The 54,344-nt window shown below is 65.7% G+C and carries 65 protein-coding genes and 1 pseudogene (2 of these 66 running past the window's edge); 42 read left to right on the forward strand and 24 right to left on the reverse strand.

The genetic code is table 11. The annotated features are described in order from the left end of the window. The 3 genes in view from ACIA48_RS17620 to ACIA48_RS17630 are tightly spaced (at most 6 nt apart) and all read left to right on the forward strand, a layout consistent with a single transcriptional unit that may run on beyond the window. Nucleotides 1-584, forward strand: partial view of an arylsulfatase gene (locus ACIA48_RS17620; protein ID WP_396734028.1) — the end only. Its footprint begins 1,768 nt before the window's first position; 584 of the gene's 2,352 nt are visible here — the last part of the coding sequence; its start codon lies beyond the left edge, outside the window; it ends in the stop codon at nt 582-584. Between the two features lie 6 nt (nt 585-590). Next, the gene (locus ACIA48_RS17625) at nt 591-1,292 is read left to right on the forward strand and encodes a hypothetical protein (protein ID WP_396734031.1); all 702 of its coding nucleotides are present in this window, start codon (nt 591-593) and stop codon (nt 1,290-1,292) included. After that, nucleotides 1,292-2,170 carry a formylglycine-generating enzyme family protein gene (locus ACIA48_RS17630; RefSeq protein ID WP_396734033.1) on the forward strand — a complete coding sequence of 293 codons (879 nt, stop codon included), beginning with the start codon at nt 1,292-1,294 and terminating at the stop codon, nt 2,168-2,170. Before ACIA48_RS17625 ends, ACIA48_RS17630 begins: the two co-directional genes overlap by 1 nt. Nucleotides 2,171-2,189: 19 nt before the next feature. Here the strand turns inward: ACIA48_RS17630 and ACIA48_RS17635 are convergent. Continuing rightward, nucleotides 2,190-3,026, reverse strand: a pseudogene (locus tag ACIA48_RS17635) (DMT family transporter); the annotation flags it as partial. A gap of 286 nt (nt 3,027-3,312) precedes the next feature. Here ACIA48_RS17635 and rplN point away from each other — a divergent pair. The 14 genes from rplN to ACIA48_RS17705 all read left to right on the forward strand — a co-directional run bounded on the left by rplN (nt 3,313) and on the right by ACIA48_RS17705 (nt 12,010). Next, nucleotides 3,313-3,681: a 50S ribosomal protein L14 gene (rplN, locus tag ACIA48_RS17640; protein ID WP_014209128.1), complete on the forward strand. Its 369-nt coding sequence runs from the start codon at nt 3,313-3,315 to the stop codon at nt 3,679-3,681. Continuing rightward, nucleotides 3,682-3,999 carry a 50S ribosomal protein L24 gene (rplX, locus tag ACIA48_RS17645; protein WP_396734036.1) on the forward strand — a complete coding sequence of 106 codons (318 nt, stop codon included), beginning with the start codon at nt 3,682-3,684 and terminating at the stop codon, nt 3,997-3,999. Nucleotide 4,000: 1 nt separating this feature from the next. Beyond that, nucleotides 4,001-4,576, forward strand: a complete 576-nt coding sequence (gene rplE / locus ACIA48_RS17650) for a 50S ribosomal protein L5 (protein ID WP_396734039.1) — start codon at nt 4,001-4,003, stop codon at nt 4,574-4,576. A 4-nt stretch (nt 4,577-4,580) separates the two neighbouring features. Next, nucleotides 4,581-4,766: a type Z 30S ribosomal protein S14 gene (locus tag ACIA48_RS17655; RefSeq protein ID WP_067804051.1), complete on the forward strand. Its 186-nt coding sequence runs from the start codon at nt 4,581-4,583 to the stop codon at nt 4,764-4,766. 84 nt (nt 4,767-4,850) lie between these two features. Further along, nucleotides 4,851-5,249: a 30S ribosomal protein S8 gene (rpsH, locus tag ACIA48_RS17660; protein WP_396734044.1), complete on the forward strand. Its 399-nt coding sequence runs from the start codon at nt 4,851-4,853 to the stop codon at nt 5,247-5,249. A gap of 15 nt (nt 5,250-5,264) precedes the next feature. Next, nucleotides 5,265-5,804, forward strand: coding sequence for a 50S ribosomal protein L6 (gene rplF / locus ACIA48_RS17665; protein WP_396734047.1), 540 nt, complete (start codon nt 5,265-5,267; stop codon nt 5,802-5,804). A 2-nt stretch (nt 5,805-5,806) separates the two neighbouring features. Beyond that, entirely contained in the window at nt 5,807-6,214 is a 408-nt protein-coding gene (gene rplR, locus ACIA48_RS17670; protein ID WP_396734050.1) for a 50S ribosomal protein L18, read from the forward strand. 34 nt (nt 6,215-6,248) lie between these two features. Then, on the forward strand, nt 6,249-6,920 hold the full coding sequence (gene rpsE, locus ACIA48_RS17675) for a 30S ribosomal protein S5 (RefSeq protein WP_396734053.1): 672 nt from the start codon (nt 6,249-6,251) through the stop codon (nt 6,918-6,920). A 3-nt stretch (nt 6,921-6,923) separates the two neighbouring features. After that, nucleotides 6,924-7,103, forward strand: a complete 180-nt coding sequence (rpmD, locus tag ACIA48_RS17680) for a 50S ribosomal protein L30 (protein WP_396734056.1) — start codon at nt 6,924-6,926, stop codon at nt 7,101-7,103. A 2-nt stretch (nt 7,104-7,105) separates the two neighbouring features. Then, nucleotides 7,106-7,546, forward strand: a complete 441-nt coding sequence (gene rplO / locus ACIA48_RS17685; protein WP_396734058.1) for a 50S ribosomal protein L15 — start codon at nt 7,106-7,108, stop codon at nt 7,544-7,546. Nucleotides 7,547-7,666: 120 nt separating this feature from the next. Next, nucleotides 7,667-8,014, forward strand: coding sequence for a DUF732 domain-containing protein (locus tag ACIA48_RS17690; RefSeq protein WP_396734061.1), 348 nt, complete (start codon nt 7,667-7,669; stop codon nt 8,012-8,014). 62 nt (nt 8,015-8,076) lie between these two features. Beyond that, nucleotides 8,077-9,867 (forward strand): signal peptide peptidase SppA, encoded by a 1,791-nt coding sequence (gene sppA, locus ACIA48_RS17695; RefSeq protein WP_396734063.1) that lies wholly within the window; start codon nt 8,077-8,079, stop codon nt 9,865-9,867. Nucleotides 9,868-9,944: 77 nt separating this feature from the next. Next, a complete protein-coding gene (locus tag ACIA48_RS17700) occupies nt 9,945-10,727 on the forward strand; it encodes an SDR family NAD(P)-dependent oxidoreductase (RefSeq protein WP_396734066.1) in 783 nt (260 codons plus the stop codon). Next, the gene (locus ACIA48_RS17705; RefSeq protein WP_396734068.1) at nt 10,724-12,010 is read left to right on the forward strand and encodes a zinc-binding dehydrogenase; all 1,287 of its coding nucleotides are present in this window, start codon (nt 10,724-10,726) and stop codon (nt 12,008-12,010) included. Before ACIA48_RS17700 ends, ACIA48_RS17705 begins: the two co-directional genes overlap by 4 nt. Here the strand turns inward: ACIA48_RS17705 and ACIA48_RS17710 are convergent. Then, nucleotides 11,958-12,614: an L-fuculose-phosphate aldolase gene (locus ACIA48_RS17710; RefSeq protein ID WP_396734071.1), complete on the reverse strand. Its 657-nt coding sequence runs from the start codon at nt 12,612-12,614 to the stop codon at nt 11,958-11,960. The two genes, ACIA48_RS17705 and ACIA48_RS17710, sit on opposite strands and share 53 nt — an antisense overlap. Beyond that, the gene (locus ACIA48_RS17715) at nt 12,611-13,588 is read right to left on the reverse strand and encodes an NAD(P)-dependent oxidoreductase (protein ID WP_396734074.1); all 978 of its coding nucleotides are present in this window, start codon (nt 13,586-13,588) and stop codon (nt 12,611-12,613) included. Before ACIA48_RS17715 ends, ACIA48_RS17710 begins: the two co-directional genes overlap by 4 nt. A gap of 30 nt (nt 13,589-13,618) precedes the next feature. Between ACIA48_RS17715 and ACIA48_RS17720 the strand changes: the two genes are divergently transcribed. Further along, nucleotides 13,619-14,944 (forward strand): FGGY-family carbohydrate kinase, encoded by a 1,326-nt coding sequence (locus tag ACIA48_RS17720; RefSeq protein ID WP_396734076.1) that lies wholly within the window; start codon nt 13,619-13,621, stop codon nt 14,942-14,944. On the opposite strand, the gene ACIA48_RS17725 is transcribed toward ACIA48_RS17720, so the two are convergent. From ACIA48_RS17725 to ACIA48_RS17735, 3 genes are read right to left on the reverse strand one after another with little or no spacing between them, the layout of a single operon-like run. Further along, the gene (locus ACIA48_RS17725) at nt 14,941-15,840 is read right to left on the reverse strand and encodes an SAM-dependent methyltransferase (RefSeq protein ID WP_396734079.1); all 900 of its coding nucleotides are present in this window, start codon (nt 15,838-15,840) and stop codon (nt 14,941-14,943) included. The two genes, ACIA48_RS17720 and ACIA48_RS17725, sit on opposite strands and share 4 nt — an antisense overlap. A 5-nt stretch (nt 15,841-15,845) precedes the next feature. Beyond that, a complete protein-coding gene (locus tag ACIA48_RS17730; protein WP_396734081.1) occupies nt 15,846-16,763 on the reverse strand; it encodes an SAM-dependent methyltransferase in 918 nt (305 codons plus the stop codon). After that, complete coding sequence (locus ACIA48_RS17735; RefSeq protein WP_396734084.1) at nt 16,760-17,695, reverse strand: class I SAM-dependent methyltransferase; 936 nt, start codon at nt 17,693-17,695, stop codon at nt 16,760-16,762. The genes ACIA48_RS17730 and ACIA48_RS17735 overlap by 4 nt, the downstream gene beginning before the upstream one ends. Nucleotides 17,696-17,969: 274 nt before the next feature. Here ACIA48_RS17735 and secY point away from each other — a divergent pair, with 274 nt between their 5' ends. From secY to ACIA48_RS17780, 9 genes are all read left to right on the forward strand, one after another. Next, nucleotides 17,970-19,307 carry a preprotein translocase subunit SecY gene (gene secY, locus ACIA48_RS17740; protein WP_396734087.1) on the forward strand — a complete coding sequence of 446 codons (1,338 nt, stop codon included), beginning with the start codon at nt 17,970-17,972 and terminating at the stop codon, nt 19,305-19,307. Beyond that, nucleotides 19,304-19,852 carry an adenylate kinase gene (locus tag ACIA48_RS17745; protein WP_396734090.1) on the forward strand — a complete coding sequence of 183 codons (549 nt, stop codon included), beginning with the start codon at nt 19,304-19,306 and terminating at the stop codon, nt 19,850-19,852. The genes secY and ACIA48_RS17745 overlap by 4 nt, the downstream gene beginning before the upstream one ends. A gap of 6 nt (nt 19,853-19,858) precedes the next feature. Continuing rightward, entirely contained in the window at nt 19,859-20,656 is a 798-nt protein-coding gene (gene map, locus ACIA48_RS17750) for a type I methionyl aminopeptidase (protein ID WP_396734093.1), read from the forward strand. Nucleotides 20,657-20,786: 130 nt separating this feature from the next. Further along, nucleotides 20,787-21,311 carry a sigma-70 family RNA polymerase sigma factor gene (locus tag ACIA48_RS17755; protein WP_396734096.1) on the forward strand — a complete coding sequence of 175 codons (525 nt, stop codon included), beginning with the start codon at nt 20,787-20,789 and terminating at the stop codon, nt 21,309-21,311. Next, nucleotides 21,308-22,042: an anti-sigma factor family protein gene (locus ACIA48_RS17760; protein WP_396734099.1), complete on the forward strand. Its 735-nt coding sequence runs from the start codon at nt 21,308-21,310 to the stop codon at nt 22,040-22,042. Before ACIA48_RS17755 ends, ACIA48_RS17760 begins: the two co-directional genes overlap by 4 nt. Before the next feature lie 83 nt (nt 22,043-22,125). Next, nucleotides 22,126-23,850 carry a thiamine pyrophosphate-binding protein gene (locus ACIA48_RS17765; protein WP_396734102.1) on the forward strand — a complete coding sequence of 575 codons (1,725 nt, stop codon included), beginning with the start codon at nt 22,126-22,128 and terminating at the stop codon, nt 23,848-23,850. Then, nucleotides 23,831-24,502, forward strand: coding sequence for an SRPBCC family protein (locus ACIA48_RS17770; protein WP_396734105.1), 672 nt, complete (start codon nt 23,831-23,833; stop codon nt 24,500-24,502). The genes ACIA48_RS17765 and ACIA48_RS17770 overlap by 20 nt, the downstream gene beginning before the upstream one ends. Next, entirely contained in the window at nt 24,502-25,512 is a 1,011-nt protein-coding gene (locus ACIA48_RS17775; protein ID WP_396734108.1) for a 3-oxoacyl-ACP synthase III family protein, read from the forward strand. Before ACIA48_RS17770 ends, ACIA48_RS17775 begins: the two co-directional genes overlap by 1 nt. Next, nucleotides 25,512-26,549 carry a pyridoxal phosphate-dependent aminotransferase gene (locus tag ACIA48_RS17780; protein ID WP_396734111.1) on the forward strand — a complete coding sequence of 346 codons (1,038 nt, stop codon included), beginning with the start codon at nt 25,512-25,514 and terminating at the stop codon, nt 26,547-26,549. Before ACIA48_RS17775 ends, ACIA48_RS17780 begins: the two co-directional genes overlap by 1 nt. Nucleotides 26,550-26,559: 10 nt before the next feature. Here ACIA48_RS17780 and ACIA48_RS17785 read toward each other — a convergent pair whose 3' ends face one another. After that, on the reverse strand, nt 26,560-26,913 hold the full coding sequence (locus tag ACIA48_RS17785; protein ID WP_396734113.1) for a VOC family protein: 354 nt from the start codon (nt 26,911-26,913) through the stop codon (nt 26,560-26,562). Between the two features lie 91 nt (nt 26,914-27,004). On the opposite strand from ACIA48_RS17785, the gene ACIA48_RS17790 reads away from it, so the two are divergent. Further along, nucleotides 27,005-27,517 (forward strand): MarR family winged helix-turn-helix transcriptional regulator, encoded by a 513-nt coding sequence (locus tag ACIA48_RS17790; protein WP_396734116.1) that lies wholly within the window; start codon nt 27,005-27,007, stop codon nt 27,515-27,517. 23 nt (nt 27,518-27,540) lie between these two features. Here the strand turns inward: ACIA48_RS17790 and ACIA48_RS17795 are convergent, their stop codons facing one another. Continuing rightward, the gene (locus ACIA48_RS17795) at nt 27,541-28,776 is read right to left on the reverse strand and encodes a histidine kinase (RefSeq protein ID WP_396734119.1); all 1,236 of its coding nucleotides are present in this window, start codon (nt 28,774-28,776) and stop codon (nt 27,541-27,543) included. After that, nucleotides 28,773-29,438, reverse strand: a complete 666-nt coding sequence (locus ACIA48_RS17800) for a response regulator (RefSeq protein ID WP_396734122.1) — start codon at nt 29,436-29,438, stop codon at nt 28,773-28,775. The genes ACIA48_RS17795 and ACIA48_RS17800 overlap by 4 nt, the downstream gene beginning before the upstream one ends. Nucleotides 29,439-29,544: 106 nt before the next feature. Here ACIA48_RS17800 and ACIA48_RS17805 point away from each other — a divergent pair, with 106 nt between their 5' ends. The 3 genes from ACIA48_RS17805 (at nt 29,545) to ACIA48_RS17815 (ending at nt 32,896) form a co-directional block, all read left to right on the forward strand. Beyond that, nucleotides 29,545-30,348 (forward strand): HAD family hydrolase, encoded by an 804-nt coding sequence (locus tag ACIA48_RS17805; protein WP_396734126.1) that lies wholly within the window; start codon nt 29,545-29,547, stop codon nt 30,346-30,348. A gap of 97 nt (nt 30,349-30,445) precedes the next feature. Beyond that, nucleotides 30,446-31,684: a serine hydrolase domain-containing protein gene (locus ACIA48_RS17810; protein WP_396734129.1), complete on the forward strand. Its 1,239-nt coding sequence runs from the start codon at nt 30,446-30,448 to the stop codon at nt 31,682-31,684. A gap of 15 nt (nt 31,685-31,699) precedes the next feature. Further along, the gene (locus tag ACIA48_RS17815) at nt 31,700-32,896 is read left to right on the forward strand and encodes a serine hydrolase domain-containing protein (protein ID WP_396734132.1); all 1,197 of its coding nucleotides are present in this window, start codon (nt 31,700-31,702) and stop codon (nt 32,894-32,896) included. On the opposite strand, the gene mmsB is transcribed toward ACIA48_RS17815, so the two are convergent. From mmsB to rfbB, 6 genes are all read right to left on the reverse strand, one after another. After that, nucleotides 32,893-33,768, reverse strand: coding sequence for a 3-hydroxyisobutyrate dehydrogenase (gene mmsB, locus ACIA48_RS17820; protein ID WP_396734135.1), 876 nt, complete (start codon nt 33,766-33,768; stop codon nt 32,893-32,895). The two genes, ACIA48_RS17815 and mmsB, sit on opposite strands and share 4 nt — an antisense overlap. Nucleotides 33,769-33,780: 12 nt before the next feature. Further along, a complete protein-coding gene (locus ACIA48_RS17825) occupies nt 33,781-34,956 on the reverse strand; it encodes an acyl-CoA dehydrogenase family protein (RefSeq protein WP_396734138.1) in 1,176 nt (391 codons plus the stop codon). Nucleotides 34,957-34,983: 27 nt separating this feature from the next. Further along, the gene (locus ACIA48_RS17830; protein WP_396734141.1) at nt 34,984-36,501 is read right to left on the reverse strand and encodes a CoA-acylating methylmalonate-semialdehyde dehydrogenase; all 1,518 of its coding nucleotides are present in this window, start codon (nt 36,499-36,501) and stop codon (nt 34,984-34,986) included. Nucleotides 36,502-36,566: 65 nt separating this feature from the next. Beyond that, a complete protein-coding gene (locus ACIA48_RS17835) occupies nt 36,567-37,289 on the reverse strand; it encodes an enoyl-CoA hydratase/isomerase family protein (RefSeq protein ID WP_396734144.1) in 723 nt (240 codons plus the stop codon). Between the two features lie 97 nt (nt 37,290-37,386). Then, nucleotides 37,387-37,992, reverse strand: coding sequence for a dTDP-4-dehydrorhamnose 3,5-epimerase (gene rfbC, locus ACIA48_RS17840; RefSeq protein WP_396734147.1), 606 nt, complete (start codon nt 37,990-37,992; stop codon nt 37,387-37,389). Then, nucleotides 37,989-38,975, reverse strand: a complete 987-nt coding sequence (gene rfbB / locus ACIA48_RS17845) for a dTDP-glucose 4,6-dehydratase (protein WP_396734149.1) — start codon at nt 38,973-38,975, stop codon at nt 37,989-37,991. The genes rfbC and rfbB overlap by 4 nt, the downstream gene beginning before the upstream one ends. A 171-nt stretch (nt 38,976-39,146) precedes the next feature. Here rfbB and ACIA48_RS17850 point away from each other — a divergent pair, with 171 nt between their 5' ends. Then, entirely contained in the window at nt 39,147-40,025 is an 879-nt protein-coding gene (locus ACIA48_RS17850; RefSeq protein ID WP_396734152.1) for an alpha/beta hydrolase, read from the forward strand. Here the strand turns inward: ACIA48_RS17850 and ACIA48_RS17855 are convergent. Genes ACIA48_RS17855 through ACIA48_RS17875 form a run of 5 tightly spaced genes read right to left on the reverse strand, consistent with a single transcriptional unit; the run spans nt 40,008 to nt 45,626 of the window. Then, nucleotides 40,008-40,634 carry a TIGR03086 family metal-binding protein gene (locus tag ACIA48_RS17855; RefSeq protein WP_396734154.1) on the reverse strand — a complete coding sequence of 209 codons (627 nt, stop codon included), beginning with the start codon at nt 40,632-40,634 and terminating at the stop codon, nt 40,008-40,010. The two genes, ACIA48_RS17850 and ACIA48_RS17855, sit on opposite strands and share 18 nt — an antisense overlap. Nucleotides 40,635-40,678: 44 nt before the next feature. Further along, the gene (locus ACIA48_RS17860; protein ID WP_396734157.1) at nt 40,679-41,521 is read right to left on the reverse strand and encodes an LLM class F420-dependent oxidoreductase; all 843 of its coding nucleotides are present in this window, start codon (nt 41,519-41,521) and stop codon (nt 40,679-40,681) included. Between the two features lie 10 nt (nt 41,522-41,531). Beyond that, complete coding sequence (locus tag ACIA48_RS17865) at nt 41,532-42,377, reverse strand: LLM class F420-dependent oxidoreductase (protein ID WP_396734160.1); 846 nt, start codon at nt 42,375-42,377, stop codon at nt 41,532-41,534. 29 nt (nt 42,378-42,406) lie between these two features. Then, nucleotides 42,407-43,912, reverse strand: a complete 1,506-nt coding sequence (locus tag ACIA48_RS17870; RefSeq protein ID WP_396734163.1) for an ATP-binding protein — start codon at nt 43,910-43,912, stop codon at nt 42,407-42,409. Nucleotides 43,913-43,922: 10 nt separating this feature from the next. Further along, on the reverse strand, nt 43,923-45,626 hold the full coding sequence (locus ACIA48_RS17875; RefSeq protein WP_396734166.1) for an FAD-dependent oxidoreductase: 1,704 nt from the start codon (nt 45,624-45,626) through the stop codon (nt 43,923-43,925). A gap of 134 nt (nt 45,627-45,760) precedes the next feature. On the opposite strand from ACIA48_RS17875, the gene fdxA reads away from it, so the two are divergent. Continuing rightward, entirely contained in the window at nt 45,761-46,114 is a 354-nt protein-coding gene (gene fdxA / locus ACIA48_RS17880; RefSeq protein WP_396734169.1) for a ferredoxin, read from the forward strand. 6 nt (nt 46,115-46,120) lie between these two features. After that, nucleotides 46,121-47,095, forward strand: a complete 975-nt coding sequence (locus ACIA48_RS17885) for an Acg family FMN-binding oxidoreductase (protein WP_396734172.1) — start codon at nt 46,121-46,123, stop codon at nt 47,093-47,095. A gap of 17 nt (nt 47,096-47,112) precedes the next feature. Here the strand turns inward: ACIA48_RS17885 and ACIA48_RS17890 are convergent, their stop codons facing one another. Continuing rightward, a complete protein-coding gene (locus ACIA48_RS17890; RefSeq protein ID WP_396734175.1) occupies nt 47,113-47,406 on the reverse strand; it encodes a hypothetical protein in 294 nt (97 codons plus the stop codon). Nucleotides 47,407-47,656: 250 nt separating this feature from the next. On the opposite strand from ACIA48_RS17890, the gene infA reads away from it, so the two are divergent. From infA to truA, 8 genes are all read left to right on the forward strand, one after another. Beyond that, on the forward strand, nt 47,657-47,878 hold the full coding sequence (infA, locus tag ACIA48_RS17895) for a translation initiation factor IF-1 (RefSeq protein ID WP_003418601.1): 222 nt from the start codon (nt 47,657-47,659) through the stop codon (nt 47,876-47,878). A gap of 29 nt (nt 47,879-47,907) precedes the next feature. After that, nucleotides 47,908-48,021 (forward strand): 50S ribosomal protein L36, encoded by a 114-nt coding sequence (gene rpmJ, locus ACIA48_RS17900; RefSeq protein WP_003879483.1) that lies wholly within the window; start codon nt 47,908-47,910, stop codon nt 48,019-48,021. A gap of 150 nt (nt 48,022-48,171) precedes the next feature. Continuing rightward, the gene (rpsM, locus tag ACIA48_RS17905; RefSeq protein WP_083124744.1) at nt 48,172-48,546 is read left to right on the forward strand and encodes a 30S ribosomal protein S13; all 375 of its coding nucleotides are present in this window, start codon (nt 48,172-48,174) and stop codon (nt 48,544-48,546) included. Further along, nucleotides 48,546-48,965: a 30S ribosomal protein S11 gene (gene rpsK / locus ACIA48_RS17910; protein ID WP_396734179.1), complete on the forward strand. Its 420-nt coding sequence runs from the start codon at nt 48,546-48,548 to the stop codon at nt 48,963-48,965. The genes rpsM and rpsK overlap by 1 nt, the downstream gene beginning before the upstream one ends. A gap of 14 nt (nt 48,966-48,979) precedes the next feature. Further along, the gene (gene rpsD, locus ACIA48_RS17915; RefSeq protein ID WP_396734182.1) at nt 48,980-49,585 is read left to right on the forward strand and encodes a 30S ribosomal protein S4; all 606 of its coding nucleotides are present in this window, start codon (nt 48,980-48,982) and stop codon (nt 49,583-49,585) included. 78 nt (nt 49,586-49,663) lie between these two features. Next, nucleotides 49,664-50,716, forward strand: a complete 1,053-nt coding sequence (locus ACIA48_RS17920) for a DNA-directed RNA polymerase subunit alpha (protein WP_006245173.1) — start codon at nt 49,664-49,666, stop codon at nt 50,714-50,716. A gap of 59 nt (nt 50,717-50,775) precedes the next feature. Then, nucleotides 50,776-51,366, forward strand: a complete 591-nt coding sequence (gene rplQ / locus ACIA48_RS17925) for a 50S ribosomal protein L17 (RefSeq protein WP_396734186.1) — start codon at nt 50,776-50,778, stop codon at nt 51,364-51,366. Nucleotides 51,367-51,373: 7 nt separating this feature from the next. After that, complete coding sequence (truA, locus tag ACIA48_RS17930) at nt 51,374-52,243, forward strand: tRNA pseudouridine(38-40) synthase TruA (protein ID WP_396734189.1); 870 nt, start codon at nt 51,374-51,376, stop codon at nt 52,241-52,243. Here the strand turns inward: truA and ACIA48_RS17935 are convergent. The 3 genes in view from ACIA48_RS17935 to ACIA48_RS17945 are tightly spaced (at most 58 nt apart) and all read right to left on the reverse strand, a layout consistent with a single transcriptional unit that may run on beyond the window. Then, nucleotides 52,240-52,908, reverse strand: coding sequence for a cutinase family protein (locus ACIA48_RS17935; protein WP_396734192.1), 669 nt, complete (start codon nt 52,906-52,908; stop codon nt 52,240-52,242). The two genes, truA and ACIA48_RS17935, sit on opposite strands and share 4 nt — an antisense overlap. 58 nt (nt 52,909-52,966) lie before the next feature. After that, complete coding sequence (locus ACIA48_RS17940) at nt 52,967-53,614, reverse strand: cutinase family protein (RefSeq protein WP_396734194.1); 648 nt, start codon at nt 53,612-53,614, stop codon at nt 52,967-52,969. 28 nt (nt 53,615-53,642) lie between these two features. Beyond that, nucleotides 53,643-54,344, reverse strand: partial view of a cutinase family protein gene (locus ACIA48_RS17945; protein WP_396734197.1) — the 3' portion only. Its footprint extends 57 nt past the window's final position; the window shows 702 of its 759 coding nt (coding positions 58-759); its start codon lies beyond the right edge, outside the window; the stop codon is at nt 53,643-53,645.

Raw genomic sequence — 54,344 nt, forward strand, 5'->3', positions numbered from 1 at the left:
ACCTGACCGGCACCCGCGAGTCGTACTTCTACTATCCCGGCACCGCCGACGTCGGGGTGGGAGCGGCGGCGGAGATCCAGGGCCGGTCGTTCGCGGTGATCGCCGAGGTGATCATCGACAGCACCGTCGCGGAAGGGGTGTTGTTCAAGCACGGCGGCGGGCACGGCGGGCATGTTCTGTTCATGCAGGACGGGCGGCTGCACTACATCTACAACTTCCTCGGCGAGGAGGAACAGGCGCTGTCGTCGCCGGGAACCGTTCCGCTGGGGGAGCACACGCTGGGCGTCGCCTACACGCGGACCGGAACGGTCGAGGGCAGCCATACGCCGCTGGGCGAGGTCGTGCTCTACATCGACGGCGCCGACGTGGCGCACAGATCGGACGTCAGGATCCATCCCGGCACCTTCGGGCTTGCCGGAGCCACCCTGAGCGTCGGCCGCAACACCGGGTCGCCCGTATCACGGTCATACAAGGCACCGTTCGCGTTCACGGGTGGCACCATCGCTCAGGTGAACGTCGATGTGTCCGGTCAGCCCTACGTGGATCTCGAGCGCGAGTTCGCACGCGCCTTCTCGAAGGACTGACTGCCAATGAGAACAAGATCTGCCGTGCTCGCCGCCCTGTGCATGGCGACCCTGGTGGTGTCGGCCTGCGCCAAGACCAGTGAGGGCGAGCCCGTTGCCGACGAGGTGGACGCGGTCACCACGTCGACCTCGCCATCCGCCGAGACATCGACGCAGACAACGAGGGCCATCCCGACGCCGGAGGCCGATCTCACCGAACCCGGTGTCGTGCCCACCACCCGGACCGAGGTGGCACCTGGCACCGTCACCTGTGCGGGTCCCGAGGGGGCTACGGCCGCGGTCGCGGATGCCGGAGCGCCAAAGATCACGGTCGTCCTGCCGCAGGGTTGGTCGACGGAACCGGGCGAGGGCGACGTCGGCGCGAAACTGACTGGCCCCGACGGTGTTTGGGCGACAGTCACGATTGCCAAGACGACGTTGGACCCGGCGGCGGCGTTCAAAAAGTATGCCGACGATGCGATGGCGGCCTCCGCTGTGAGCAGCGTCAGCGTGCTGCCGGCCGACCTCTGCGGGTACAGCGGCCAGAAGCTGCTCGGCTCCTGGGCGGATACGCCCGAGCAGGCGGTGGAATTCGGCGACCGCGTCGCGCACGTCTGGACGAACTCCGGCGACTACTTGGTGGCCGTGCACGTACAGGGACCCGCCGGCGCCGGGTTCGATCCGTTCACCTCGCCGATGATGGACGATTTCGCCATCGAAATACCCTGATGCTCACCGGGCTCGTCGAGCTTGCGGGTGGGTCGTTTCGAATGGGCTCGACGCAGTTCTATCCGGAAGAGGCGCCAGCACACACCGCGACGGTGGCCGCGCTCGCGGTCGAGCGCCATCCGGTGACGAACGCGCAATTCGACGAATTCGTCACTGCCACTGGATATCTCACTGTTGCCGAGCAGGCCATTGACTCTGCGTTGTATCCCGATGTGTCACCCGACGATCTCGCGCCGGGCGCGTTGGTGTTCCGACCGACGAGCGGCCCGGTCGATTTGAGGGACTGGCGTCAGTGGTGGACCTGGGTGCCCGGGGCGAATTGGCGGCACCCGTTCGGTCCCGACAGCTCGATTGGGGATCGGCTCGATCACCCGGTGGTGCAGATCGCCTATCCCGATGCCGCGGCGTATGCATCATGGGCCGGCCGACGGCTGCCGACGGAGGCCGAATGGGAGTACGCCGCCCGCGCGGGCGCCACCACCACCTACTCGTGGGGTTCTGACGTCTCACCGGACGGACGCCTGATGGCCAACACGTGGCAGGGCCGATTCCCCTACCTCAACGAGGGCGCGAGCGGCTGGGTCGGCACGTCGCCGGTCGGAACGTTCCCGGCGAACGCCTTCGGCCTCGTCGACATGATCGGCAACGTGTGGGAGTGGACGACCACCGAGTTCTCGGCCCATCACCGGCTGGACGGAAAGAAGAGCTGCTGCACCCCAGCCAAAATTGCTGACCCCACGGTGAATCAGACCCTCAAGGGCGGATCGCATCTGTGTGCGCCCGAGTACTGCCACCGGTACCGTCCCGCGGCGCGCTCGCCTCAGTCACAGGACAGCGCGACGACTCATATCGGGTTCCGTTGCGTGGCTGATCTATAGCATTCGCCAGGCCGACGATCCCGGCGCCGACCAGCAGTCCCGACACCGCGATCGCCACGATGACCGCCGGGTTGCGCGGGGCGGCGGCGTCGAACGCGATGATGCCGAGCACGAAGCTGACGATCGGATTGGTGACACTCATGGCGGCAACTGCGGGCGGTAGTGGCCCGCTGGCAAAAGCGAGCTGTACCAACACCATTCCGCATATCGCGGTCGCCGCGAGCGCGTAGATCGGCCAGTTGAGCAGCATCGCGCCGACGCCTCCGTGGTACAGATCCTCGACGGTCAACTTGAGGAACACCGCGTTGAGGGCGTGACACAGGCCGGCCGCGATACCGACGAGCACACCGGCCAGCGGCGGGACGGTGCGTCGGCTGAGCTGCCGCAGGATCACGACGAGGCTGACCACGCACAGCGTCGCGAGCAGGATGCGGTGCCGATGCGGTTGGCCGTTCAGCGGCGACGCCTCGACCGTGAAGAGCAGCACCAGGCCACCGCACACCGCAAGGACCGACAGCCAGTCGCGCGTCGACGGCCAGCGGCGCTGTTCACCGGACGCGAGCGACAGGACGAACAACAGTTGTGCGGCCATCAAAGGCTGAACGCTGGCCACTGATCCGACCTTGAGCGCCGCCGCCTGCGTGCCCACCCCGGACAGGTTCGTCAGCCATCCGATGAGCCAGGTTCGGCTGTGCAGCAGGCGGCCGAACAAGTGCTGGACTCCCGAGGCGCCGCGCAGCGATGCGGTGTTGGACCCGACGACGGCGCGGGCGGCGCGTTGTTGCAGGAACGCCGACAGCGCGAACAGGAAGGAAGCCGTCAGGGCCAGCGCGGTGACGGCGGCCATGGTCCTCATGGTGACCGAGGTAGATACGCCCAGGTGAACGCCTGCATAATGCCAGGTTGTGGCGGTGTGACCATGGCGTCGGCCCTCCGCATTGGCGTGACCAGCAGCGATTTGGTTCTGCGCAGGTCCTCACCTAGAATCAACGGGTTGCCTTGGGCAGACCTCGGATCTCTGACAAGAAATCCCTGCGTGCTCTTCGGTGACAGCAAGACCGCGCACGTCGGGTCACTGGTGGGCTGTGCCCACCAGATGTTCAGGCCTGCCGTACGTTCAAATACCAGGTCGAGGAGTTCGAGTGATTCAGCAGGAATCGCGGGTGAAGGTCGCCGACAACACGGGTGCCAAGGAGATTTTGTGCATCCGCGTGCTCGGTGGCTCGGGACGGCGCTACGCCGGCATCGGCGACATCATCGTGGCGACCGTCAAGGACGCCATCCCCGGAGGCAACGTCAAGCGTGGTGAGGTCGTCAAGGCCGTCATCGTGCGCACCGTCAAGGAACGGCGCCGCGCCGACGGCAGCTACATCAAGTTCGACGAGAACGCCGCCGTCATCATCAAGGCCGACAACGACCCGCGCGGGACGCGCATCTTCGGACCCGTCGGCCGCGAACTGCGCGAGAAGCGCTTCATGAAGATCGTCTCGCTTGCCCCGGAGGTGTTGTAAGTGAAGGTCCACAAGGGCGACACCGTTCTGGTTGTCTCCGGTAAAGACAAGGGCGCCAAAGGCAAGGTCCTGCAGGCGTATCCGTCGCGGGACAAGATCCTCGTCGAGGGCGTCAACCGGATCAAGAAGCACACGGCGATCTCGCGCAACGAGCGCGGCGCCCAGTCCGGCGGCATCGTCACGCAGGAAGCGCCGATCCACGTGAGCAACGTGATGGTCGTCGATTCCGACGGCAAGCCGACCCGCGTCGGGTACCGCACGGACGAAGAGAGCGGCAAGAAGGTCCGCATCGCCAAGACCAACGGCAAGGACATCTAGAGTGACTTCTGGAACTAGCACTGAAGAAAAGACCGTTCCCCGGCTCAAGCAGCGCTACCGCGAAGAGATCAAGGACGCGCTGCTGAAGGAATTCGGCTACGCCAACGTCATGCAGATCCCCGGCGTGGTGAAGGTTGTCGTCAACATGGGCGTCGGTGACGCCGCCCGCGACGCCAAGCTGATCAACGGTGCGGTCAACGACCTGGCGCTCATCACCGGCCAGAAGCCGGAGATCCGCAAGGCCCGCAAGTCCATCGCACAGTTCAAGCTGCGTGAGGGCATGCCGATCGGTGCGCGCGTGACGCTGCGCGGCGACCGGATGTGGGAGTTCCTCGACCGCCTGACGTCGATCGCGCTGCCGCGTATCCGCGACTTCCGCGGGCTGAGCCCCAAGCAGTTCGACGGCACCGGCAACTACACCTTCGGGCTCAACGAGCAGTCGATGTTCCACGAGATCAACATCGACGACATCGATCGCCCCCGAGGTATGGACATCACCGTCGTCACGTCGGCGACGAACGACGACGAAGGCCGCGCGCTGCTGCGTGCACTTGGCTTCCCGTTCAAGGAGAACTGAGCAAATGGCAAAGAAGGCTCTGGTCAACAAGGCCAACAAGAAGCCCAAGTTCAAAGTCCGCGCCTACACCCGGTGCAGCAAGTGCGGTCGCCCGCACGCGGTTTACCGCAAGTTCGGGCTCTGCCGTATCTGCCTGCGCGAGATGGCGCATGCCGGCGAACTGCCCGGCGTCCAGAAGTCCAGCTGGTAACAGCCAACAACTACAGACCACATCAAACAGGTTGCGGTAGGCCCTAACTAGGGGAACCGCCGCGAGGAAGGTGAACCGGCTGTCATGACCATGACGGATCCGATCGCAGACTTCTTGACACGTCTGCGCAACGCCAATTCGGCGTACCACGACGAGGTGTCGCTGCCGCACTCGAAGATCAAGGCGAACATCGCCGAGATCCTCAAGAGCGAGGGCTACATCACCGACTACCACACCGAGGATGCCCGGGTGGGCAAGTCGCTTGTGGTGCAACTGAAATACGGCCCGAGCCGTGAACGCAGCATTGCGGGACTGCGCCGGGTGAGCAAGCCCGGTCTGCGCGTCTACGCGAAGTCCACCAATCTGCCGCGCGTGCTCGGCGGTCTGGGCGTGGCGATCATCTCCACGTCGTCAGGTCTGCGAACCGACCGCCAGGCCGCCCGAGAGGGCGTCGGCGGCGAAGTCCTCGCGTACGTGTGGTGAGGGGGAACTAGAGCCATGTCACGAATTGGAAAGCAACCCGTCCTGGTTCCGTCCGGGGTCGACGTCACGATCAACGGCCAGAACGTGTCGGTCAAGGGTCCCAAGGGAACTCTTGAGCTGGCAGTGGCCGAACCGATCCGGGTGTCGCGCGACGACAGCGGCGCCATTGTGGTGGCCAGGCCGGACGACGAGCGGCGCAACCGCTCGCTGCACGGACTGTCGCGCACCCTGGTGGCCAACCTCGTCACCGGTGTCACCGAGGGCTACACCATCAAGATGGAGATCTTCGGCGTCGGCTACCGCGTGGTGGCCAAGGGCAGCAACCTCGAGTTCGCTCTGGGTTACAGCCATCCGGTGCTGATCAACGCCCCCGAAGGCGTGACGTTCGCAGTGGAGACACCGACGAAGTTCTCGATCACCGGCATCGACAAGCAGAAGGTCGGCCAGATCGCGGCGAATATCCGCCGCCTGCGCAAGAGCGATCCCTACAAGGGCAAGGGCATTCGCTACGAGGGTGAGCAGATCCGCCGCAAGGTCGGAAAGACAGGTAAGTAGAAATGGCTTCTTCTAAGACTGAGGCGTCGTCACGTAAGCCCGCGGGGCAGAACGTGTCGGAGGCCCGGCGCGTCTCGCGGCTGCGTCGGCACGCCCGACTGCGCAAGAAGATCGAGGGCACGGCCGAGGTGCCGCGCCTGATGGTCAACCGTTCGTCGCGGCACATCCACGTGCAGCTGATCAACGATCTCGAGGGCACGACCGTGGCCGCCGCATCGTCGATCGAGGCCGACGTGCGTGCGGTCGAGGGTGACAAGAAGGCCCACAGCGTGCGGGTTGGTCAGCTGATCGCCGAGCGCGCCAAGGCTGCGGGGATCGAAGCGGTGGTGTTCGACCGCGGTGGCTACACCTACGGCGGACGCATCGCGGCACTGGCTGACGCGGCGCGCGAAGGCGGGCTGAAGTTCTGATGACTGACGTCAAAAGCATGGGAAGGACTGCATGATGGCCGAGCAGGCTGGCGCCGCTCCGGCGCAGGACAACCGCGGTGGCGGTCGCGGAGACCGTGACGGGCGTGGTCGTCGCGACGACCGCGGCGGCGGGCGTGGCGGCCGCGACAGCGGCGAGAAGAGCAACTACATCGAGCGCGTCGTCACGATCAACCGCGTCTCCAAGGTCGTCAAGGGTGGCCGGCGGTTCAGCTTCACCGCGCTGGTCATCGTCGGCGACGGCAAGGGCATGGTCGGTGTCGGCTACGGCAAGGCCAAAGAGGTCCCGGCCGCCATCGCCAAGGGTGTCGAGGAAGCGCGTAAGGGCTTCTTCCGGGTACCGCTGATCGGCGGCACCATCACTCACCCGGTACAGGGCGAGGCCGCGGCGGGCGTCGTGATGCTGCGTCCGGCCAGCCCCGGTACCGGTGTGATCGCCGGCGGTGCGGCTCGCGCGGTGCTGGAATGCGCTGGCGTGCACGACATCCTGGCCAAGTCGCTGGGCAGCGACAACGCGATCAACGTGGTGCATGCCACCGTTGCCGCGCTCAAGCTGCTGCAGCGTCCAGAAGAGGTCGCGGCCCGTCGAGGCCTGACCGTCGAGGAAGTGGCGCCGGCAGGCATGCTGCGGGCGCGTCGTGAAGCTGAGGCGCTCGCCGCGTCGGCCGCGCGTGAGGGAACGGCTTAAACCATGGCAGAGCTTAAGATCACCCAGGTGCGCAGCACCATCGGTGCGCGCTGGAGGCAGCGCGAAAGCCTGCGTACCCTCGGACTGCGCAAGATCCGGCAGTCCGTGGTGCGTGAGGACAACGAGCAGACCCGTGGACTCATCAAGTCGGTCCACCACCTCGTCGAAGTTGAAGAGGTATAGCGATGACCATCAAATTGCACGACCTGCGCCCAGCGCCGGGGTCGAAGACCGCCAAGACCCGCGTGGGTCGTGGTGAGGGCTCCAAGGGCAAGACCGCTGGCCGCGGTACCAAGGGCACGAAGGCACGTAAGAACGTGCCGGCGATGTTCGAGGGTGGCCAGATGCCAATCCACATGCGGCTGCCGAAGCTCAAGGGCTTCCGCAACCGTTTCCGGACCGAGTACGAGGTCGTCAACGTCGGCGACATCAACAAGCTGTTCCCCAAGGGCGGCGATGTGGGTGTCGACGAGCTGGTGGCTTCGGGTGCGGTGCGCAAGAACACGCTGGTCAAGGTGCTCGGCGACGGCAAGCTGACTGTGAAGGTCAACGTCACCGCTCACAAGTTCAGCGGCAGCGCACGCGAGAAGATCACCTCGGCCGGCGGATCCGCGACCGAGCTGTAGGTCCAGTTGTAGACAAGAGCCCCTGCCGATACGGTGGGGGCTCTTGTGTTCACCGAAGCGGTAACGCATCGGGTGAAGGGTGCGATCTACATTGCGCGTGCCGATAGTTCAGGAGCAGAAATGACCACTGTCCGTCGTGCCATCGCGGTTGCGGTGGTCAGCGCGGGCCTCGCGGTCTTCGGTGGTGCCGCGTCCGCGCACGCCCAGGACGCCGACGAGCAGTTCGAAGAGGCAGTGAGCGCGCTGGGCATCACGACAGGCCCGGAGACGGACGTTCCGGGCTTGGGGCGTCAAGTGTGCGACACGATGACCCATGAAATGGCACGCAACCCGAACCCGCCACCGGTCGTACGCGGCATCGTCAACTCATTGATGAACAGCAACCTGACCAAAAAGCAGGCCGTGGGCTTCCTGCAGGCCTCGGTGACCACCTACTGCCCGCAGTTCAGCCGATACCTCGGGCGCTGACCTGCGCTTCGGTGTTTCGGTCAGCAGGCCGGCGCCTACTTTCGCGTCGGTAGGCTCACAGGATGTTCGCATTTCTGCCCGGCATCCCTGGAATCGACGACCTGCGTGCGCTCGGCAGACGGGTGGACACCGCCCGGCATCACGGCGTCCCCGACGGGTGTGTTCTTGAGCTCGATCTGATGTCAGCGCCACCGGAAACCGGTGGATTCGACCCACTGTCGATGATCACTGGCGGCGATCGACCGATGGTGCTGCGCGATGCTGTCGCCGCCATCCACCGCGCCGCCGACGATCCGCGGGTGGCGGGGCTGATCGCGCGTGTCGAGCTGAGCGCGGCCGCGCCGGGTCCGGTACAGGAACTGCGATCCGCGATCTCGGCTTTCAGCGATGTCAAGCCGTCCTTGGCGTGGGCCGAGACCTATCCGGGCACGCTGTCGTACTACCTCGCTTCGGCGTTCCGCGAGGTGTGGATGCAGCCCTCGGGAACAGTCGGCCTAGTCGGATTCGCCACGAATGCGATGTTCCTGCGCGATGCACTCGACAAGGCAGGCATCGAGGCGCAAGTCGTCGCGCGCGGTGAATTCAAGTCGGTGGCGAACCGTTTCACCGAGAGCGGTTACACCGACTCACATCGTGAAGCCGACACCAGGCTGATCGAAAGTCTGCAAAGCCAGGTGTGGCAGGCCGTCGCCGAATCGCGCCATCTCGAGCCATCCGAAATCGACGCAATCGCCGACAGGGCGCCGCTGTTGCGCGACGACGCCGTGTCCGGCCGATTGGTCGATCGTATCGGATTCCGTGACGAGGCTTACGCACGCATCGGCGAACTCGTTGGCGCACCCGGCATTTCACCCGATGCGGATTCCGGCGACGCGCCGCCCCGGCTGTATCTGTCGCGTTACTCTAGGGCCTCCGCTCCGCGGCCGTCGCCACCCATGCCGCCGGTGCTGGGTCGCAAGGGTAGGCCGACGATCGCTGTCGTCACTGTGGACGGAATGATCGTCAGTGGTAGGGGCGGGCCGCAGGTGCTGCCGATCGGTAATTCGAGTGCAGGTGCCGACACCATTGCCGCCGCGCTGCGGGAGGCCGCGGCCGAAGACGCCGTCTCCGCGGTGGTGCTGCGTGTGGAGAGCCGCGGCGGATCGGCCAGCGCTTCGGAAACCATTTGGCGCGAAGTGACAAGGGTCCGGGACGCCGGCAAACCCGTCGTGGCTTCGATGGGGGCGGTCGCGGCGTCGGGCGGCTACATGGTGTCGATGTCCGCCGACGCGATTGTCGCCAATTCGGGAACGATCACCGGGTCGATCGGCGTCGTAACCGGCAAGTTGGTCGCGCGCGGTCTCAAGGAGCGTCTAGGCGTGGGCTCGGAGTCGGTGCGCACCAACGCCAACGCCGATGCCTGGTCGATCGACCACCCGTTCACCGATGCTCAGCACGCGCATATCGAAGCAACGACCAATCTGTTCTACAACGACTTCATCGAGCAAGTCGCCGAAGGGCGCGGGATGACCGTCGAGGCCGTTGACGCTGTTGCCCGCGGTCGGGTATGGACCGGTGCCGACGCTTTGGAGCACGGGCTCGTCGACGAACTCGGCGGGCTCCGCACCGCGATCAACCGCGCCAAGGTGCTGGCCGGCCTCGATCCCGACGACGAGGTCCGCCTCGTCAACTACCCGGGCTCGTCGCTGATGGACATGCTGAGGCCGAAGTCGTCGTCGCAGCCGGCGGCCGCGTCGGTGCCCGAGGCTCTGGCTGTCCTCGTCGGTCGCTCGGTGGTTGGCGTCCTCAGCCAGGCCGACCGGTCGTTGACCGGCGCCAGTGCGCTCTGGTTGGGCGATTACCGGTTCTCTTGAGCGCCGGTTGGCCACTTATCCCACGGATATCCGGCGAAACGCGTGTCATAACTGGCCATTCGCGCCAATCTTGAGTCGTGGCGTTGTCGACGGCGGGCAAGCGGGTGCTCATTACTGGCGCCTCATCCGGCGTGGGGGCGGCACTGGCCCGCGAGCTTGCCAGACAGGGGGCGGTCGTCGGGCTGATCGCACGCAGGCGCGATCGATTGGCCGAGATACTCATGGACTGTCAGAAGGACGCACCTGACTCGGCGATGTGGGTGGTCGACCTCGCCGACAGCGACGTCATCGGCGCGCTCGCACTGCAGGCGTGGGACACGCTCGGCGGGATTGACGTGTTGGTGAACAACGCCGCGATCCCAAAACGCCGTGTAGTCACCGAATTGGAACCTGACGACGTGGAAGCCGTCATGCGAGTCAACTTCTTCGCACCGATGCGCATGACACTCGCGCTCCTGCCCCACATGCTCGAGCGCGGTACCGGAACGATCGTCAACGTGTCCAGTGTCGGTGGCCGGCTCGGAATTTTCCACGAATGTGCATACTCGGCAAGTAAATTCGCATTATGCGGATGGAGTGAGGCCATGGCCATCGATCTCCACGGGACCGGCGTCTCGGTCAAGTTGATCGAGCCAGGCCCGGTCGACACCGAGATCTGGGATCAACCCGGCAACGAGGACCCGATATACGACGGCCCGAAGAGCAGCGCCGAGGAGGTAGCCGACGGCATAGTCGCGGCGTTGGGTGCCAACGGGTTCGAGCACTACGTACCCGATCTGAAGGCGGTCGTCGATCTCAAGAACTCCGACATCGACACCTACATTGCCGGTGCGGCGTCGGTGGCGCAGGGCCGATCGTGAAGGCGCTGGTGTACGGCGTTGCGCCCGAACCCTTCGAGATCCCCGACGATGCCAACGTTCTGACGAAGAACCTCGCGAATTCGCCAGTCGGATTGCGCGATGTGCCTGATCCCTCTCCCCTGCACGACGATTGGGTGATCACCAAACCGCGCTTGACTGGGATATGCGGATCGGATTCCAAGCAGGTGCTGTTGGACTTCGGCGAGGGCGATACCGACAACGCGATGGCCGCGTTCTGCTCGTTCCCTCAGGTGATGGGTCATGAGGTAGTGGCAGACGTCGTCGCCTTGGGCCCGAAGGCGCGCGGGGTCGAGGTAGGACAGCGGGTCGTGCTGAACCCATGGCTGTCGTGTGCACCGCGCGGCATCGAACCGCTGTGTCCCGCATGCGAAACCGGCGATTACAGCCTGTGCTGGAGCTTCGCCGACGGCGATATCAAGCCGGGCATCCACACCGGTGTCTCGGCCGACGTCACCGGCGGCTATGCCGAGCTGATGGCCGCACACGACAGCATGCTGTTCGCAGTTCCCGACGAGGTGTCCGATGAGGCCGCCGTGTTCGCCGACCCGTTTTCGGTGTCGTTGCACGCGATCACCCGGCATCCGCCGCCGCCGTCAGGCCGCGTGCTCGTGTATGGGGCCGGCTCGCTCGGGCTGAGTGCCGTTACGGTGTTGCGGGCCCTCTATCCCGACGTTTCGGTGGCCGTCGTCGCCAGATTCGACGCGCAGGCCGCGCTGGCCCGCAGGTTCGGCGCGGACTTGGTGCTCGACCACGAACCACGCCTGACGATCCTCGAGGAGCTCGTGGCGTGGGGCGGAGGGCGGCTGCGGCAGCCACTGCAAGGACTGCCGATGGCGTATCCAGGCTCGGTGGACGTCGTCTACGACACCGTCGGCAAGCCGGAGACGTTCGAGGTGGGCGTGCGGGCACTCGCGGCACGAGGCACGTTGGTGAAAATGGGGGTGCACGCGCCGGACCGCTGGGAGTGGAGCCCGCTGTACTTCAAGGAGATCAACTGGGTCGGTTCGAATGCCTTCGGTTTCGAGGAGGTCGACGGTGTGCCCAAGCATGCGATCGCCCACTACCTCGACCTCGTCCGTGACGGGCGAGTGAATCTGCGGCCCATGCTCACTCACACATACCGGCTTGACCAGTGGCGCGACGCGTTCATGGCGATCGCGAACCAGGGTGAAACCGGAGCCGTGAAGGTCGCGATCGACTTGCGCCGGCCTACAAAGGGTTCTGGCGCAGGTAGCCGTACACCGCGGCGAAATTCTGGTTGACCTCGTCGGGGATCGGCACCGGCCCGCCGAGAGCTCTTGCACCCCAGACGATCTGCGCGGTGCGCTCCACGAGTGCGGTGACGTGCAGGACCTTGTCGGGCCGCGGGCCCACCGCGACCAGACCGTGGTTGGCGATGAGCGCCGCCGCCCTGCCCTCCAGTGCCTTCACCGCGTTATTGCCGACGTCGGGTGTCCCCGAGGCCGCGTAATCCGCACACCGGATCTCGCCGCCGCAGTAGACGGCGAACTCGTCGACCGCCGCGGGTATCGACTGGTGCGCGACCGCGAACATCGTCGCCCAGACCGGATGACTGTGGATCACGCTGCCGATGTCGTCGAATGCGCGATAGCACGCCAGATGCAGAGCCATCTCCGTCGACGGGCCGCGGCCGTCCTTGGCCGCCAGCACGCCACCTTCGGGGTCGACGAGCACGAGGTCATCGAGCGTCATGTCGGCGTAGTCCACCGACGACGGTGTGATGACGATGTTGCCGTCCTCGCGCCTGGCTGAGATGTTGCCCGCGGTGCCCTCGACGAGGCCGCGGCGCAGCATGTCCTTGGCGGCGGCGAGCACCGCGTTCTCTGGATCGGCGACGAATCTCACGAGGTCAGCACCTCCGGGTTGACGATGTGCGCGGGCGCGCGTCCGGACAGCAGCGCGTCGAGGCCGTCGGCGACGATCTGCGCCTGCCGTGCCTCAGTGTTCCACGTCGCGCCGCCGATATGAGGTGTGAGCACGACGTTCGTCATGCCCGTGAGCGGATGGTCGACCGGCAGCAATTCGCCGACGAAATGATCCAGCCCGGCCGCGCCGATCTTGCCGCTGCGCAACGCCTCGACGAGCGCATCGGTGTTGTGCAATTGCGCCCGAGCGGTATTGAGGAACACCGCGCCGTCGCGCATCTTCGCGAACTGCTCGGCCCCGATCATCTCCACGGTGTCGTCGGTGACGGGCGCGTGCAGCGAGATGATGTCGGCCGCGGCGAGCAGTTCGTCGAAACCGTGGGTGGCCTCGTCGTTGTACGGGTCGTAGGCGATCACCGTCAGGCCGAGCCCCTGCAGTCGCCACCGCAGCGCCCGCGCGACGGCACCGAGGCCGACCAAGCCGGCCGTCAGCCCAGCGACTTCGGCGGCCCGGAACCGTTGGTAGGGGATGGTGCCGTCGCGAAACACCTCCCCGGAGCGGACGTCCGCATCAGCGGTCAACACCTGGCGGGTTGCCGCGAAGAGCAGCGCGATCGCCATTTCCGCGACCGCGTCGGCATTGCGGCCGGGCGTATTCAGCACCGGTACCCCGGCCGCCGTCGCTCCTGCGACGTCCACGTTGTTGGGATCCCCACGGGTCGATGCCACGGCGCGCAGCGGAACGTCGAATACCGGGCCGCTCACCGAATCGGCTTCCACGACAAGGATGTCGGCGTGCTGTTCAACAGCCCGCTCCGCGAGCTGTTCGGCGGAGTAGATCCGCAACGGGCGCAGCTCGATCCACGGGTCGTAGACGACGTCGACCAATTGGTTCAGCTTGTCGAGTCCCGGCCCGCGCAGCGGTGCGGTCACGAGCGCGCGAAGTCTGCTCACGTTTGGACATGCTGGCGTACGGTGGCGCCCGTGTCAGCCAAAGCCGTGACAATCGGCATCGACATCGGCACGACGGCGGTGAAAGCGGTCGCCGCCGATGAGGACGGTCAGGTGGCGGCACGGGTCCGGATACCGCACCAATTGCGGGTCCCCGCGCCGGATCAGTTCGAACACGACGCCGACGAGGCGTGGCGCCAGGGGCCGTTGGCGGCGCTGGCCGAATTGGACCGGCCCGACGCCGCGGCGGTGGCGGTCACCGCGATGGTGCCGTCCCTGACCGCCGTCGACGAGGACGGGCGTCCGGTGACGCCCGGCCTGCTCTACGGCGATTCCCGCGGCAAGCGGGCCGCCGGTCCGGACACCACATTCCTCTCCGGTGAGGCGGAGGAGTTCCTGCGCTGGACGGTGGGGCAGGCGCCAGGCGCCCATGGTTACTGGCCCGCGACGGCTGTGGCCAATTACGCGCTCGCAGGCGAGGCGGTGATCGACAACTCCACCGCCAGCACCGCTTATCCGTTGTTCGACGGCAACGGATGGAGTGAAGCAGTCTGCGCCGAGTGCGCTACAGCGCCGGCGGCCATGCCGCGTGTAGCGACGACGGGCGTCGCGGCGGGGGAGGTGCGGAACTCCGGCACGGTGCTGGCCGCCGGGGCAGTGGACGCGGTGTGCGAACAGATCGTCGCGGGCGCCGATCAGGACGGCGACGTGCTGGTGTTGTGCGGCACGACCCTGATCGTGTGGGTGACGACGCCGGAGTTCCGTGAGGTTCCGGGGCTATGGACGCTGCCCCACACCGCGCCGGGAAAGCTTCAGATAGGCGGGCCGAGTAACGCGGGCGGTCTGTTCCTCGGCTGGGTGGACCGCCTCGTCGGGCCGGGCGTCGAGACCGATCCGCCACGTGTTCCGGTGTGGTCGCCGTACCTACGCGGTGAGCGCGTCCCGCTGCACGATCCCGATCGCCGCGCTGTGCTCGACGGTCTGGACCTCACCCACGACGGTGCGTCGGTAAGGCGGGCCGCCTACGAGGCATCGGGATTCGTTGTGCGACAGATCATCGAGATGAGCGGCGTGCGGGCGTCACGCATCGTCGCCACCGGCGGCGGAACGCGCGTCGAGCCGTGGATGCAGGCCATCGCCGATGCCACCGGGCTGCCGCTGAGTGTGTCGGGCGTCGCCGAAGGGGCCGCGCTAGGGGCGGCGTTCATCGCGCGGATGGCGGCGGGACTCGAAACCTCGGTCGGCGATGCCGCGCGGTGGGCGTCGGTGGACCGGATCGTCGAGCCCGACCCGGCGTGGGCGACGGCCGTGGGGGACCGCTATGCGAGGTTCCTCGAGCTGGCTGGACTCGGTAGCTAGCGCTTGACCGCGGTCAGGTAGCTCATGTCGCTGAAGAAGCGCGTCACCCCGTCCTCGGGAAACTCGAACCCGTTGGCGGCGTACGCGTCCTGCATCGACTGGGCCGTGACGTCCCAACCCTGCGCCGCCAGGTAGTCGATGACGTCATTGCGCTCGTCTTGGTAGATCAGGTCGGACATCTCGATATCGTGTCCGTACTTCTTGAGCCGGTCGGTGATCTCCTGCGACCTCTCGTCGGAGAACGCGCTGACGTCCGGAATATGCTCGGTGGCGACGCGGCTGCCGGGCGCGCTGAGCTCGTCGATGCGGTCGAACAGCAGGTCCTGAGCGTCGGGCGGCAAGTAGATCAGCAGCCCCTCGGCGATCCACGCTGTGGGCTGTGTCGGGTCGAAGCCGTTGTCCAGCAGTGCTTTCGGCCAGTCTTCGCGAAGGTCGACCGCGATCGGTCGTCGGTCAGCTGCGGGCTCGGCGCCCAGTTGCGCCAGCGTTTCGCCCTTGAATGCGATGACCTCGGGCTGGTCCAGCTCGTAGACATTGGCCCCCGCGGGCCAGGCCAACCGATACGCCCGCGCGTCCAGTCCAGCAGCCAGGATCACGGCCTGCCGGACACCAACGGTGGAGGCATCAGTGAACAATGCGTCGAAATGGCGTGTGCGAACAGCCATTCCCTCCGCCGCGCGGCGCACCTCGAACTGAGGGTCAATGTCGTCGAGCTCGATCTCACCGTCGAGCGCGCGGATGAAGAAGTCCATGCCGACCGCGCGCACCAACGGCTCGGCGTACGGGTCGTAGATGAGTCCCTCGCGGTTGCTCAACACCCGCTGCGCGGCGACCATCGTCGCCGTCGATCCGACGCTGGACGCCAGGTCCCACGAGTCGTTGTCGGTGCGTGCCATGGCTCCTACTTTCGGGTGGCGATGATCGCGAGCGAATCGCGAAGCGGTACAAGGGTTTCGGCGTCGGGAAACTCGCGGCCATACCCGGCGAATACGTCTGGGCGGCGACGGGCGGACACCTGCCAGCCGTGCTCGCCGAGGTACTCGACGACACCATTGCGCTCGCCGTCGTAGAACAACTTCGTGATGTCCATGTCGACGGGCGTGTCGCCCCAGCGCTCCTTCATGTCGTTCAACCGCGCACCGATGCTCGCGGCGGCGTCGGGGTGATACTCGGTGGCCAGCCGACTCCCCGGCGCGCTCAGCGCCGCGATGTCGTCGAACAGCCGGTCCTGCGCGTCCGGGGGTAGATAGACCAGTAGACCTTCGGCACTCCACGCCGTCGGCTGGGTTTCGTCGAAACCGCTGGCGCGCAATGCCTTCGGCCAGTCCTCGCGCAGGTCGATACCGACCGTGCGCTGTTCGGTGGCCGGGGTCGCGCCGATCGATGCCATCGTCACGGACTTGAACTCGATCACCTGCGGCTGGTCGATCTCGTAGATGACGGTCCCATCGGACCAGGACAGCCGGTAGGCGCGCGAATCAAGACCCGACGCCAGGATCACCGCCTGGCGGATTCCCGCGGCGCCCGCGTCGGAGAAGAAGTCATCGAAGAACCGCGTCCGCACGGCGATTGAAGTGGCCAGGAACGCCGGACCACCCGGCTCGCCGTCGTCGGGCAGCTCGACCTCCCCGTCCGCGAGTTTGGTGAAGAAGTCCAGTCCGACCGCACGCACCAGCGGTGCGGCATACGGATCGTCGAACAGCGGCTCGGCCTCCCGACTGGCCACCGCGCGTGCCGCGGCGACCATCGTGGCCGTGGTGCCGACGCTGGACGCCAGATCCCAGCTGTCCCCGTCGGTTCGGCTGTCCGTGCGGCTCATGACTTGAGTGTGCCGGTGACGTACTGCAGTTCACCGAATCGGGCGACGTCCTCGTCCTCCTCGATGACGGGCGGCAGACCGTTCTTACTCAACAGCTGCTTGACGCTCTGCCAGTTGATCTGCCAACCGCGATCGGCCAGGTATGCCGACGCCTCGTTGCGGTCGCCCATGTAGATGAGGTCGGCGAAGTCGAGGTCGAAGCCATGGTCGCGCCACTGCTGCGCCGCATCCTGCATCCGCTCGATCGCCTTCTCGTGGTCGGCAGGGTCGATGCTCGGGGTGCTCTCGACCGCGACGCGACTGCCGACGGCGCTCAGCTCGGTGATGGTGTCGAGCAACTTGTCCTGGGCCTCGGGCGGCAGATAACCCAGCAGGCCTTCCGCGCTCCACGCGGTGGGCTTGCTCGGATCGAACCCGGCGGCGAGCAATGCCGACGGCCAGTCGAAGCGAAGATCCACCGCGACGGTCCGGCGATCGGCGGTCGGTTCGGCGCCGAAATCCGCCAGCGTCTTGGTCTTGAACTCGATGACCTCGGGCTGGTCGATCTCGAAGACCGTCGTACCAGCGGGCCATGCCAGCCGGTACGCCCGGGAGTCGAGGCCCGAGGCCAGGATGACCGCCTGCTGGATACCCGCGGCGCCCGCGTCTGCGAAGAACTCGTCGAAGAACTTGGTCCGGACCGCCATGTTGTCGGTCATCCGGGCCATACCGACAGAAACGTTGTCGGCATCGATGTCCTCGGCGCGCAGTTCGCCGGTGGCCAGCTTGGTGAAGAAGTCGACGCCGACCGCGCGCACCAGCGGTTCGGCGAACGGATCGTTGATCAATGCGTCTTCGGCCGTCGTCGCGATCGCACGCGCGGCGGCGACCATCGTTGCCGTGGCACCCACGCTCGACGCGAGATCCCAGGTGTCGTTGTCAGTCCTAGCCATCATCAGCCCCTAATAAAGAAGTCATTTACTTAGTGGATATAACGAGATGCCGACCACGGTATGTTCCCGACCTGAGAAGGAACTGTGAGTGCCCATCGGGGCAGCAGGATGCAGGGCAAAGGAGCTGCAACTGTTAGTCTCGTAGACTGTTTGACGCGTGACTTCGCAGGCTGCGCGCCTGACGGGGTTGAACATCCGACTTAACCAGAAACCGCTGGTCAGACCAGCCACATTTGCATGCCGCTAGTCACAGGTCGGCTGCGCAGGAGGAAGAGTGCTTTCGGCTTTCATCTCGTCACTGCGGACAGTCGACCTGCGGCGGAAAATCCTCTTCACCATCGGCATCGTCATCCTCTACCGCGTGGGTGCCTCGATTCCGTCGCCCGGCGTCAACTACCCGAACGTCCAGCAGTGCATCGCGCAGGTGAGCGGCGGCGACTCTGGGCAGGTGTACTCCCTGATCAACCTGTTCTCCGGCGGCGCGCTACTGCAGCTCTCGGTGTTCGCGGTCGGCATCATGCCGTACATCACCGCCAGCATCATCGTCCAGCTGCTGACGGTCGTCATTCCACGTTTCGAGCAGCTACGTAAAGAGGGCCAGGCCGGCCAGACGAAGATGACGCAGTACACGCGTTATCTGTCGATCGCGCTGGCCCTCCTGCAATCCACCAGCATCATCGCGCTGGCCGCCAACGGTGGCCTGCTGCAGGGCTGCACGCTGGACATCATCCAGGGCCAGAGCGAAGGCCTGAACATCTTCACGCTCGTCGTGATGGTGCTGGTGATGACCGCGGGCGCCGCACTGGTGATGTGGATGGGTGAGCTGGTGACCGAGCGCGGCATCGGCAACGGCATGTCGCTGATGATCTTCGCCAGCATCGCGTCGGCGATCCCCGGCGAGGGCAAGTCCATCCTGGACAGCCGCGGCGGCCTGGTGTTCACCGCGGTCTGCGTCGCCACCCTCGGCATCGTCGTCGGCGTGGTGTTCGTCGAGCAGGGTCAACGACGCATCCCGGTCCAGTACGCCAAGCGGATGGTCGGCAGGCGGATGTACGGCGGTACGTCGACATACCTCCCGTTGAAGGTCAACCAGGCAGGCGTCATCCCGGTCATCTTCGCGTCGTCCCTCATCTACATCCCGCACCTGATCACGCAGCTGATCACCAGCGGCGACCCGAACGCGTCGAACAGCGGCTGGTCTAGGTTCATCGCCGAGTACCTCACGAATCCCGCTGACCCGGTCTATATCGCGGTCTATTTCGGACTGATCATTTTCTTCACGTACTTCTATGTGTCGATCACGTTCAACCCCGAGGAACGTGCCGACGAGATGAAGAAGTTCGGCGGGTTCATCCCTGGCATCCGTCCGGGCGCACCCACCGCCGACTATCTGCGGTACGTGCTCAACCGGATCACCCTGCCCGGCTCCATCTACCTGGGTGTGATCGCCGTGCTGCCGAACCTGTTCTTGCAGATCGGCAACACCGGCTCCGTGCAGAACCTGCCCTTCGGCGGTACTGCGGTTCTGATCATGGTTGGCGTCGGCTTGGATACGGTCAAGCAGATCGAGAGCCAGCTGATGCAACGTAACTACGAAGGGTTCCTGAAGTGAGAGTCGTTCTACTCGGACCGCCCGGCGCGGGCAAAGGTACCCAGGCGCAGAAGCTCTCCGAAAAGCTCGGCATCCCGCAGATCTCGACCGGGGACCTGTTCCGCAAGAACATCACCGAAGGCACCGAACTGGGTGTCGAGGCCAAGCGTTACCTCGACGCCGGCGACCTGGTCCCGAGCACCCTCACGAATGCGCTGGTCGAGGACCGGATCGAGGACGAGGATGCGGCAGCCGGGTTCATCCTCGACGGCTACCCACGCTCGGTCGAGCAGGCCAAGGCGCTCGACGAGATGCTGAAGAACCACAACACCAAGCTCGACGCCGTGCTCGAGTTCGCTGTCTCCGAGGACGAGCTGTTCACCCGTCTGAAGGCCCGCGGCCGCGCCGACGACACCGAAGACGTCATCCGCAACCGGATGCAGGTGTACCGCGACGAGACCGAGCCGCTGCTGGAGTACTACTCCCACAACAACCTGCAGACCGTCGACGCTGTCGGCGCGCTGGACGAGGTGTTCGCCCGGGCATTACGAGCGCTCGGCAAGTAGTTCGATATGGGTCTGCCTGGGTTGCGGAACCGCCGAGTCGTTCCGCAGCGCACGTCCGCCGAACTCGACGCGATGGCCGCCGCGGGTGCGCTCGTGGCATCCGCCTTGGCCGCGGTCCGCGAGGCCGCCGTCCCTGGCGTGTCCACGTTGGCGCTGGACGAGATCGCCGAATCGGTGATTCGCGATGGTGGCGGTATCCCATCGTTCCTGGGCTACCACGGCTTCCCGGCCAGCATCTGCTCGTCGGTCAATGACCGTGTGGTGCATGGGATTCCGTCCGCGAGCGAAATCCTGGCATCTGGTGATCTGGTGTCTATCGACTGCGGGGCGATCCTCGACGGTTGGCACGGCGACTCGGCGATCACGTTCGGGGTCGGTCCGCTGATCCCCGCCGACGAAGCGCTGTCCGCGGCCACCCGCGAGGCCATGGAGGCCGGCATCGCCGCGATGGTTCCAGGTAACCGGCTCACCGACGTGTCGCACGCCATCGGAAACGAATCAGGCGCCGCCGAGGAGCGGTACGGCCGTAAGTTCGGCATCGTCGCCGGCTACGGCGGGCACGGTATCGGTAAGCAGATGCACATGGACCCGTTCCTGCCCAACGAGGGCGCACCCGGCCGCGGTCCGTATCTGGCGGTGGGTTCGGTGCTGGCCATCGAACCCATGCTCACCCTCGGCACCACAAAGACATTTGTCTGCAAGGACCAATGGACCGTCGCCACCACCGACGGATCGCGCGCCGCGCATTGGGAGCACACCGTGGCCGTCACCGATGACGGACCTCGGATTCTGACGTCGCTCTAGCGCGCGCCCGTGGCCTAACGGGTGGATCGCACGCGCGTGGTGCTAGTAATCAACCCGTTGAGCGCAGTAAGCCGAGTGCCACACTGAACCGAACGATCCGCAACCTCGTATTACCAACGGAGGTTGAAATTTGGACGACCCGGGGTCCGCAGAAGGCCAGGTCATGCGGGTGCTGTATGACGAGCATGCCGCGGCTCTCTGGCGCTATGTCGTGCGGCTCACCGGGGATACAGCTCGGGCGGAGGATGTCGTGCAGGAGACGCTACTGCGTGCGTGGCGCCATCCCGAGGTGACCGACGACAGCGAGCGATCCGCGCGGGCCTGGCTGTTCACCGTCGCGCGTAACCTCGTCATTGACGAACGACGAAGCGCGAGGTTCCGCAGCGAATCGGGTACCCCCGACATGGAACAAGCGGCGGATCACGCGGGGCCTGATGAGGCGGAGACGGCGTTGGACCGCATGTTACTGAGCGAGGCGATGGCCCAGCTTTCCGACGACCACCGGGCGGTCATCAGCCGCGCGTACTACCAGGGCGCTTCGACCACCCAGATAGCCGCCGACCTGCAGATCGCCGAGGGCACGGTGAAATCGCGGCTGCACTACGGGATGCGCGCGCTGCGCCTGCGGCTGCAGGAGATGGGGGTGACACGATGACACTGTTCGGTCTACCCAAAGGCGGCGGTGACCAGGTGGACGACGATCGCTATGCGACGTGGGACGCTGCCTACGTCCTTGGGTCGTTGTCTGACGACGAGCGTGGAGAATACGAGGCGCACCTGCAGACGTGCCCGCGGTGTCGCGCCGCCGTCGAGGAGTTGGGCGAAATCCCGCCGCTGCTGGCCAAACTCGACAAGGCCGACGTCGAGTCGCTCGACGGCGAGCAGTTTGCGCCGCTGCGTCCGCAAATGCTGGATTCGCTGTTGCGTCGCGTCAACGCGAGTCGCAGGCGCTCCCGCTGGATGACCACTGTCGCGCTGACCGCCGCGGCCGCCGTGCTCGCCATCGGACTCGTGCTCGCCATTCGCCCCGATGCTCTGGGCTTCGGGTCCGGTACGGCCCCGATCGGCGGCACCGCGATGGAGATGGCCAAGGTGTCCGAGACGCCGATCAACGCGACCATCAGTCTGAGCGGCTACGGCTGGGGCACCCGCATCGACATGGCGTGTACATACGGCGACTGGGGCAGGCGCGACGCACCGCCGCAGGATCTGGGCATGGTAGTCGTCGGTCGAGACGGCAGCCACAGTCAGATCGCGACGTGGCTGGGGTTGTCCGGCGCGACGGCACTGCCCAGTGCGAACACGCCTCTCCCGATGGAGGAAATCGCTGCTGTGCAACTGGTTTCATCCGATTCAGGCCAGGTACTTCTCGAAAAACAGCTGTGATTCGAGCCACTGGGTGAACCGAATCTCCCAGTGGCTCGTGTCCTCTATGAAGCCTCTCGACGAGCATTGGGGACAGGTGACAAATGGCCAGGCATCGAGTTGTCGACCACATTGTCGGGTACCTCGCGTCGAGGGGCGTCGACTACATCTTCGGCGTGGACGGCGCGAATATCGAGGATCTCTACGATGCCGCCTTCTATTGCGCGGACATCACCGCGGTGTTGGCCAAGCACGAGTTCTCCGCTGCGACAATGGCCGACGGGTACAGCCGCAGCGGCGCCGGTCTTGGTGTGGTGGCCGCGACGTCGGGTGGCGGATGTCTCAACACTGTGCCCGGACTGGGAGAGGCCCTTGCAAGCCGGGTCCCGGTGCTGGCGCTGATCGGGCAAGCTCCCACCACGCTCGACGGGCGAGGCGCCTTCCAGGACACCAGCGGTCGCAACGGCTCACTCGACGCCCACGCGCTGTTCTCGGCGGTGTCGGTTTACTGCAGGCGCGTGACAACCCCAGAGGACATCGTGACGGCGCTGCCAGAGGCCATCGCATCGGCGAACGCGGGCGGGCCCGCAGTACTGTTGCTGCCCAAAGATATTCAGCAGTCAGAGCTGCACTGCGCCAACGGCGTCTCGATCATCGAGCGCGACGTTCATACCGGTGATCCGCACCCGATCGTACGGGCGCTTCGCCGGATCGACGGTCCGGTCACGATCATCGCCGGCGAGCAGGTGGCCCGCGATGATGCTCGCGCCGAACTCGAACAGCTGCGAGCGCTGCTGCGGGCACGGGTGGCATGCGTGCCTGACGCCAAAGATGCTGCGGGTACACCGGGAATGGGCTCGTCGTCCGCGCTCGGAGTGACCGGTGTGATGGGCCATCCGAGCATCGGGGCGGCCGTGGCCGAGAGCGCACTGTGCCTCGTGGTCGGCACCCGGCTGTCGGTGACGGCGCGCGCCGGTCTGGACAGTGCGCTGCGATCGACGCGCGTCTACTCGATCGGTGCCGAAACCCCCTATCTGCCGTGGACCCACGTCCAGACCGACGACTTGCGCGGCTCGTTGTCGATGCTCACGAAGACCTTGTCAGGCCCGGGACGGCCAGCCCGCCTTCGGGTGCCCGATGCGGTGCGGCGTTCGGAGCTGCGCCCGCCTGCGCACGACGGGCCGGGAATTCGGTACCGCAATGCGATGGCGGTGCTCGACCGGATGCTGCCCGACGGCGTCGACGTCGTCGTCGACGCCGGCAACATCGGCGCTTCCGCGATACATCACCTGCCGGTCCGCCGCGACGGCCGGTTCATCGTCGCGCTGGGCATGGGCGGTATGGGGTACAGCTTCGGCGCCGGGATCGGCGTCGCCTTCGGCCGCGGTACGGACCCGAGCAGCCGCACTGTCGTCATCGCCGGTGACGGATCATTCTTCATGCACGGCATGGAGATCCACACCGCACTGCAGTACGGCCTGCCGGTCACCTTCCTGTTGTTCGACAACCATGCACACGCGATGTGCGTAACGCGTGAGCAGCAGTTCTACGGCGACCTGTACAGCTACAACCGGTTCGGTCCGAGCCGGTTGGGCGCCGGGCTCGCCGCGATGTTCCCCGAGTTGCGGTCCGTGGACGTCGACGACATCGACGCACTGCCCGCAGCGCTCGAGGCCGCACTCGGAGTGGACGGCCCATCGGTCATCAGTATCGAGTGTTCGGCTGACGAAGTTCCCCCATTCGCAGCCTTTCTCGGCAACGGCGCCGATGCTCTCAAGAAACCCGCCACTACCGAGGAGGAGCACTCCTATGTCGCTGCCCGCTCTTGAGGACATCGCCGTCGACCGGGGTACCACCGACCCGATCGACGGCGTGATCCGCGTCGAAACCTCTCCGAGGGAGAAGGCGACACCGATCATCATGGAGATGATGCGTTCGGTGTATCCCCACGACGAGGTGTTCGGAACATACTGCACTGTCAACGATTACGTGGACTGCCCACCCGACGAGTTGTACGAATGGCTGGCCGACACCCGATGCCTGGAGGAGTGGACCTACAGTCTGCGCGGCTTCGAGCCGACCGAGGAACCGGGGCTGTGGGTGGCCTACGACAAACTCGGCGGTGAAACCGGAAGCCCGATCTACACCCGCACCGTCGCCAACCCCGACGCGCGCACAATCGACTACCACTGCGCCTGGGATCAAGGTAAGCACCTCTGGATGATCTACCTGATGCGAATCGTCGACGCGCAGTTGGTGTTCGACAAGCCGGGCTCGGTGGTGCTGTGGACGAACTGCCATCATCCGTTCTACGACAAGAACCCGTATCCGGAGACCGCGCCGCCCAAGCGACCGGTGTGGGTCGGGGACTTCTGGGACATGTTCGGCCCCGGCCATCTGCTCGAGCTGAAGAACCTCAAAGCCATCGCCGAATACCGCCACCACAACGGCCTTGCCGTCAAGCCGGATTGGATGAAGTGATGAGTGTCAGCCTGATCGACGTGTCGACGTATCTGCCCGGGAAACCGATCAGCGCCGACTACTACGCCGAGTACGCCGAGTCCGACGACCTGCGGGACAACGTGATGTTCAAGGCGCCGAGGTTCCGCCATCATGTCGCCGAGGACGAGACCGCTATCGACATGGTTGAGCGCGCGGCGGCTGGGCTGATCGAGCGCCACGGCCACGACACGATCGCGGGTGTCGACATCCTCATCACCCACGTCCAGATGCCGGACGTCCCGTTCTACGGCGGTGGCGGCGGCATGGCGCATCGCCTTGGGATGAAACCGAATTGGGTGCTCGATCTGCACAACGGTGGATGCGCGGCATTCGTACTCGGCCTGAAGGTCGCGCGAAACCTGATCGAGTCGGGTGAGGGGCGCACCGCGCTGATCGCGATCGCCCAGAACGCGGCGGGTCAGATATTCGATCAACCGGGGGTTCGGCGCAAGGCGCAGGCGTCGGTCCCCGGTGACGGTGCGGCGGTCGGGTTGGTGACGTTGTCGGACGAGTCGCCGATTCTTGACATCGAATGCCGAACCTACGGCGAGTTCGCCGGCGATATGACGCTTTCGGTTGACCCGCCACGTAAGTGGTGGCAGCCCGGGCCCGGTGAGGGATCGATCGGGTTCACCGAAAGCAAGATCACCAAGGTGCTGGCCCGCGGCAACCGTCAGGTGCCCGAGGTGTCCTACGCAGTTTGCGACCGAATCGGGGTGAAGCCCAAGGATCTCGACCTCCTGGTCACCAATCAACCGAATCGGGCGTTTCTGCGGAACTGGCGGGACGCGCTGGAACTTCCGAAGGAGCGGCATCGAGACACCTTTGATGACTGCGGGAACCTGTTCGCCGCGGGTATCCCGGTCAACCTGGACCGGGCCATCACCGAAGGTCAGCTGATGCGGGGCGACGTCGTGATGATGTCTGCGTTCGCGCACGCCGGTGACTTCGCGGGAGCCGCGGCCGTCAGGTGGGGCGGGCGGGGCTGATGACCACCCTGAACTTCGACGTGACGGATGCCGCCGTCGGCTCGCTTCCCGGTGCGGTGAACCCAATGGCGCTGTCACTCAACGAGAATCCGTTCCCGCCGCTCCCGTCGGTGCGCTCCGCCCTGGTCGCCGCAATCGACTCGGGCAACCGGTATCCGGAGTTTCTGCCGGAGCGGCTTCGTACGTTGATTGCCGGACATATCGGTGTGCGCGACGAGCAGGTCATCATCGGCGTCGGCGCCACGGGCGTGATCATGCAGGTGCTCAATGCCGTGACGGACCCTGGCGACAAGATGGTCATGACGTACCCGACGTTCGACGGTTATCCGATCTTCGCTCAGATGGCCCGGCTCGAGTCGGTCACCGTCGGACTCGACGATCACGGCCACCACGATCTCGACGCCATGGCCGATGCCGCCGCGAAGGCCCGCGTCGTGGTGGTGTGCCGACCGCACAACCCGACTGGAACCATAGAGCCGGCGGCCGATATCGAGCGGTTTCTGCAGCGTATCCCGGCCGACACCGTCGTCGTCCTCGACGAGGCGTATGTGGAGTTCCTTGCGCCGAATCATCGGATCGACAGTCCTGCGCTTGTCGCGCGGTATCCGAATGTCGTTGTGGTGCGGACGTTCTCGAAGGGATATGGCCTGGCCGGTCTTCGCGTCGGCTACGGATTCTGTGCCCCGGAGCTGGCCCGCAAGCTGTGGACCATGCAGCAACCGTTCGGTATTGCCATCACCGGACTGGTGGCGGTCGCTGCGTCGTACGACGCGGAAAGCGAATTGCAACAACGTATCCGGATGATCACCGCCGAACGTCGGTTCCTGCGCATGCGGCTGAGAGCGATGGGGGTGTACAGCACCGACGCCCACGCCAACTTCGTCTACCTGCCGCCGTGGGGGCGGCACTGGCGGCAGGTGTTCGACGGCGCGGGCGTGCAGGTTCGCGGCTACGCAGACGGTGGCGTGCGCATCACCGTCGGCAGCCGTCAGTCCACGCGGGCGCTGTTGAACGCGGTGTGGGCCGCGCTGCACTGAGTTCCGCGGATCAGTACTCGACCCGGAAGCCGCCGATCAGGCTGATCGAGTTGCCGTCGGGATCGGTGAGCGCCGACAGGTGCACGCCCTTGCTGGCATCGGTGACGTCACCGGGTTCCAGTCCGCGTTCTCGCAGGGTGGCCATGTGTCCCTGCAGATCATCGACCGCGAAGTTCAACTGACCGGAGCCTGCGCGCGAGTCGTCGACGAAGACCTGGACCCACGCGCCGGGCACGACCTGCCATTCGGCGAGCGTCGGCATCGGGTTGTTGTCGGCGGGGCGCCCGAACAGGGCCTCATACCAGCGACTGCTCACCTGCAGGTCGGACACCGGCACAACGGCGAGTACATGCTCGATGGACATCCTTTTCCTTTCCTCGTCACAAAGACAGACTCGCGGACGACGCGAAAGTCATCACCGGGACCCGAACCTGCTGGGTGCGGTATGAAGAGGCGTGCCCTCCCAACCGCCGTGGCCGCGCAAGCGTGATCCGATCGCGTTGGCACGCGCCAACTGGGAGCGCTTCGGCTGGGGTGAAGTCGCCGACGGCATGGTTGCGGTGACATCGGTGATGCGGGCGCACCAGATATTGCTGGCCCGGGTCGAGAACGCTCTGCGCCCGTATGACCTCAGCTTCTCGCGATACGAGTTGCTGCGGTTGTTGGCGTTCAGCCGCGGTGGCGCGCTGCCGATCACCAAGGCGTCCGATCGGCTCCAGGTCCACGTCACCAGCGTCACGCATGCCATCCGGCGACTGGAGGCCGACGGCCTGGTGGAACGTACACCCCATCCCACCGACGGTCGCACCACACTGGTACGGATCACCGACCTCGGCCGGTCGACGGTCGAGGACGCCACCGTCACGCTCAACAGCGAGGTATTCGCCGACATCGGCATGTCTGACAGCGAGTCCCGTGCCCTCGCGGATTCGATCGAGACGTTGCGCCGCAACTCCGGCGACTTTTAGCTGCTCCGCAGCTGTCGCGACTTCTAGGTTCGTGGCAGCGGAATTGTCGCAGTGACCGCGGTGCCCGAACCCGGGCGTGACCGGATGTTGAGCCGGCCGCCGACGATCTCGGCTCGTTCGGCCATCGACAGCAGGCCGTAACCGCCCATCTCGTCGCTGCCCAGCGGATGCTCGAACGTGTCGAAACCGACTCCGTCGTCGACGATTTCGAGCCGGGCGACATCGCCCGAATCACCTGCATCGACGGCGAAGGTGAGCCGCGCGGACGTCGCTCTCGCGTGCTTGACGACATTCTGCAGGCATTCCTGCGCGATCCGGTACAGCGCAAGCTCGATGTGGTCGGGCACGCGGGTTTCCACCAACTCGACGTCGATCCCGATCTGGGGGATGGAGCGCGCGAGGCTGGCGAGCCCGCCGGCCAGACCGAGGTCGTCGAGCACCGGAGGACGCAAGCCGCTGATCGCAGCGCGGGCCTCGCCCAACGTCAGGTCGACGAGTTCGCGGGCCTTCTCCAACTGTTCGGCTGCGGCTCCGGGGTCGTCGGGCACCGCACGGCTGGCCGCGTCGAGCCGGTACGACAGCGTGACGAGCCGCTGCGAGATCCCGTCGTGGATGTCGCCGGCCAGTCGCCGCCGCTCGAGTTCCTGCGCCTCGATCACCTGCTCGACGAAGTTCTCGTGTGCCCGTTCGCGCGCCACCAGCTGTCGGTGCAGTCGAGCTTGATGCAGCGCACCGGCAATGAGCCTGCCGATCACCAGAAGCAGCTCGACGTCACGAGAGGTGAAATCGCGATGGTCGACGGTGTGCACGTTGAGCACGCCGACCAGCCCGCCCGGGTCGGTCTCCATGGGCACCGACACCATCGACGTGAAGTCCTTGCCGCGCAACGACTCAAAGGGCATGTAACGCGGATCGGCTTCCTTGTCCTGCCTGATCACGACGGGCTCGCGGTGACTGGCGACCCAACCGGAGATGCCCTGGCCCAGCGGCAGCCGGATCTTGCCGACTTCCGCGTCGAATGGGGGAGTCGCGCCCGCGAGCGTCAGCGAGCGGTCGCTGTCGTCCAGGACGTGCACAAAGCACACGTCGCTGGCGGTGGCGGCGGTGATCATCCGCGCGGCCGCCGCGGCCAGGGGCTCGACCCCCGGTCCCGTGGACGCGGCCTGGATCAGTTCGCGCAGCAATGCGAGTTCGCGGTCGGCGTCGACGAGGTCCCTGACGTTGGCGCCGGCGTTGGCCGGGTTCGGTCCCGGGCTCACTGGTAGATCCCCTCTCGGAGCGCGGTCGCGACGGCGCCGGTCCGGTCGCTGACCCCGAGCTTGCGGTAGATGGAGCTCAGGTGGGTCTTGACCGTCTCCTCACCAATCACCAGCTTGGAGGCGATAGCGCGGTTGGATAAACCGTTCACGACGAACGAGAGGATCTCGCTCTCCCGCTGTGTCAGCCCCTGCCGGGCGCCGGGCCAGAATTCGTCGCGCTGCATCCGTGCGGCGGTGTCCACCGCCCTGGCGGCCATGCTCGGATCGATCGCCGTTTCGCCGCGGTGGACGTACTCGAGCTGACGGACGAGCTCGTCGCTGCTGATGCTCTTCAGCAGATATCCGGACGCGCCGACCCGCAGGGCCTGAAACAGATACTGCTCGTCGTCGTAGACCGACAACATCACGACCTTGCGCTGGGGGTCGCGCTCACGCAGTTCCATGCAGAGGTCCAGGCCGCTGGATCCGTGCATGCGCACATCCGAAAGCACGATGTCGGGGTTGAGTTCGTCGACAACGCTGAGCGCACGCTCAGCGCCGATGGCCTGTCCGACGACCTCGACGCGCTCCCGAAACGCGGCGAGCATCGCCTTGAGCCCCTCGATGACCATTTCGTGGTCGTCGACGAGCACAAGACGCACCGGAGGGCTACCGGAAGTCATGAACACCACCTTATGACCTGGTCTTTTCTGGGGTAAACGAAGTTGGCATCGCCGATCCCCCAAATGGGGGAGGTTGGAACGCTGTGACTTGGGCCACCCTAGCGGCATGCCGACAACGCATGAGACGACTTGGCGCGCGGGCCGCTTCTGGTGGGACTCCGCATCGCCGGCAGGAACCGGATGTCCGCTGCGCGCGGTGATCTTCGACCTCGATGCCCTGACGGACATCGAATGCGATGGCCACCGGGAGGCGTACAACGCGGCATTCGCCGCACACGGTCTGGACTTTCAGTGGTCGGTGACGCGGTACCGGCAGCTGCTCGCGCTGACGGATGAACGTCAGCGCGTCGCAGCCGAACTCCGCAAGCGAGGGGTCGCCACCGAGTCTGATGTGCTGACCAGGCTGCTGGCCGACGACATCTTCACGACCAAGACCATGCTGTTCGACGAGCTGATCCTCGAGCGCGATCTCGCGGCGCGCCCCGGCCTTGTCGATTTCGTCGCCGAGACGTTCGGCGCCGGGGCGCAGGTTGCCGTCGTCACGAGCGGACAACGCAGCTGGGCGGAACCCCTGGTGCGGCAGCTCGTCGGCGAGGGAATCGTCGAAACGGTGGTGACCGCCGAAGACGTCAAGAAACCCATGCCCAACCCCGAAGCCCATCGCCTGGCGCTCTCCGAGCTCGGCATCACCGCGGAGAACGCCCTCGCGGTCAGCGGCTCGGCCTGCGGATTGCGCGCGGCGAACAAGTCCGGGCTTGCGACGGTCGTCATCACCGGTGAAGGCGTGCCCGATATCCCGTCCGCCGTTTCCGTGCGGCCGGACTTCGGCGGCGACGCGCCGCTGCGAATGGCCGATTGCCAGCGGATGCACGGCCGTTGGTGGGCGACGCACAAGCCGGCCGCTGCATAGCCGAAACTGCCGCTCCGGCAGCGTCTGCGCCGATAAAATTCCCGCGCACGGCGGTGTGTCGTTGGCTGAGCCCGCCGTTTAGGCGGTGAACTAGGTCATGGCTCAGAAAACCGGGGTCACGCCCGCGCTTGTCTGCGGCGATGTCGACGAGGGTTACGGAAAAGTCGCCGATGCGTTTCGGCTGAACCTGGCCAGCGGTGCGGAAGTCGGAGCCGCGCTGTCGATCTACCGTGATGGCCGCAAGGTCGTCGATCTGTGGGGCGGATTCCGTAACGGAACCACTCGCGCTCCGTGGACAAACGACACCCTGGTCAACACGTTCTCGACGACGAAAGGCGTTGCCGCGCTGACAGTCGCGCGGGCCGTTTCGCGTGGACTTCTGGACTACGACACACGGGTGGCCGACTACTGGCCTGAGTTCGCTCAGGGCGGCAAGGAATCGGTCACCGTGCGGCAGTTGCTGGCCCACCAGGCCGGGCTGCCCGTGATCAAGCCGCTGCTGACACTTGGCGATATCGCTGTGCCCGAGAGGCTCTCGGAGCGATTGGCCGCACAGACACCCGCCTGGTCACCAGGCACGCGCCATGGCTATCACGGAGTCACGCTCGGGTGGTACGCGTCCGAGCTCATCCGGCACGTCGATCCCGAGCGACGCACTCTCGGAAAGTATTTCGCCGATGAGATTGCCGGCCCGCTCGGACTGGACTTTCACATCGGGCTGCCGGACTGGATCGATCGCGATCGGGTCGCGCATCTGCACGTGCCGTCTCAGATCGCGACACTGCTGCATCTGCATGTGCTGCCGCCGAGGCTGGCGGCCGCCTGGTTCATCCCCATGACCTTGACGGCGCAGGCCGGCGTCGCATTCGAAGGGGCCACGGGCCTTTCGACATTCAACCGTGAAGATGTGCGCGTCGTCGAAATACCAGCCGCAAACGGAACGGGCACCGCCGAATCGGTGGCCAAGCTTTACGGCGACGCCGCGATCGGCGGGTCGGGGATCGGGTTGACGCCAGAGGTCTTCGCGGCGTTGACGGCACCACCGGTGTACCCGACGAAGGGTTTGCGTGACAAGGTCTTGCATGTCGACACGCTGTTCTCTCTCGGGTTCGGCAGGCCCATCGAAAACCACCCGAAATACGTGATCGGATCATCCGACAAGGCGTTCGGGGCGCCCGGTGCGGGCGGTTCGGTCGGCTTCGCCGATCCGGATACCGGCGTCGGGTTTGGCTACGTGATGAACAAGCTGGGATTTCATTTCATCAGCGATCCACGGGCACTTCGCCTACGGCAGGCGCTGTTCCGCGACGTCCTCGGGGCGAGGCCGCAATCCTGAGACGGAGGGACGCTCATGGCAGGTGATGCCGACGAGGGCTACGGGAAAGTTGTCGACGCGTTCCGTCGTAATTTCGAGATCGGCGCGGAGATCGGTGCGGCTGTCGCGGTGTATCGCGACGGCCGCAAGGTGATCGACCTGTGGGATGGCTACCGCGACGGCCGCACTCAGGAGCCATGGCAGCAGGACACCATCGTCAACGTTTTCTCGACCACGAAAGGCGTTGCGTCGCTTGCCGTCGCCGTCGCCGCATCACGTGGGCTCCTCGACTACGACGGCAAAGTAGCGGACTATTGGCCCGAGTTCGCACAGGGCGGAAAGGGCGCGATCACCGTGCGGCAGTTGCTCAGTCACCAGGCCGGGCTGGTGGCGATCACCCCGCCGCTGACGCTCGCCGATATAGCGAATCCCGCGACGATGGGAGAGACGCTCGCGGCGCAGGTTCCGGCGTGGCCTCCAGGCACGCGGCATGGCTACCACGCAGTCACCCTCGGCTGGTACGAGTCCGAGCTCATCCGCCGTGTAGATCCGCAAGGACGCTCCTGCGGAAGGTTCTTCAACGAGGAGATCGCGGCGCCACTTGATCTCGACTTCTACATTGGCCTGCCGGCCTCGGTCGATCGAGATCGAGTCGCGCACTTGTACCCGATCTCGAAGAGAGACCTGCTGAGGCATCCCACCGCGATGCCGCCTCGCTTTGGTGCTGCGTTGTTCAACCCCCGCAGCATGTCCGCCAGGGCTTTCTTCATCGCCACGGGGGTAGCGGGCCCAGACGACTTCAACCGAGACGAGTTGCGAACCATCGAGATTCCCGCGGGCAACGGCACGGGTACAGCTCGATCGATCGCAAAGCTTTACGGCAACGCCGCCACCGGTGATGCGGTTCTCGGCTTGAGTCCGGGTGTCCGCGATGCGTTGCAGGGACCCGCTGTAGCGCCCACACGTGGCATCCGTGACAGGGTCATGTATCTGGACACGTCGTTCTCGCTGGGCTTTGGCAAGCCCACGAACAAGTTCGTGTTCGGTTCGTCGGGGAAAGCATTCGGATGGCCAGGAGCTGGCGGATCATTCGGATTCGCCGACCCAGACACCGGTATCGGTTTCGGCTATGCAATGAACAAGATGGGCTGCCACGCGTTCAGCGACCCGAGGGAACTCGCCCTGCGCCAGGCGTTGTTCCGCGATGTGCTCGGGGCGAGAACCCAGCGCTAGCCCTTGCGGATCAGCTCGATGACCGCGCTGAAGTCCTTGTCGGCGTTGGATTCGTTGAACTCAGCGTAGATCTTGGCGGCGTGCGTGCCCAGCGGCGCCGTCGACCCCGACGACTTCACAGCATCCATCGCCAGCCCGATGTCTTTGTGCATCAACGCGGTTGCGAAGCCGGGTTTGAAATCGTTGTTGGCCGGTGACGTCGGGACAGGCCCCGGCACCGGACAGTTCGTGTGGATGGCCCAGCAGTTGCCCGTCGCACCCGTGATCACGTCGAACAACGACTGCGCCGACAGTCCGAGCTTCTCGGCCAGGACGAAGGCCTCGCCGGCCGCTATCTGCTGGACGGCGAGCACCATGTTGTTGCACAGTTTCGCGGCCTGCCCGGTGCCCGAGCCGCCGCAGTGAATGACCTTGCCCGCCATCGGATCCAAAATGGGCCGTGCCCGCTCGACCGCGGCATCGTCACCTCCGACCATGAAGGCCAGCGTGCCCGCCGTCGCGCCCTTCACCCCGCCCGACACCGGCGCGTCGAGCTGGACGTGGCCATGGTCGGCGGCCATCTTGTTGATGGTGCGCGCATCGTCCACCGAGATGGTCGACGTGTCGATGAAAAGCGTGCCCTCGGCAGCTGCAGGCAAAGCTTCGGCGTATACCGACTTCACGATGCCGCCGTTCGGCAGCGAGGTGATGACGACGTCGGCCCCCGCCGTCGCGTCGGCGACACTGTCGAAGACCTGCGCACCCTTCTCCGCTGCGGCATCCTTCAGCGCGGCAACCGGATCGAAGCCGTGCACGGTATGGCCCGCAGCGACCAGGTTGGCCGACATCGGGCCGCCCATGTGGCCCAAACCCAAGAACGCGATCGTCGCCATTGACCCTCCAGGTTAAGACGCGCGGGCCCGGGCCGCTTCGGCCCGACCGATGACCACGCGCATGATTTCGTTGGTGCCCTCGAGGATTCGATGCACCCGTAGATCGCGGACGATCTTCTCGAGCCCGTATTCGCGCAGATACCCGTAGCCGCCGTGCAATTGCAGCGCCTGATCTGCCACGTCGAAGCAGGCGTCCGTGACGTAGCGCTTCGCCATCGCGCACAGCTCGACCTTCTCCGGATGGTTCTCGTCGAGCGCTGACGCCGCGCGCCACAGCAGGGTTCGCGAAGTCTGCAATGCCGTTGCCATATCGGCCAGGGCGAACCGGATGGTGGGCTCGTCGAGCAGCGAGCCGCCGAAGGCTTGCCGGTCGGCCAGGTAGCCGCGGGCCTTGTCGTGGGCTGCCTGCGCGCCGCCCAGCGAGCAGGCGGCGATGTTGATGCGGCCGCCGTTGAGGCCGTTCATTGCGATACCGAAGCCAGTGCCCTCACCGTCGGCGCCGCCGAGCATCGCGTCCGCGGGCACCCGCGCGCCCTCGAATATCACCTGTGCGGTTGGTTGGGCGTTCCAGCCCATCTTCTCTTCCTGGGCGCCGAAACTCAGTCCCGGCGTGTCTTTCTCGATGAGGAAGGCGGAGATGCCACGCGGGCCGTCGCCACCGGTGCGGGCCATGACGACGTATACGTCCGACGATCCGGCTCCGGAGATGAACTGTTTGACGCCGTCGAGTACCCAGTCTGACTCGGCGGAGTCCCCGACACGAACTGCCTTGGTGCGCAGCGCGCTCGCATCCGATCCGGCACCGGGTTCGGTGAGGCAGTAACTCGCGATCGATTCCATCGACGCCAGCCGCGGCACCCATGACTTGCGCTGCTCATCGGTGCCGTACGAGTCGACCATCCACGCGCACATGTTGTGAATCGACAGGAACGACGCGATCGTGGGGTCGGCCATCGAGAGCTGCTCGAAGATCCGCACGGCATCCAGCCGCCGCAGCTCGCTGCCGCCGACATCCTCCCGGCAATAGATCGCGGCCATCCCGAGTTCGGCGGCCTCGCGCAAAACGTCAGTGGGGAAGTGGTGACTTTGGTCCCACTCCAATGCGTAAGGCGCGAGCCGCTTCTCGGCGAACGCGGCCGCCGTCTCGGCGATCACGCGCTCGTGTTCGTCGAGCCCGAAGAGATCCATCACAGCGCTTTTCTGTAGGCCTCCGGCCTACTTCATGGTCGGGATGACGAACTCCGCGCCGTGGCTGCCCGCCGGCCAGCGCTGCGTCACCGTCTTGGTCTTCGTGTAGAACAGGATTGAGTGCGGACCGTGCTGGTTGAGGTCGCCGAAGCCGGAGCGCTTCCAGCCACCGAAGGTGTGGTAGGACACCGGCACCGGGATCGGCACGTTCACGCCGACCATGCCGACCTGTACCCGGGACACGAAGTCGCGCGCGGTGTCGCCGTCGCGGGTGAAAATCGCCACGCCGTTGCCGTATTCGTGCTCAGACGGCAGTGCGAGTGCTTCCTCGTAGTCGTTCGCGCGCACGATGCAGAGCACCGGACCGAAGATCTCGTCGGTGTAGATCGACATGTCGGGAGTGACGTGGTCGAAGAGGGTCGGTCCGATGAAGTAACCCTTCGACAGATCAGCCTCGTCGAATGTCAGCTCGTCGGTGGTGCGTTCGCGTCCGTCGACGACGGCCTCGGCGCCCGCATCGATGCCCTGCTGGATGTAGTCCTTGACCCGGGCCAGCGCGGCCTCGGTGATAAGCGGACCGTAGTCGGCCTTGGGGTCCAGGCTGTGGCCCACGCGCAGGCCGTTGACCCGCTCGATCAGCCTGGCGCGCAACCGGTCTGCGGTCTGCTCGCCGACAGGGACGGCGACACTGATCGCCATGCACCGTTCGCCGGCGCTGCCGTAGCCCGCGCCGATCAGCGCGTCGACGGCGTTGTCCATATCGGCGTCGGGCATCACGATCATGTGGTTCTTCGCGCCGCCGAAGCACTGCGCTCGCTTGCCGTTGGCGGCCGCGCCGGAGTAGATGTACTGCGCGATGTCGGAGCTGCCCACGAAGCCAACGGCCTTGATGTCTGGGTGCTCGAGGATCGCGTCGACGGCTTCCTTGTCGCCGTGCACCACCTGGAACACGCCGGGCGGCAGACCGGCTTCGAGAAACAGCTCGGCCAGTCGGACCGGCACCGACGGGTCGCGCTCACTGGGCTTGAGGACAAAGGCGTTGCCGCACGCCAGGGCAGGGCCTGCTTTCCACAGCGGGATCATCGCCGGGAAGTTGAACGGCGTGATGCCGGCGACCACGCCGAGCGGCTGACGCATCGAATAGACGTCGATGCCCGTGCCCGCGCCCTCGGTGTACTCGCCCTTGATCAGGTGCGGGATGCCGATCGCGAACTCGATGACCTCGATGCCGCGCTGAATGTCGCCCTTGGAGTCGGCGACGGTCTTGCCGTGTTCCAAACTGAGGAGTTCAGCCAATTCTTCTACGTGCTGGTTGACCAGTTCGATGAACTTCATCATCACGCGGGCGCGGCGCTGGGGGTTCCATGCGGCCCACTCCTTCTGCGCCTCGGCGGCTCCGGCGACCGCCGCGTCGACGTCGGCCCGCGACGCCATCGGCACCTTGGCCTGCACCTCGCCGGTGCTGGGGTTCATGACGTCGGCCGTCCGGGTGGATTGTCCGGCCACGCGCTTACCGTCGATGAAATGCGAAATCTGTGTGGTCATGTGCGTCCTCGCTCCTAGATACTTGGATATCCTAGTAATGCCTGTATCGCCCGCGCAAGACCGCCTCAGTCACTCTGGCCGGAGCCGAAGGCGCCCAGGAGGAACTCGTCGAAAACGCGGTCGTGCTCGACAGTGAACGCTTCGTCGAACGTGACCCCTGCGCTCGAGACGAGGTACCGCTTCGTCGCCTCCAAGGCCGGCTGCGGCGCCTCGGCGATCACCCGGGCGGTCGCTTTGGCCTCGTCCAGGAGGTGGTCCCGGTCGGGGGCAATTGCGTTGACGAGGCCCAGGCGATGAGCTTCGGTGCTGTCGATGCGCCGGCCTGTCAGGCACAGGTCCCGTGCGATGCCCGCGCCCACGACCCATTGCAACGGCGTGAACAGCGGCGGTGCGCCGAACTTGATCTCGGGGTGGGCGAACTCCGCGTCCGGTACAGCGATGCGAAGGTCGCAGAGCAGTGCCAGGTCGAATCCGCCGCCGAACGCCGCGCCGTTGACTGCGGCGATCATCGGCTTGCCGAAGCCCCACACGGCGAGGTGGTAGCGACGAGAACTGTCGCGGATCGTACGGGCGAGATCAGGCTGGGCGAACTCCTTGAGATCGAAGCCTGCGCAGAAGGTCGTACCCGTGCCCGTGAGCACGACGACGCGTACGCGCTCATCGGATGCCCAGTCTTCGAGCGTGTCGGAGATCGTGTCGCGCATGGCGATCGAAAGCGCATTGCGGCGAGGCTCGTTGTCGAGTCGTAGGACAGCGATGCCATCGGAGTCGATGTCGGTCGCCAGCATCTTCTTCAGACTACGTCGAAGGGGCCCCGTCGAAACTGCGGGCAGATCGCGATTTCTTTGTCAAGCTCGATCTGTTTGCAGTCTCGGCCAGAAGGGATCAGCGCTGCCGCAACTCCTCGGCAAACGCCTGTGTTTCTTCCCACGTCGGCAGCAGGCCGGACGCCTCGGCTTCGGCCAGTGACGGCGCGGCGCGGTCCCGACCCGACAGTATCGGCCCGCCGTCGACCTCTGGCCACGCAATGCCTAGCGCGGGATCGAACACGTTGATCGTGTGCTCGCGTTCGGGGTTGTACGGCGCGGAGCACAGGTACATGACCGTCGAGTTGTCCTCCAGCGCAAAGAAAGCGTGACCCAAACCCTCGGAGATGTAGATCGATCGCCGGTCGGTGTCGTCGAGGACAACCGAATCCCACTGCCCGAATGTCGGTGACCCGATCCGGATATCGACGACCACGTCGAGCACCTTGCCGCGCGGGCACCCGACGTACTTGGCCTGGCTCGGCGGCAACTGGGCGAAGTGAAGTCCGCGCAACGTTCCCGCAGCCGACACCGAGCAGTTGGCCTGACGCAGGTCGAACCGGTGTCCGGCCAATGCGGTGAACTCGGCATCGGTGAACCACTCGAAGAACGCGCCCCGGGAATCGCCGTGCACGCGCGGGGTGATCTCCCACGCGCCGGGAACCGTGAGCTCGCGGAACGTCACTGGTTGCGCCCCGCGTAGTTGGCTTCGACGCCGTCCTTCAGTGGGGCCCACCAGTTTTCGTTGGCCCGGTACCACTCGATGGTGTCGCGCAGACCGTCCTCGAAGTCGGTGTGCGCAGGGCTCCATCCCAGCTCGTCACGCAACGGCGACGCGTCGATCGCGTAGCGCAGATCGTGGCCGACGCGGTCGGTGACGTGGTCGAAGTCGTCGGGATCGCGGTCCATCAACCGCAGAATCGTCCGCATCACCGTGAGATTGTCCCGTTCCCCGTCGGCACCGATCAGATACGTGCGGCCGATCTTCCCGTCGGACAGAATGCGCGCCACCGCGCTATTGTGGTCCTGCACGTGGATCCAATCGCGCACGTTGGCGCCGGCTCCGTAGAGCTTTGGGCGCCGACCGGTCAGCACATTGGTGATCTGGCGTGGGATGAACTTCTCCACGTGCTGGTAGGGCCCGTAGTTGTTGGAGCAGTTCGACAGTGTTGCGCGCACGCCATAGGACCGCACCCATGCTCGCACCAGCATGTCGGCCGCGGCCTTCGTCGACGAATAGGGGCTCGACGGGTTGTACGGCGTGGACTCGGTGAACCGCTGCGGGCTACCGAGCTCGAGGTCGCCGTATACCTCGTCGGTCGAAATGTGATGCAGCCGAACGTCGTGCGCGCGCACCGCCTCCAGGATGGTGAACGTGCCGATGACGTTGGCGTGCAGGAAGGGTTCCGGCCCTGACAGCGAGTTGTCGACGTGGGTCTCTGCCGCGAAGTGCACGACGGCATCGGCCTCGGCTACCAGCTTGTCGACCAACCCGGCGTCGGTGATGTCGCCCTGCACGAGCCGGATCTTGTCCTTCACCGGCGCAAGCGACTCGCGGCTACCCGCGTAGGTCAGCGCGTCGAGCACCGTCACCGCATGTTCATGCGCAGCCACATGGACGAAGTTGGCGCCGATGAAGCCCGCCCCGCCAGTGACCAGCAACCGCATGGTTAAACCCTAACGGTGCGGGTGCCCGACTTATCGGGCTGATGCTGAACATCTGCCGGGATGGCATCATCCATCCGAACCGATCCCTACGGAGGTGGAACGATGGCCGCTACGGACTTGCGTGTTCTTCTGTTGGGTGTATTGGTAGGGCTATCTTCCCCGGTGAGCAAGATGAGCCGCGACCAGCTCGTAGAACTGCAGCGTCGCGAGTTCCGCCACAACCTGGTCACCGACTTCATGTTCGGATCCCGGGCCTCAGGAGTGTCAATCGAGGACCGGGCCATTGACGGCCCAGGTGGTGACCTGCCGCTGCGTATCTACCGAACCAACGCTTCCGATACGCCTCTGGTCGTGTTCTTTCATGGGGGCGGCTTCGTGCTGGGTTCGCTGGGCGCGAACGATGCGCACTGCAGTCGGGTGAGTGCGGCCACCGGCGCCGTCGTGGTCTCGGTCGGTTACCGGCTCGCGCCGCTGAACCCGTTCCCCGCCGCGGTGGATGACAGCTACGCCGCGCTCGTGTGGGCCGTTGAGCACGCCGACGAGCTCGGAGCCGACGCGCAGCGGCTCGGTGTGATGGGGCACAGCGCGGGCGGCAACCTCGCTGCGGTGATGTGTCTGCTGGCACGCGACCGCTCGGGCCCGACGATCCGCCACCAAGCTCTGGTGTATCCCTTCATCGACCTGAGTTCGGCGGCGACGCGTCGGGACGTGAACAGTCCTATCCTGCCCACCGCGGAGTTGAAGTCCTACCGCGAGCATTACTTCTTCGGCCACCAGCCCGAGCCCGCGGACGATCCCCGTGCATCGCCGATACTCGCCGAGAGCCATCGCGGTTTGCCGCCCGCGCTGATCCAGGTCGCCCAACAGGATCCACTTCGCGAAGACGGACAGCGCTACGCAGATGCGCTGCGAGGCGCAGGCGTTCCGGTGCGAATCACCGAATACGCCGGAATGCCCCACGGCTTCTTGGCTTATCCGCGGTTCTGCAAAGCTGCACCGGTTGCGCTCGCCGAACTGAGCGCGGAGCTGAAATCAGCGTTGAGCGGTTAGTGACGTCCAGGCCGGCGAACGGCCGAGGTGGGCGAGCAGCCGGTCCACATCGGTCGCGTCGTCACTGACGGCGACCGCGCGGCGGAACGGGCTGCCCTCATCGGTGCGAAATTCGCCGTCGGGCACCGCGAAGGCGATCGGCAGCACGGCGTCGATGACCTTCTGCGGCAGGTCGAACGCGACATCGATCGTGCGAGCGACGTCCCAGCCGTGCACGACGTAGTCGACGAAGTGGAAACTGATCGCCATCGCTCCGGGAAACGTTGCCTCAGGACCGAATTCGGGAAGGGCGAAGGTCGCCTCGAGCACACCGTCAGCTTCGAATGCGCTGAGCACGTCGGTTGCGGCCGCCGCATAGGCGCCCACGGGATCCGAGGCGACCGCATCGGCGACGGTCGCGGGGTCCCACACGGTGAGGTCGGTGCCCCCGCGGGCTGCCGCCGCGAAGCCGTAGTGCTGGACCGTCATGTGCGCGAGCAGAGCGTGTAGGTCCCAGCCGGCACACGGCGTCGGCCGCGCGAGATCGTCACGGGTGACGGCGTTGACCGCGTCGACAGAAGCCAGTACCGCGGCACGATGCAAGGGGAGGGTGTCGAAAGTCATGTGCATACGTAGATCATATGCGCATGCTTACGATTGGTCAACGCACGACGTCAGCTTTTCAGTCCGAGCGGGCCAGCCAGTTCCTCCAGCGTCGGCAGCAGGGCGTCCCAGCCGCCCAGCACCTGGATCGCGACGTGATCGGCCCCGGCCTCGATGTGCTCGGTGAGCTGCTTGGCGATGTCCTCGGGCGTGCCGTGGGCGACGACGGCGTCGATCAGCCGGTCGCTGCCGGGCTTGGCGATGTCGTCATCGGTGAACCCCAACCGCTTCCAGTTGTTCAAGTAGTTGGAGAGGTTGAGGTAGAAATCGACAGTATCGCGGCCGATCGCTCGGGATGCTTCGGCATCGCGCGCCAGGACCACTTTGTGCTCGGGTGCCAGAAACACCGTCGGTCCCAAGATGTTTCGGGCTTCTCCGGTGTGCTGCGGAGTGGTCAGGTACGGATGCGCACCCGCGCTGCGTTGTGCTGAGAGCTTGAGCACCTTGGGGCCCAGCGCCGCGACGACCCGTCGGCTCGTCGGCACCTTCTTGCTGTCGAGCGCGTCGAGATATTCGACGAGCACGTCGTATGGCTTGCGGTATTCCTCGGTGTGTTCGGGATGTCCGATCCCGACGCCGAGCAGGAAGCGGCCCGGATACTTGTCCTCGATGCGGTGGTAGGCGTCGGCGACTTCGTCGGCGGGTGCGCTCCAGACGTTCACGATGCCGGTGGCGACCTGAACTGTCTCAGTGGCATCCAGCAGCGGTTCGACGTACTTGAGATCGCCGGCGGGCGAGCCGCCGATCCAGATCGCGCCATAGCCCAGCCGCTCGATCTCGGCGGCCTGTTCGGGCTTGGGTGTACCGAACGTCCACACCCCGAAACGGCCGAGATCCGGTTTGAGCTCAGTCATGGGTTCCCCTTCACTGGAGTCCGAGCGGGCCCGCCAGCTCGGCGAGGGCGGGCACGAGCTTGTCAGTACCCGTCAGGACCTGAATCGGAACATGGTTCGCACCGGCGGTCACGTGCTCGGTGAGCCGTGCGGCGATGGCGTCGGTGGTGCCGTACGCCACAACCGCATCGACGAGCGCGTCGCTGCCCGGCTTGGCGACGTCGTCATCGGTGAACCCGAGCCGCTTCCAGTTATTCAGGTAATTCGCCAGATTCAGGTAGACGTCGAGCGCCTTGCGGCCGACCGCGCGCGCTTGGTCCGCATCCGTAGTCAGCACCACCTTGTGCTCGGGTGCGATGAAGGCGTCGGGGCCGACGAGCTCGCGTGCCTGCGCGGTGTGTTCGGGGGTGGTCAGGTAGGGATGCGCTCCTGCGCTGCGGCGGGCGGACAGCTTGAGTACCTGCGGGCCGAGCGCGGCTACCACCCTGCGGCCCTCCGGTACGCCGTACTCGTCGAGCTTGTCGAGGTAGTCGTTCAATGCGTCGTAGGGCTTCTTGTACTCCTGGTGCGCCTCGGGATGGCCCACGCCGATGCCGAGCAGAAAACGGCCGGGGTAGTCCTTCTCGATGCGGTGGAAGGACTCGGCGACGGGGCCTGCCGCGGCAGTCCAGATGTTGACGATGCCCGTCGCGAGCTGCAGCGACTCGGTCGCTCCGAGAATAGGGTCGATCCAGTCGAGTTCGGCGGGCGGTGAGCCGCCGGCCCAGATGGCGCCGTAGCCGAGGGATTCGATGTCCTTGAGCTGTTGCGGGGACAGCTGCTGCCACCCCGAGTAGTGGCCGAATACGCCGAACGTGCCGAGATCAGGAGTGGTCATGGTTGCTCCAACCCTCCGAGTTCGTGCCCCTATTCCGTGCCTGCGGCAGACAGCTCGCCTGGAGTCGGCGCGATCGGGGCGGGTGCCACCAACGGCAGGCAGACGATGAATCGCGTGTCGCCCGGTTCGGACTGCACGGCCACGTTTCCGCCGTGCTTCTCGACGACGATGCGCCATGCGAGATCCAGACCGAGTCCGGTGCCCTCGCCGAACGGCTTGGTGGTAAAGAAAGGCGTGAAGATGCGGTCGATGATTTCTTCGGGGATTCCCGGACCGTCGTCGCAGATCTCGACGCGGATCATCTCGTCGTTTTCACGTGACGTGCGGATGGTCAAGGTGCCGTGACCGCCCATCGCCTGAATGGCGTTGTCGATGATGTTCGTCCATACCTGGTTGAGATCGCCTGGGTAGCACTGCAATTGGGGCAGCGTCTTGTCCATATCCTTGACCAGGGTGACGGGCTTGCCCTTGCCCTCCATGCCGATCTTGTCACCGAACATCATCAGCGTGCTGCGCAGCAGCTCGTGGACGTCCGCGCTGCCGTAGGAGCCCCGGTCCATCTGCGAGTACTGCTTCGCGCCCGCGAGCAGCGCCGAGATGCGCTTGCTGGCCTCGGCGATCTCGTTCATCCGCAGTTCGTTGTCGATCGTGTACTTCAGCCACCCGATCGCACCCTGCAGCGACGCGGTGTTGTCGACGTCATCGACCAACGCCGAAACCCGCTCGAGCCAGTCGGTGTCCAGACCCGCCTCCACGAACGTCGGCGCGTAGTCCCAGGCGCCGACGATGCCGTGGTCTTCGAGCCAATCGCCAATCTGGTCTTCACGATCGGAGGCCTCCAGCGCCGTCAGCTCCTGATCGCGGGACTTGGCGACCTGCTCGGCGACCTCGTCCTGAATGTTCACCAGTACCCGCAGGGCCTCTGGGGTGAACTTGGCCTCGGCCACCATGGCGAGCTTGTGCCGCATGTGTCCGACACCCTCGCGCAGATCGGCGACGGCACGCGCGGTGGCCGCGGCCGGATTGTTGAGCTGATGGGTCAGACCCGCGGTGATGGTGCCCAGAGCCAGCAGCTTCTCGCGCTGACCGATGATCTGGGTCTGCCGGCGACCGCCGACGAGGTGGCCCTCGAGCAGATGTACGGCCATCGGGAACTGGGTCCGCATGAAGTCGGCGAAGTCGTTGGAGTCCAGGACGAAGCAGCGCGACGGCTTGGTCAGCCGCACGGAAGCCTGGTAGGCCTGCTCCTCACCCGGGATGTAGGCGGACCAGGCGCCGAAGTACACGCCGCGCTGTGACGTGCGGTTGGTCTGGATGTCGACGCCGCCGGAGCGCTTCGACATGATCAGCTCGCCGTCGATCATCACGTAGAAACAGGTCGCGGGCTCGCCCTCTTGGACGATGGGGCCCGCAGGGAACGTTTCGATGTGGCCGGCGGCGCACAGGATGTCGAGCTGCGGATCGGAGAGATCCTCGAACAGGAACAGAGTCCGCAGCTCATCGCGGACGCACTCTTCGTCGTTCTGTGAGCCCATCGCACGCCTCCTAGGCTTCAGCCAAATATCTGTGCACCAGCATCACCGCCATCGACCCTTCGCCGACCGCGGCCGCAACCCGCTTCGCGGACTCCGATCGCACATCTCCTGCAACAAACACACCGGGCACGCTTGTTTCCAGGTGGTGCGGCGGTCGGTCCAGGGTCCAGCCGACCTTGTCGCGCAGATCAGGCCCCGACAGGATGAAGCCGTGATCGTCGCGGGCTATTCCAGCTTCCTCCAGCCAATCGGTGCGGGGTGTCGCGCCGATGAAACAGCACATCCGGTCGCAGGTGACCGTCTCGGTTTCCTCGGTCCGCTTGTCCAGGAGCACCAGCCCTGACAGGTGGTCGTCCTCGGCAACGGTGTTGACGACCTCGGTGCAGGTCCGGACCGTGATGTTCGGGGTCTTGAGGATCCGGTCGACCAGGTACTGCGACATGCCCGCCTCCAGCGAGGGTCCGCGGATCAGCATCGTCACCGACTTGGCCGTCTGCGACATGTACATCGCGGCCTGGCCGGCGGAATTGGCACCGCCGACGATGTAGACGTCCTCACCCGCGCACTCGCTGTTGTCCGACACCGACGCGCCGTAGAACACCCCGCGGCCGATGTAGTTGCAGTTCGGATCGTCGGGATCGTCCCAACATCCGGTGATCTGCAGCTGTCGGTAGTCGACGCCGGTCGCGAGGATCACGGCGCGGGCACCGATGGTGTTGTCGCCGTTGAGACGAATCGAATGGGCCGCGCCGACGCCGTTGATCTCGAGCCTGCCGGCCTCCTGGGTCGTGATGACCTCCGCGCCGAAGCGTTCGGCCTGACGGCGTGCCGACGTGGTGAGTTCGGCGCCCGAGATGCCGGTGGGGAAGCCCAGATAGTTCTCGATCTTCGAGCTGCGGCCCGCCTGCCCGCCGGTCGTGGCCTTCTCGATCAGGACGGTCTTGAGGCCCTCCGACGCGCCGTAGACCGCGGCAGCCAGTCCGGCCGGACCGCCGCCGATGACTGCGAGGTCATACATTTCCAGCTGCGGGCTGGTCGACAGGCCGAGCAGCGTGGCGAGTTCGACGTCCGACGGGTCGACGAGGGTTTCGCCCTTCTCGGTGATGACGACTGGGAGGCGGCTGTCGTCGAGACCGGCGGCCTCGAGCAGCTGCTGTCCCTTGGGTTCCTCGGAGTTGACGGCGCGGAACGAGTACTCGTTGCGGGCCAGGAACTGCCGTACCTCCCAGGACCGGTCGCTGTACCGGTGGCCGATGACCTTCGTGTACGGCATGGCGCGGTCACCGACGGACCGCCAATCTTCGAGCAGACCGTCGATCACCGGATACAGCTTCTCCTCCGGCGGATCCCACGGCTTGAGCAGATAGTGGTCGAGGTCGACGACGTTGATCGCGTCGATCGCCGCGTGGGTGTCCGCATAGGCCGTCAGCAGAACTCGACGTGCCAGTGGGAAGAAGTCCATTGCCTTCTCGAGGAACTCGATGCCGCTCATCTGTGGCATCCGGTAGTCGGCGACGAAGACCGCGACGGCGTCGCCGCGCAGCTTGAGTTCTTTCAGGGTGTCGATCGCATCGGCGCCGGATTCGGCGCGCACGATGCGGTACCTCTCGCCGTAGTGGCGCCGGAGGTCACGTGCGACGGCACGCGACACTGCCGGGTCGTCGTCGACGGTGAGTATGACGGGTTTTCGGGCCTGCACATCGGGGGAGGTCATCGGTTATAAGTATGCGCCCGTTGTCCAAATCATTTCAGTTCGAGGACGGTGGCTAGCCGGACGGGACCAAGGTCACCTGGACAAGGGACCTTCGCCTGGCGCGAATGTCGGGCGTCGGTGCCTAGCGTTTTCTCATGACCTACGTGATTATTTCGGCGTGCGTGGATGTGATGGACAAGTCCTGCGTGGCGGAGTGCCCGGTGGACTGCATCTACGAGGGCGCACGGTCGCTTTACATCAATCCCGACGAATGCGTCGATTGCGGTGCCTGCAAACTGATCTGCCGGGTCGACGCGATCGAGTACGAGACGGACCTGTCCGCGGACGAACTGGTGCATCTGGCCGACAACGCCGCGTTCTTCACGACCGTGCTGCCCGGCCATGACCTTCCGCTCGGCGTTCCCGGGGGAGCTCAACAACTGGGTCGCGTCGGTGTGGACACCCCCTTGGTGGCGACCATGCCGGTGAAGCCGCCGACAATCCACTGAACTGACATGACCACCCAGCCGACCATCGCCACCGTCGCAGACGCCGTCGCCGTCGCGTGCCGGGCGCCGTCGGTGCACAACAGTCAGCCCTGGCGTTTCATCGCGGAGCCCTCGGGGCTGCATCTGTTCATCGACACCGACCGGCTCGTCGCCAGCGACCATTCCGGACGTACGGCGTTGATCAGCTGTGGGGCCGTACTCGACCACCTGCGGGTCGCGATGGCGGCGGCCGGCTGGGTCAGCCACGTCGACCGCTACCCCGACCCTGCGGACCACACCCACTTGGCAAAGGTGACGTTCTCACCGCTCGGCACGGTCACCGACGCGCAGCGCCGGCGCGCCGACGCGATCCTTGCGCGGCGCACCGACCGGCTCCCGTTCGCCGCGCCGCGGGAGTGGGATGCGCTGCTGCTGACGCTGCGCGACGCGATCGACGAGACGGTTGCCGTCTTGGACGTGGTCGATGACGGACGCGCGCAGCTGGCCGAAGCGGCACAGCTCAGCGAGGCTTTGCGGCTCTACGACTCCGAATACCACCTCGAGCTGGACTGGTGGACCGGGCCGGCCGCGATCTCCGACGGAATTCCGCGCAGTGCACTCGTCTCGGCGGCTGAGAGCGACCGCGTCGACATCGGGCGCGCATTCCCGGTCACGGGCGGACACGAGGAACGGCGTATGAGTGTGCCGGAAGATATGTCCAGAGTGCTGGTGCTGTCCGCGCGCGAGGACAGCCGGCGCGGCGTGCTCGGGTGCGGTGAGCTGCTCTCCCAGGTGCTGCTCGAGGCGACGATGGCGGGGCTGGGGACCTGTACTTTGACCCACGTCACCGAGCTGGACGCCAGCCGCGACATCATCGGGTCCCTCGTGGGCCGTGAGTTCCCACAGCTGTTGATCCGGGTCGGCCAGACCCCGGCGCTCGACTCCTGCCCGCCACCCACGCCGCGGCGGAGCCTCGACACCGTGCTTGAGCTGCGGTTGTAATCGGTTGCAAGCGCGGTCTATGACGGCGGGATCGGCCAACGGCGGTGGGTGTACGGGATGGCGACCTTGTAGATGAAGGTCAATAACAGACCCCAGACGACGAGGCTCACGATGCTGAAGCCCGCGGCTCCGGTATTTGTCCAGGTCATTGCGAGTCCGGCCACGCCGACGGCCGCGAATCCGGCCGCTTGCGCGATCAGCCGAAACCCCATTTCGCCCCGGCCGCTCTGCCGGAACACAGCTGAGATCACGAGCATCGCGGCCACTTCGACGATGCCGAAGACCAGCACTCCGATGAACAGCGCGGTCATGAACCCTCCGGCGTTTATGCGGCGAGCCCTAGCTGCAGGTTCGGCGATTTTGGGGACGACGCTCGAACGGGTAACATAGACCAACGGTGCGGCTATCGCGCCGACTCTCGGCGTGCCCTGTTCAGTAGTTCTCCGGAACACTTAGGTCTCGGTTCACGTTAATGGAAGTCGGGGCTGATGCTGCGCTGGAACAGGCGCGAGTCGTCAGATACGAAACGTACGAATAACCAGAGGATCGCTGAAAAGGATTATGGCCAAGAAAGACGGCGCCATAGAGGTTGAGGGTCGCGTGGTCGAGCCCCTGCCCAATGCGATGTTTCGCATTGAGCTGGAGAACGGTCACAAGGTTCTCGCTCACATCAGCGGCAAGATGCGGCAGCACTACATCCGCATCCTTCCCGAGGACCGTGTCGTCGTGGAGCTGTCTCCATACGACCTCTCCCGGGGCCGCATCGTCTACCGGTACAAGTAACTAGAAGCACAGAAGGATCAGACACAGCCGTGAAGGTGAACCCGAGCGTCAAGCCCATTTGCGACAAGTGCAGGGTGATCCGTCGGCATGGGCGGGTCATGGTGATCTGCTCAGATCCTCGCCACAAGCAGCGCCAAGGCTAATACGCGCTAGCTGCCCACAACTTAATGACGCAATCCCAGCACCACTGAGTGGATACGCCACTGTGACGCGTCCGGCACGGAGGCCGGACCCCGACGCCGTCGGGAACGGGCTGGGAACAGACCTCCGCAACGAAGAAGGAACACACCACTGTGGCACGTCTAGTGGGCGTCGACCTCCCGCGCGATAAGCGCATGGAGATCGCGCTGACCTACATCTACGGCATCGGCCGTACCCGCTCCCAGGAGATCCTGGAAGCCACCGGCATCGACCGGGATCTGCGCACCAAGGACCTGACCGACGATCAGGTGACCCAGCTGCGCGACTACATCGAGGGCAACCTCAAGGTGGAGGGCGACCTGCGCCGCGAGGTGCAGTCCGACATCCGCCGCAAGATCGAGATCGGCTGCTACCAGGGTCTGCGGCACCGCCGCGGCCTGCCGGTGCGTGGCCAGCGGACCAAGACCAATGCGCGCACCCGCAAGGGCCCGAAGCGCACCATCGCCGGTAAGAAGAAGGCCAAGTAATGCCACCCGCAAAGAAGGCAGCAGGCGGAGCGCCCAAGAAGGGTCAGAAGACCCGCCGCCGGGAAAAGAAGAACGTCCCGCACGGCGCCGCCCACATCAAGAGCACGTTCAACAACACGATCGTGTCGATCACCGACCCGCAGGGCAACGTCATCGCATGGGCGTCCTCGGGACACGTCGGCTTCAAGGGTTCGCGTAAGTCGACCCCGTTCGCCGCACAGCTGGCCGCCGAGAACGCGGCCCGCAAGGCGCAAGAGCACGGCGTCAAGAAGGTCGACGTCTTCGTGAAGGGTCCGGGCTCGGGCCGCGAGACCGCCATCCGTTCACTGCAGGCCGCTGGCCTCGAGGTGGGCGCGATTTCCGACGTCACGCCGCAGCCTCACAACGGCTGCCGTCCGCCCAAGCGGCGCCGGGTCTAGGAGGAACAAGAAACATGGCTCGTTACACCGGACCCGCAACCCGCAAGTCGCGCCGCCTCGGCGTCGATCTCGTCGGCGGCGATCAGTCGTTCGAGAAGCGCCCCTATCCGCCCGGCCAGCACGGCCGCGCGCGGATCAAGGAGAGCGAATACCGCCAGCAGCTGCAGGAGAAGCAGAAGGCTCGCTTCAGCTACGGCGTGATGGAGAAGCAGTTCCGCCGCTATTACGAAGAGGCCAACCGGCAGCCCGGCAAGACCGGTGACAACCTGCTGCGCATCCTCGAGAGCCGGCTGGACAACGTCATCTACCGCGCAGGCCTGGCCCGCACCCGCCGCATGGCGCGTCAGCTGGTCAGCCACGGCCACTTCACCGTCAACGGTGTCAAGGTCGACATCCCGAGCTACCGGGTGTCGCAGTACGACATCATCGACATCAAGGAGAAGTCGCTGAACACGCTGCCGTTCGAGGTCGCGCGGGAGACCGCGGGCGACCGCCCGATCCCGGGGTGGCTGCAGGTTGTCGGCGAGCGTCAGCGCGTGCTCGTGCACCAATTGCCGGAGCGCGCGCAGATCGACATCCCGCTGCAGGAGCAGCTGATCGTCGAGCTCTACTCGAAGTAAGACTTCTGTCGCGGCAACCGCCGCGAGAGAAAACCCTGACGGCATCAAATAGCGGGTGCCGAGGAGGAGAAGAAGAAAATGCTGATTTCTCAGCGACCCACTTTGTCCGAAGAGGTCAAGTCGGAGAACCGGTCCCAGTTCGTCATCGAGCCGCTGGAGCCGGGATTCGGTTATACGCTTGGCAATTCGCTTCGGCGCACGCTGCTGTCGTCCATCCCGGGCGCGGCGGTCACCAGCATTCGCATCGACGGCGTGCTGCACGAGTTCACCACCGTCCCCGGGGTAAAGGAAGACGTCACCGACATCATCCTGAACCTCAAGGGTCTGGTCGTGTCCTCGGAGGAGGACGAGCCGGTCACCATGTACCTGCGCAAGCAGGGCCCCGGTGCGGTCACCGCCGGTGACATCGTCCCGCCGGCCGGTGTGACGGTGCACAACCCCGAGATGCACATCGCCACCCTCAACGACAAGGGCAAGCTCGAGGTCGAGCTCGTTGTCGAGCGCGGCCGCGGCTATGTGCCTGCCGTGCAGAACAAGGCGTCGGGCGCCGAAATCGGCCGTATCCCGGTCGATTCCATCTACTCACCCGTGTTGAAGGTGACCTACAAGGTGGAGGCCACCCGCGTCGAGCAGCGCACCGACTTCGACAAGCTGATCCTCGATGTCGAGACCAAGAACTCGATCACCGCTCGCGACGCGCTGGCGTCCGCGGGTAAGACCCTGGTCGAATTGTTCGGTCTGGCACGGGAACTCAACGTCGAGGCCGAGGGCATCGAGATCGGCCCGTCGCCTGCCGAGGCCGATCACATCGCCAGCTTCGCGCTGCCGATCGACGATCTGGACCTCACGGTGCGGTCGTACAACTGCCTCAAGCGCGAGGGTGTGCACACGGTGGGCGAGCTCGTCGCCCGCACGGAGTCCGATCTGCTGGACATCCGCAACTTCGGCCAGAAGTCCATCGACGAGGTGAAGATCAAGCTGCATCAGCTGGGTCTGTCGCTCAAGGACAGCCCGGCCACGTTCGATCCGTCCGAGGTCGCCGGCTACGACGTCGCCACCGGCACCTGGAACAGCGATGCGAGCTACGACCTGGATGACAACCAGGACTACGCCGAAACCGAACAGCTCTAAAGAAATTCCGTCCCGGCCCTACCTGATACGGGGGCCGGCCCCAATTAGGAGAAGTCGCAATGCCCAAGCCCACTAAGGGTCCTCGCCTCGGCGGGTCGTCCTCGCACCAGAAGGCGCTGTTGGCCAACCTGGCCACCTCGCTCTTCGAGCACGGCCGGATCAAGACCACGGAACCCAAGGCGCGGGCGTTGCGGCCCTACGCGGAGAAGCTGATCACCCACGCCAAGAAGGGCACGCTGCACAACCGGCGCGAGGTGATGAAGAAGATCCGCGACAAGGACGTCGTGCACATCCTGTTCGCCGAGATCGGCCCGTTCTTCTCCGACCGTGCCGGCGGCTACACCCGCATCATCAAAGTCGAGAACCGCAAGGGCGACAACGCTCCGATGGCGGTCATCGAGCTGGTGCGGGAGAAGACCGTGACCTCGGAGGCCGAGCGGGCCCGCCGCAGCGCGTCGACGGCAGCGAAGAAGGCTCCGGTCGTCGCCGCTGCCGCACCGCAGGCTGCCGTCGAGCCGGAGGCCGCCGAGGGTCCCGCCGCGGAGGAGACCGTGGACGAGGTCAAGGCCGAGGATGCCGCCATCGAGGAGGCTCAGGAAGCTGAGGCCGCTGAAGAGGTGGCTGAAGAGAAGGCCGACGACGACAAGTAGTGAAGCTGTGAACACGCCCGCCATCGGCAACGGTGGCGGGCTTGTTCGTCTTCGTCTCGACATCGCCTACGAAGGAACGGATTTCGCCGGCTGGGCGACGCAGACCGGACAGCGCACGGTGGCCGGTGTGCTCGACGACGCCCTGTCGACTGTGTTTCGCACCCCGGTTCAGCTGCGGGCGGCCGGACGCACCGATACCGGTGTCCATGCCGCCGGTCAGGTCGCTCATGTCGATGTGCCGGCCGACGCGCTACCGCACGCGTATCCCCGCACGCCCCGTGCCGGTCAAAGTGAGTTTCTGCCGCTCGTGCAGCGGCTCGCGCGGTTCGTGCCCGCCGATGTGCGGGTGCTCGACATCGGCCGCGCGGCACCGGGATTCGATGCACGGTTCTCCGCGCTGCGCCGGCACTACGCCTATCGCCTCTCGACGGCACCGTACGGTGTCGAACCGCAGCAGGCCCGATTCGTCACGCCCTGGCCCCGGCCGCTGGATGTTGACGCCATGGCGGCGGCATCGCGGGATCTGGTGGGGCTGCATGACTTCGCCGCGTTCTGCCGTCACCGTGAAGGCGCCACCACGATCCGCGATCTGCAGCGGCTGGACTGGGTACGCGAGGGTGACCGGGTCACCGCGTACGTCACCGCCGACGCGTTCTGCTGGGCGATGGTGCGGTCGGTGGTCGGTGCCCTGTTGGCCGTCGGTGAACACCGCCGCGAACCTGGTTGGTGCGCAACGTTATTGGAGTCGACAAGCCGGTCCAGTGATTTCGCGGCGGCGCCACCGCAGGGCCTGACGCTGGAGAGCGTCGACTATCCGCCCGACGACGAGCTCGAGGCCCGCACGAAGGTCACCCGCGAACTGCGGACGATCGATTAGATACGGGCGGCGACGAAGTCGGCTGCCTGGTTCGCCATGCCTGCGTCGATGTAGGCGCCCGCGAGGTGGGCGGGCCAGTTGTCTTCCCACGTGTTCGGGTCGGCCGGGTTGCAGATCGGATCGGCGCCGTGGCACAACTCGATCGTCCGTTCGCGGTAGAGCGGGTTGAAGTTCGCGATCGGTCCAACCCATGCGACGCCGTTGCCGAACAGGGCGACGGCGGCGATGTGCGTGTCCGCGCCGGGGGGCAGCGGGGCATCGAACCCGAAGAAGTTGAACGGCAACGCGAGCACGACGTCGGTGACCGCTGCGCCGAGTGAATAGCCCCCGAGCACCAACCGCGTGTCCGGGCAGGTGTTCATCATGTACTGGATGTGGCCGCTCATGTCGTTGGCGCCCACGTCGATCTCGTTGTCGGCGGGATACTGCACCGCATAGACGTCGATGTTCTTGTTCGACTTGGATCGCAGCGCGCTGATGAACGCATTACCGAGCCTGCCGACCCCCGCCGACTCGAGCCGGCCACGGGCGAAGATCACCTCGACCGCCGGACACGATTGCGCGCCGGCGGACGGTGTCAGCGAGCTGACGGTATGAGGGGCGATGAGCAGGGTGCTGAAGACAAGAACGGCGAGAAGACCAGTGACAAGGTGTCGGCGAATCACCACACGGATATTAGTAGAAACTGATCAACGCACCCGTCAGTAAGCAGATAAGCGCAGCTCAGAGGTGCCCTGCGACGAAGTCTGCGGCCTGGTTGGTCGGCCCACCCGCGTACGCCCGGTGCGCGGCGACGTCCCGGCCGCCCGAGGCGCAGATCGGATCACCCGGGTTACAAAGGTCGATGGACCTGCCACCCCATACCGGGCTGACCGTCAGCGGCAGACCGAGCTTGGCGGATGGATTGCCGAAGACGGCGATCGCGGCCACATGCTCGGGCACGTTGGGCGGAAGCGGGTTGTCGAACCCGACGCCCGGCACCGGGACGGCGCTGATCACGTCGATGACCGCGGCACCCTGCGAATACCCGCCCAACACCAGGCGGGTGTTCGGGCAGGTGTTCACCATGTTCTGGATATGGGCGCTCGCGTCGTTGGCTCCGGCGGCTGCCTTGAGGAAGTCGAACGTCGCGGGGTAGTTGACCGCGTAGGCGCCAACGGACCTGCCGCCGACCTTGCCCCGCAATTGGTCGACGAAGGTGCCGCCGACTGCGCCGAGGCCGGCGTCCTCATTGGTGCCGCGCGCGAACACGACCTCGATGTCGGGGCAACCTTGGGCCGACGCGGTCGCAGGGACTAAGACCGCGGCAGAGGCGATCACAATGAGGGATACGGCGGCGCTGAGCCAGCTACGGAGTCGATCTAACGTCACAAGATCAACAGGGTAGCGCCAATCGCTGTCACACCCGGCCAGCGACGAACTGCGCGGCCTGCTGAACCAGGCCGGCGGACACGTAATCGTTGTGTGCGAACGGATTCCTGCCGCCCGAACAGATGGGGTCGCCGTCCTTGCAGAGGTCAATTGCCCGACCGCCGAACACCGAGCTGGTGAGCGGATTGCTGAACTTCGTTGCCGGGTTACCGAACACAGCCACCGCGGCAATGTTGGACTGCAGGCTCGCGGGCAGCGGCGCCGCGGAACCGATGTCCCCGATCTTGTTGCCCAACGGCGGGACCCCCGCCAGCATGTCGACGACGGCGGCGCCCTGCGAGTATCCGCCGAGCACGAGCTTCGTGGACGGGCACTGTTGCGACATCATGGCGATGCGGTTCTCGGCGTCCCGTGCGCCGTCGGCGGCGGCCAGGAAGTCATATGACGCGGGATAGTTGACGGCGTACGAGCTGACGGTTTGGCCGCCGACGAGCGGGCGCAGCGCGCCGACCAACGCCGAGCCAGGCGTTCCGAGCCCCGGAGTGTCGTCGGTTCCGCGGGCAAAGATGACCTCGATGTCGGGACATGCCGAGGACTGCGAGGGGAGGGGGCCGGGGGCGTTCGCCGCGATCGGACCGGGCGCCGGTCCCGGCCCGGGGACGCCGGGCTGATGGTAGGGCTGGGCGAGCGCTGATGGAGCGGCGACAAGCGTCGTCGCGGCGCAGACAAC

This window comes from Mycobacterium sp. NPDC051804 (genome assembly GCF_044452905.1).
In the GTDB taxonomy this organism is placed as follows: domain Bacteria; phylum Actinomycetota; class Actinomycetes; order Mycobacteriales; family Mycobacteriaceae; genus Mycobacterium.

Excerpts from the sequence above, each read along its gene's own strand:
- ACIA48_RS17850 (WP_396734152.1), top strand. The coding sequence starts at position 39,147 with ATGAGCCGCGACCAGCTCGTAGAACTGCAGCGTCGCGAGTTCCGCCAC.
- ACIA48_RS17810 (WP_396734129.1), top strand. The coding sequence starts at position 30,446 with ATGGCTCAGAAAACCGGGGTCACGCCCGCGCTTGTCTGCGGCGATGTC.
- ACIA48_RS17730 (WP_396734081.1), bottom strand. The coding sequence starts at position 16,763 with ATGAGCCGCACGGACAGCCGAACCGACGGGGACAGCTGGGATCTGGCG.
- ACIA48_RS17865 (WP_396734160.1), bottom strand. The coding sequence starts at position 42,377 with ATGACCACTCCTGATCTCGGCACGTTCGGCGTATTCGGCCACTACTCG.
- ACIA48_RS17875 (WP_396734166.1), bottom strand. The coding sequence starts at position 45,626 with ATGACCTCCCCCGATGTGCAGGCCCGAAAACCCGTCATACTCACCGTC.
- ACIA48_RS17655 (WP_067804051.1), top strand. The coding sequence starts at position 4,581 with ATGGCAAAGAAGGCTCTGGTCAACAAGGCCAACAAGAAGCCCAAGTTC.
- ACIA48_RS17775 (WP_396734108.1), top strand. The coding sequence starts at position 24,502 with ATGAGTGTCAGCCTGATCGACGTGTCGACGTATCTGCCCGGGAAACCG.
- ACIA48_RS17760 (WP_396734099.1), top strand. The coding sequence starts at position 21,308 with ATGACACTGTTCGGTCTACCCAAAGGCGGCGGTGACCAGGTGGACGAC.
- rpmD (WP_396734056.1), top strand. The coding sequence starts at position 6,924 with ATGGCAGAGCTTAAGATCACCCAGGTGCGCAGCACCATCGGTGCGCGC.
- fdxA (WP_396734169.1), top strand. The coding sequence starts at position 45,761 with ATGACCTACGTGATTATTTCGGCGTGCGTGGATGTGATGGACAAGTCC.
- rpsE (WP_396734053.1), top strand. The coding sequence starts at position 6,249 with ATGGCCGAGCAGGCTGGCGCCGCTCCGGCGCAGGACAACCGCGGTGGC.
- ACIA48_RS17770 (WP_396734105.1), top strand. The coding sequence starts at position 23,831 with ATGTCGCTGCCCGCTCTTGAGGACATCGCCGTCGACCGGGGTACCACC.
- ACIA48_RS17885 (WP_396734172.1), top strand. The coding sequence starts at position 46,121 with ATGACCACCCAGCCGACCATCGCCACCGTCGCAGACGCCGTCGCCGTC.
- ACIA48_RS17835 (WP_396734144.1), bottom strand. The coding sequence starts at position 37,289 with ATGCTGGCGACCGACATCGACTCCGATGGCATCGCTGTCCTACGACTC.
- ACIA48_RS17735 (WP_396734084.1), bottom strand. The coding sequence starts at position 17,695 with ATGGCTAGGACTGACAACGACACCTGGGATCTCGCGTCGAGCGTGGGT.
- ACIA48_RS17690 (WP_396734061.1), top strand. The coding sequence starts at position 7,667 with ATGACCACTGTCCGTCGTGCCATCGCGGTTGCGGTGGTCAGCGCGGGC.
- ACIA48_RS17800 (WP_396734122.1), bottom strand. The coding sequence starts at position 29,438 with ATGACTTCCGGTAGCCCTCCGGTGCGTCTTGTGCTCGTCGACGACCAC.
- rplR (WP_396734050.1), top strand. The coding sequence starts at position 5,807 with ATGGCTTCTTCTAAGACTGAGGCGTCGTCACGTAAGCCCGCGGGGCAG.
- ACIA48_RS17855 (WP_396734154.1), bottom strand. The coding sequence starts at position 40,634 with ATGCACATGACTTTCGACACCCTCCCCTTGCATCGTGCCGCGGTACTG.
- ACIA48_RS17765 (WP_396734102.1), top strand. The coding sequence starts at position 22,126 with ATGGCCAGGCATCGAGTTGTCGACCACATTGTCGGGTACCTCGCGTCG.
- rfbB (WP_396734149.1), bottom strand. The coding sequence starts at position 38,975 with ATGCGGTTGCTGGTCACTGGCGGGGCGGGCTTCATCGGCGCCAACTTC.
- rpsH (WP_396734044.1), top strand. The coding sequence starts at position 4,851 with ATGACCATGACGGATCCGATCGCAGACTTCTTGACACGTCTGCGCAAC.
- rpsK (WP_396734179.1), top strand. The coding sequence starts at position 48,546 with ATGCCACCCGCAAAGAAGGCAGCAGGCGGAGCGCCCAAGAAGGGTCAG.
- infA (WP_003418601.1), top strand. The coding sequence starts at position 47,657 with ATGGCCAAGAAAGACGGCGCCATAGAGGTTGAGGGTCGCGTGGTCGAG.
- rpsD (WP_396734182.1), top strand. The coding sequence starts at position 48,980 with ATGGCTCGTTACACCGGACCCGCAACCCGCAAGTCGCGCCGCCTCGGC.
- ACIA48_RS17815 (WP_396734132.1), top strand. The coding sequence starts at position 31,700 with ATGGCAGGTGATGCCGACGAGGGCTACGGGAAAGTTGTCGACGCGTTC.
- ACIA48_RS17805 (WP_396734126.1), top strand. The coding sequence starts at position 29,545 with ATGCCGACAACGCATGAGACGACTTGGCGCGCGGGCCGCTTCTGGTGG.
- ACIA48_RS17725 (WP_396734079.1), bottom strand. The coding sequence starts at position 15,840 with ATGGCACGCACCGACAACGACTCGTGGGACCTGGCGTCCAGCGTCGGA.
- sppA (WP_396734063.1), top strand. The coding sequence starts at position 8,077 with ATGTTCGCATTTCTGCCCGGCATCCCTGGAATCGACGACCTGCGTGCG.
- rplF (WP_396734047.1), top strand. The coding sequence starts at position 5,265 with ATGTCACGAATTGGAAAGCAACCCGTCCTGGTTCCGTCCGGGGTCGAC.
- ACIA48_RS17830 (WP_396734141.1), bottom strand. The coding sequence starts at position 36,501 with ATGACCACACAGATTTCGCATTTCATCGACGGTAAGCGCGTGGCCGGA.
- ACIA48_RS17920 (WP_006245173.1), top strand. The coding sequence starts at position 49,664 with ATGCTGATTTCTCAGCGACCCACTTTGTCCGAAGAGGTCAAGTCGGAG.
- ACIA48_RS17780 (WP_396734111.1), top strand. The coding sequence starts at position 25,512 with ATGACCACCCTGAACTTCGACGTGACGGATGCCGCCGTCGGCTCGCTT.
- ACIA48_RS17825 (WP_396734138.1), bottom strand. The coding sequence starts at position 34,956 with ATGGATCTCTTCGGGCTCGACGAACACGAGCGCGTGATCGCCGAGACG.
- ACIA48_RS17630 (WP_396734033.1), top strand. The coding sequence starts at position 1,292 with ATGCTCACCGGGCTCGTCGAGCTTGCGGGTGGGTCGTTTCGAATGGGC.
- rplO (WP_396734058.1), top strand. The coding sequence starts at position 7,106 with ATGACCATCAAATTGCACGACCTGCGCCCAGCGCCGGGGTCGAAGACC.
- ACIA48_RS17625 (WP_396734031.1), top strand. The coding sequence starts at position 591 with ATGAGAACAAGATCTGCCGTGCTCGCCGCCCTGTGCATGGCGACCCTG.
- map (WP_396734093.1), top strand. The coding sequence starts at position 19,859 with ATGGGTCTGCCTGGGTTGCGGAACCGCCGAGTCGTTCCGCAGCGCACG.
- ACIA48_RS17785 (WP_396734113.1), bottom strand. The coding sequence starts at position 26,913 with ATGTCCATCGAGCATGTACTCGCCGTTGTGCCGGTGTCCGACCTGCAG.
- ACIA48_RS17890 (WP_396734175.1), bottom strand. The coding sequence starts at position 47,406 with ATGACCGCGCTGTTCATCGGAGTGCTGGTCTTCGGCATCGTCGAAGTG.
- mmsB (WP_396734135.1), bottom strand. The coding sequence starts at position 33,768 with ATGGCGACGATCGCGTTCTTGGGTTTGGGCCACATGGGCGGCCCGATG.
- ACIA48_RS17860 (WP_396734157.1), bottom strand. The coding sequence starts at position 41,521 with ATGACTGAGCTCAAACCGGATCTCGGCCGTTTCGGGGTGTGGACGTTC.
- rplQ (WP_396734186.1), top strand. The coding sequence starts at position 50,776 with ATGCCCAAGCCCACTAAGGGTCCTCGCCTCGGCGGGTCGTCCTCGCAC.
- ACIA48_RS17870 (WP_396734163.1), bottom strand. The coding sequence starts at position 43,912 with ATGGGCTCACAGAACGACGAAGAGTGCGTCCGCGATGAGCTGCGGACT.